We start from the raw sequence: 55,590 nt of genomic DNA, 5'->3' as shown, positions 1-55,590 counted from the left end.
AGGCGACGGTGCGCCGGCGAAGCGGCTTGGTGAGCACGCTCTTCAACGCCTGGGACGCGGGCCCGTCGCCCTGCGCGCTCTCGGAAACGGCAGCGGTCTGGCTGTCGACGTAGGTGTGGACTTCGCCGCCTCGCAGGCGCAGCTTGCCGGTCGCCAGCCGGGTGAGCGCCTCGTTCGCTTCCCGGATCTTGCCGCGGCTCAAGAGGTATGCGGGTGTCTCGGGCAGGTACCGCCTGAAGAAGAAGATCAAGATCGCGGGAAGGCCCAGCAGGCCGAAGGCCCACCGCCAGTCGTCGGCGCCGGCGCCGACCCACGAGGCGAACGGGCCGATCACCAGCAACGTGTAGGCGTAGGCGAGAAACAGGCCGACGCCCGCGGAGATGGTGTTGAACAGGGAGACGAACACGCCCCGGACCTTGGTCGGCGTGAGCTCGGACAGGTAGGTGAGCCCGACGGCGATCTCACCGCCGACCCCGAGGCCGGTCACGACCCGGGTGACCCCGAGAATCGTCGCGTTCGGCGCCAGGGCCGAAAGCACCGAGCCCAGGCAGTAGATCCCCAGGCTGACGGCCAGCAGGCTCCTGCGGCCCAGCAGGTCCGCGACCACTCCGCCGACGATGCCGCCGATCACGATCGCGATGAGGCTCACCGTCGAAAGCAAGGCCAAAGCGGAGGCGTCGATGCCGAGATCTTTTTGGAGAGAGGGGCCGAGCGCGGAGAGAATGAGCTGCTCGAAGACCTCGAAGAGGCCGCCCAGCACCACGAGGGTGAGCGCCAGGTAATGGGTTCGGGTGAGCCCCATGTCATCGATGATTTCACCAAGTGACCTGGGTTTTCTGCCCATGGCGGCTTTCGCATCGAATGCCATGATTGCACTTCCTACGTTCGAGTGTGGGTGATCCGAGCCCTCAAGACACCCTTTTGGCGCGTGTTGACGGCCGCGAAGGAGAAGGGAAGGAGAACACGGAAACGAGGTCCTCGCCGCCGGTGTTCTCCAGTGCGTGCCACGAAGCCGCCGGGATGAAGATCGCCTGGCCTCGCTCGAAATCGATGACACCTTTGTCCGTGTGCAGTTGCCCGGTCCCCTGGGCCACGTACATGACCTCGGAAGTCGCGTGCGCAATGGTGTCCGTCCTCGGCGATCCTGCGGGGATCGTCACCACACCGAGGCAGTTCTGGATCTCGGGGACGTTGGCCGCACTCAGCAGCAGGCCGTCCGCCGGCGGGTTCGCGGGATCGTAGGTGACCTGGACGTACTTTCCCGTGACGGTGACACTGTCAGTCATTCGTTCCTCTTCCGGATTCGGTCGCCAGACCTGGCCACTCGACCCCAACCTGCCCGGGGAAGAGCTGTTCCTTGTTGAGCCGCAAGTGATCCCGCATGGCATCCTCGGCACCGCGAGGACCGTCGCTGCGAATCGCGTCGAGGATGCGCTGGTGATCGTTGATCAGCTTGAGGCGGTTTCCGCGGTCCTGCAGCACGATCTGGTTGATCAGGACCCACAGGGGCTGCCGGTCGATCTCGACCAGCTCCAGCGCGAAGTGGCTGAGGATGTGGTTGGGGCACATCGCGGCCAGGTCGGCGTGGAAGGCCATGGAGTGGTTGACGAAGTCGGGTAGCTGCGCCGGCTCGTCGATCAAGCGGGCGGCCAGGTCGAGCTCGTGCTGCACCTTGTCCAGGTCGAGATCACCCGGACTCGCCGCGAGAAGGCGGGAAAGTGGCGGCTCGACCACCAGCCGGGCGGCGATGACGTGCTCGGGCGTCGAGCCGATCTCGTTTCCGGAGCGCTTGAACAGCCCCCGGCTCAGGTCGGCCACGTAGGTGCCGTCGCCGTGCCGCGCCACGATGGCGCCGCTGAGCTCCAGCGCGAACAAAGCCTCGCGCACGCTCGCCCGCGACACCTCGAACTTGGTGGCGAGCTCACGGTCCGACGGAAGCCGGGCCCCGGCGGTCCAGCCCCCCTGCTGGATCTCGCTCAGAAGGGCCTGAGCCACGCGCAGGTACCGCCGCTGCGGCAGGGCGGTCCGCTCGGACTGGTCTGAAGACTGCATCCGCAGAGGTTAGACCAGTGCCCCGGGTCGCACAAGAGTCGACTCAACGGTCCGACAAGGGCGCAGGCGCCGGCTCTGAACTGCGGGTATTACGGATGGTGAGCCAGTGAATCCGGATTGGAACAGGCGTCTGATCCGAAAAGAAGGCCCCCGCCGGCCGACGACCTCCCGGCAAGGGAGGACCTTCGAGCGACGGGGGCCGTCTCGGGTTCACCGCGGAACGTGAAGTCCGTCCGCGCTGTCCACGGGTCAGGAAATCGTGGTCGACCGGCTGAGCGACTCCCACGTGGTGACGTCGGCCAGCAGGGCCTCGTGGTGCTGGCGCAGGCCGTCGACGGCGTCTTCGCCGAGGAGGAAGTGCAGCGGCGGGTTCTCGGACTCGAGCACCTTGACGATCGCCGCGGCGCCCTTGGCCGGATCGTTCGGTTCCTGGCCCACGACGTTCTTGACCATCTGCCGCAGTTCGCCCGAGGTCGCGTGGTAGGCGGAGTTCTCGGGTGTCCACTGCAGACTGGTGCTGAAGTTGGTGCGGAACATCCCCGGCTCCACCACCACGACCCGGATCCCCAGCGGCGTCAGCTCGAGTGACAGCGCCTCGCCCAGCGCCTCGAGCGCGTGCTTGGTCGCGTTGTACCCGCCGAGACCCGGGAACGTCATCACGCCGCCGAGGGAGCTCATCACCACGATCGTGCCGCTGCCCTGCTCGCGCAGCACCGGCAGGACGGCCTGCGTCAGCTCCACCGCACCGAAGAAGTTGACGTCGAACATGGCACGCAGGTACTCGGCCGAGGTTTCCTCGATGGCGCCCAGCACGCTGAAGCCGGCGTTGTTGACCAGCACGTCGATCCGGCCGAACACGGCGAGCGTCGCGTCGACCGCGGCGCGGATCGAGGCCGGGTCCGTGACGTCCATCGCCGCGGTGCTGACCCGGTCGCCTCCGGCCTCCGCGAGGTCGGCGAGGGTCTCCGGGCGGCGCGCGGTGGCCATCACCCGGTCACCGGCGGCCAGCGCGGCCCGCACGAGCTCGCGGCCGAAGCCGCTCGAGCAGCCCGAGATCAGCCAGACGCGGCCCGGTGTTTCGTTCGTCATTCCCATGCCTTTCCCTTGGTGTCCAACAAGGTCGATGGTCGTCCCGGGAGCGTGGCGTCGTCCAACACCGGTTGCCTGTCGTGGTTGTAGGCTTTTCCTGTGACCCCTGATCTTCGGCAGCTGAGGTACTTCGTCGCCGTCGCCGAGGAATCCAGCTACACGCGGGCAGCCGAGCAGCTGCTGATCAGCCAGCAGTCGCTGTCGCAGCAGATCACCTCGCTGGAACGCATGCTGGGCGCGAAGCTCTTCGACCGCGACACCCGCGGCACGAGCCTGACCGCGATCGGCACGCTGTTCCTGCCCGAGGCGCGCGCGGTGCTCGCCCGGGCGGACGAAGCGTTCGATCTCGTCGCCCGGGCCACACGCGGCGAGGTCGGCCGCCTGTGCCTCGCTTTCCTCGCGACCACCACGAACTACCTGCTGCCGCCGGTGGTGCGCGCGGTCCGGCAACGGCTCCCCGAGCTCCGGCTGACCACCGAGGAGACGACGATCGCCCCGCTGGTCGAAGGGGTGCGAAAAGGACGCTACGACGTCGCGTTCACGCGACCGCCGCTCGTGTCCGATCTGGAATCCCGGACGCTGGTGATCGAACCGGTGTGCGCGGTCCTGCCCGAAGGCCATCCGCTCGCCGACCGGGCCGAGGTGACGCTCGCCGAGCTGGCCGGCGAGCGGTGGGTGCTGACCCCGCGCAGCTCCTGGGAACCGTGGCACCAGGCGTTCGACAGTTCCTTCCGGACCGCCGGGTTCACCCCCGACGTGGTCCACCGCGACGCGAGCGTGCAAGCACTGCTCGGCCTGGTCGCCGCCGGAGTCGGCATCACGCGCCTCGCCCGGTCGGCGCGCAGCCTGCGCCGCTCCGGGGTGGTCTTCGTGCCGATCGCCGGCGAGGTCGTCTCCACCGAGATGGTCTGGCTCGAGGGCAACGACTCCGCCGCGCTGCACGCCCTGCTCGACGTCGTCACCGACGTCGCCGCCTCCACCGACTTCGCCGCGGCCGGCTGACGCGCACCAGGGCGGCGGCGCTGCCGTCCAAACGGGTCAGACGGCGAAGCGTTCGCGGATCTCCACCGCCTTTTCGAGCATCTGCCCGGTGCTCTTGAACCAGTCCTGCAGGTTCAGGTCCACGATGAGCTCGTCGGCGCCGGCCTCCTCGGCCGTGTGGATGTCCTCCACGATCTGGTCGAGCGTGCCGACGAACGCCGAACGGCCGGGTCCGGCCGGACGGTCGGTGAAAGTGACGTTGCCCACCACGACCAGCTCCATCCGGCTCGCGTCCCGGCCGTACCCGGTGGCCATTTCCCGGATGCGGTTCCAGTCCGCGCGCAGTGCCGCGGCTCCGGCCGGCCCGGGCGTGGTGAGCAGCGGCAGCCAGCCGTCCGCGCGCCGCGCGATGCGCTCCAGGGCCGTGGAACTGGAGGCGCGGCCCAGGTTGCTGGCGCCGCCGGCGAGCATCACGGGGATCTTCGAAGCGGGCTTCGGCAGGACCGACGCGTTCTCGATGATGACGCGAGGGCTGCGGAAGGTCACCGGATCCGGCCCCCACACGGCGTCGAAGACGTCCAGCATCTCGTCAAGGAAGCGCCCGCGATCCGCTCGGGTGGCGCCGGTGGCCCGCAAAACGTCGCTGGACCAGCCGGCGCCCAGGCCCGCGATGACGCGGCCGCCGCTGATCCGGTCGACCGTCGCCAGCGCCTTCGCCAGCGGAACGGGGGTGTGCAGGGCCGCGATCAACACGGCCGTCCCGAGGCGCACCTTCTCGGTCACCACCGCCGCTGCCGTGAGCACCGCCAGGGGGTCGGCGGTCTGGCGCCCGCTCTCCGGCCACGGCACGTTCGGCGGCGCGTACGGTTCCAGGGGTGTCTCGGGGAACAGCAACTGTTCGTAGGTCCACAGGCTCGCGTATCCCGCCGCTTCCGCCCTTCTGGCGGCTTCGACCACGTCGCGCTGCAGATCCACTTCCAGCCGCTGGGGCAACCGCAGTCCCAGTTTCATTCGAATCTCCGTTGTAATCGTCACCAGTCCCTACTGCGAGTCTGAACACTCACATCGATGTGAAGGTCAAGGTAGACTGGGTCACATGAGAATCGGAGAGCTCGCTGAGCGCACCGGCGTCTCCCGTCGGCTGCTGCGCTACTACGAGGAGCAGGGCCTGATCACGCCCACCCGCTCCTCCAACGGTTACCGCGAGTACGGCGAGCCGCACGTGGACGTCGTGCAGCAGATCAAGGGACTGCTCGACGCCGGCCTCCCGACCCGCATCATCCAGCAGCTCCTGCCGTGCCTGGACAAGCCGCACACCATCTACGCGCCTTTCGTGACCCCCGAAATGATCGTCACTTTGCAGCACGAACAGGCCCGGCTTTCCGAACGCATCGAATTCCTGATCCGCAACCGCGACGCCATCACCGACTACCTCGGAACCGTTCTCACCGTCAGCGAACGCCGGGAGCCGGCCGCGTCGTGAATTGACGCGCGGCCCCGTCCTAGACTTCCTCGCCCTTTTCCCGCGACGCCTGCACACGGGCGATGCGCTGGGAGGTGCGGCGGAGGTGCCTGGCCATGATCTCGCGTGCCTTTTCCGTGTCGCGGGCGGCGATGGCCTCGACGAGGTCGCGGTGTTCGGTGGTGCCGCGGTGGCCCATGAGCGGGGCGGCCACCTGGGCCTCGCGCAGGGACATCAGCAGTGGGCCGTGGAACGAGTGGACCAGCATCTCGATGGCGGCGTTGTGGGTGCACTGCGCCACGCGGACGTGGAACGCCGCCGACATCTCCATGTTGTACTCGCCGCGTTTCAGGGCGGCCTGGTGTTCGCGGGTCATCTCGCGTAGTTCGTCGACGTCCGTCTCGGTCGCGCGCTCGATGACGATGTCGAGGATGCCGAGCTCCACCACCTGACGGGCCTCGATGACCTCCGGCCCCGTCATCGGCGAGAGGTTCACGAGGTCGGCGAGGTTCGCGCTGAGCGTGGTCGACGAGGGGGTCGTGACGAAGGCGCCGCCGCGGGCGCCGACGCGGATCGCGACGAGGCCGGCGGCCTCGAGGACGCGCAGGGCCTCGCGGACGGTGACGCGGCTGACGCCCATCTGCTCGCACAGGGCGCGCTCGCTCGGCAGCCGGTCACCGGGACGCAGTTTGTCGGCGCGGATGAGCGAGCGGATCTGCTCGACGATGACCTCCGACATCCGGCTCGACGACACGACGTCGAACAGCCCGCTGTCGGCCCGCGGAGCCGCCGCGGATCCACCCCGCCCTGCTGGTTCCATGCCGCGATCCTCTCACAGGAACGCCGGAACGCCCGCCGTCGCGGCGCCCGCCGAAGGGTTGACCGGCAGCTGGAGGGCGCCTTATGGTCATATCGTCGTTCGGACTAACCAATAGACCAGAGGTTCAGAACAGCCAGGAGGCGCCGTGAGGGAATCCGTCGCGCTGGCCTGCCGGGTGCTCGCCGCGACCGGCCTCGTCGAGCACGTGCTCGGCCACATCAGCGTCCGCACGTCGCCGGACGAGCTGCTGGTGCGCTGCCGCGGCCCGCGGGAGTCCGGCCTCCGCTACACGACGGCCGACGACATCCGGCCGGTGCCGCTGCACGGCACACCCGACACCGGTGAGTGGAGCGTGCCCAACGAGCTGCCGATCCACACCGAGGTGCTGCGGCGCCACCCCGAGGTGACGGCCGTGGTCCACGCGCACCCACCCGCCGTGGTTACCATGGCGCTCGCCGGGCTGCCGTGGCTGCCCCTGTTCGGGGCCTACGACATCCCGGCCGCGCGGCTCGCCGCCGACGGCATTCCGGTGTGGCCGCGCTCGGTGCTCGTGAACGACCACGACCTCGCCGGGCAGATGGCCGACGCGCTGGGCGACCGGCCCGTCCTGGTCCTCAGTGGACACGGCCTGGTCAGCGTGGCCGGCGGCGACCCGGAAACCGCGGTGGCCCAGGCCGTGCTGCAGGCCATCGCCGTCGACACGCTCGCCCGGCACACCCTCGCCGTCGCCCAGGCCGGCGGGAAGCCGGTGGCGATCCCCGACGAGGACCTCGCGCGCCTGCCCGACCTGGGCGGGGCGTTCAACGTCACGACCCTGTGGCGGCACGTGGTGCGGCGCACCGAAAACCCCTGAAGTCCCCCGCGAGTACGACAAGGAGAGCAGTAGTGCGTGACGAGTACCTGAAAGGTGTCCTGGCCAGCGAGAAGAAGAACCTCGATTCCTCGGAGATCGCGGCCCGCGACGAGTTCAACCGGCAGCACCCGCCGAACAAGGGCCTGGTCGTGGAGGACGACCTGCGCAAGATGGAGCTGCCGGCCCGGCCGTGGCGCAACAACCGCGGCCACTACTTCGACCTCGCCGACTACGAGGTGCTGAGCGCGCACATCTCGGAGCTCAAGCCGGGCAACAACTCCGTCCGCCACCGTCACACCACCGAGGCCTACCTCTACGTGGTCAAGGGGCACGGTTTCTCGCTCATCAACTACGACGACGAGCCGATCGAGGTCGTCGAGTGGCAGGAGGGCACGCTGTTCGCGCCGCCTCGGTGGGCGTGGCACCAGCACTTCAACCTCGACGGCAACGACACGGCCCGCTACCTCGCGATCCAGGACACGGGGCTGCTGCGCACCATGCGCCTGCACAACATCGAGCGCCACGGCGTGCAGCTCTCCCCCGAGGAGGGCAAGCAGCTGCTCGACGCGGCCGTCGAGGCCGGCACCACGCACGGCGCGCGCAAGTAGCCGGCCCCTCGGCCGTGCTCCCGCACCCCAGGCGGGAGCACGGCCGAGCCACGAACCCATCCGACCTGTGAGGAGTGCCCGTGCCCGAAGGAACACCCGTGTCCGAATGGCTCGACCCGAACGTCGCGACGTCGTGGCTGGAACAGGACAGCCTCGTCGGATTCCTCGTGCTGCCCCGGCGGATCGCCGCCACGCTCGTGGCGGGCGACCGGCCGCGGACGAAGCTGGTGGCCGACATCGGCAGCGGCCCCGGTGACTTCCTGGAGGTCCTGCTCGATCTCTTCCCCGGCGCGCACGGCATCTGGACCGACGTCTCCACCGTGATGGAGGAGGCCGCCCGCGCGCGGCTCGCCCGGTTCGGAGACCGCGTTTCCTACCGGCTCACCGACATGACGGACCTCGCGCAGCTGCCCGGTGACCTCGACGTGGTGATGACGTCGCGGGCCAGCCACCACCTGAACCCGGCGCAGCTGGCGCGCTTCTACACCGAGGCGGCCGAGCACCTGGCGCCCGGCGGCTGGCTGCTCAACCTCGACCACATCGGGCCCGGTCCGGTGTGGGACGCGCGCCTGCGCGCGGCCCGCAAGCAGCTCATCCCGCCGTCCGACAAAGCCGGTGCCCACAAGCACAACGACGCCCTCCCGTCGGTGGCCGACCACTTCGAAGGCCTCGCGAAGGCCGGGTTCACCGACGTCGAGATGCCCTGGCGCGGCCTGTACACCTGCCTGCTGGCGGCTCGTCGTGACGGTTGACGGATCCCGCCGGCTCGCCCGCGTCCGCGTCGCGCTCAGCGGCCGCGAGTGGGCGTCGCTGGGTGGCATGGCCACGGTCGTCCTGCTGCTGAACCTCGTCGGCTGGGGAGTGCTCGGCCTCGTCGTGGCCCCGGAGCACCACGCGCTGGCCGGCGGCGGGTTCTTCGGGGTCGGGCTGGGCGTCACGGCGTTCACGCTGGGGCTGCGCCACGCGTTCGACGCCGACCACATCGCCGCGATCGACAACACCACCCGCAAGCTGATGGCCGACGGCGGACGGCCGCTGTCGGTCGGGTTCTGGTTCTCGCTCGGGCATTCGACCGTCGTGTTCGGACTGTGCCTGCTGCTCTCGGTCGGCGTGCGCGCGCTCGCCGGATCGGTCACGGACGACTCGTCGGCGCTGCACCGGGTGACCGGCCTGATCGGCACGTCGGTGTCCGGGGTGTTCCTCTACATCATCGGGATCGTCAACCTGGTGGTGCTGTTCGGCATCCTGCGGGTGTTCCGCGAGATGCGCCACGGGCGGTTCAGCGAAGCCGAACTCGAGGAGCACCTCGCGAAGCGCGGCGTGCTGAACCGGCTGCTGTCCGGCCTGACGAAGGCGGTCCGCAAACCCTGGCACATCTATCCGGTGGGTGTCCTCTTCGGACTCGGGTTCGACACGGCCACCGAGGTCGGCCTGCTCGTGCTGGCCGCCGGCGCCGCCACGTTCGCCCTGCCCTGGTACGCCGTCCTGGTGCTGCCCGTGCTGTTCGCGGCGGGGATGACGTTGTTCGACACCGCCGACGGCTGCTTCATGAACTTCGCCTACGGGTGGGCGTTCGCGAAGCCGGTGCGGAAAGTCTTCTACAACCTCACCGTGACCGCGCTGTCCGTGGCGGTCGCGCTGGTCATCGGGACGATCGAGCTGCTGTCGATCCTCGCCGACCGGCTCGGGATCGTCTCGGGGCCGCTGGCCGCGATCGCCGGCCTCGACCTGAACAACGTCGGCTTCGCGATCGCCGGGCTGTTCGTCGCGACCTGGCTCGTCGCCGTCCTGGTCTGGCGGATCGGCCGGATCGAGGAGAAGTGGTCGGCCCACCTCTCCCTCGACCCCGACCGTTAAGCGCCCGGCCCGCCGAACAGCTCCGCCACGCCCGCGACGGTGATGCCCTCCATCACCTCGCGGGCGGTGTGTGCCACCGGCAGGTCCTGGCCCACGCCGTCGGCCATGCGGAACGCGTTGGCCAGATCCTTGCGGTACCAGGTGAAGCGCATCAGTTCGAGCTGGGCGAGCGTGGCGCTCGCGGCCACCCCGTCGAGCAGCGCCCGGCGCAGCTTCGCCGGCTCGACGCCGAGGTCACGGCCGAGCCGCATCGCCTCGACGATCGCCGTGATCTGACCCCAGTGGCACAGGTTGTTCACCGTCTTGCCAACCTGGCCGGAGCCAAGCGGACCGAGGTGGTGCACCGCTTTCGTCCACGACGCGAGCGCCGGGCGCACGCGGTCCAGCACGGCTTCCTCCCCGCCGACCAGCAGGACGATCTCACCGTTCTCGGCGCCGCGGACCCCGCCGGTGAGCGCCGCGTCCAGCACGGCCACGCCCGCTCCCCCGGCCTCGGCCTCGACGCGGTGGCAGGTCTCGGGGGTCACCGAGCTGCAGATCAGCAACGTGGACCCGCGCTCGGACCCGGCCAGCACGGCCGACGACACCTCGAGCACGTCCTCATCGGACGGAACGATCACGAGCACCACGTCGCACCCGCCGAGCTCCGCCGGGGACCCGGCCGCCCGCGCACCCGCGGCGACGAGCGTGTCCACTGTGGATTGATCACGGTCGTACACCACCGTGTCACGCCCGGCGCCGACGAGGTGCCGGGCGATCGGCGCGCCCATCGCCCCCAGCCCGGCCACACCGACGCTTCCGTGGTTCGACATCAGGACCTTCCTCCCCGCCGGCAGGGCCGCGCCCCGCGGCAGTCGAAGCGAAAGGGCCTGCCTCGTGGTGAGTGCACGAGACAGGCCCCTTCGGACGGACACCTCAGACGGCGCTGGCGGCCTCGGCCAGTTCGCCGGTGTACTCCGGAGCGTTTTCGAAGTAGTGCACCTTGTCGTAACCGAGGTGCTTGAACATGCGGTTCTGCGCGGACAGCAACCGCAGCGGGGTGCCGTCGGCGGCGTAGTGCACGGCGATCGTGTTCTGCGGGACGTAGAGCGTGTCGCCCTTGGTGATCTCGTGCCGGGTCGGCGTCTTCGCGACCCGCGCGTAGTACTTCTCCGCGATCTCCTCCTGGACCTCCCAGTGCAGCGAATAGCCGGAGCCGTCGAGCACGTAGAGGACCTCGTCGGCCATCTTCCAGTGCTTGCCCGAGCGGCTGCCGGCCGGGATGTCGAGCTCGAAGACGTCGACGGAGAACTGGCGCAGGTCCGTCCGATCGGGACTGTTGAGCACGCGGACGCGGCCCATCGGGGTCGTCTCCCAGACCGTGTCCTCCTGGCGCACCACCTTCTTGCGCTCCAGCACGCCGTCGGTCCAGATCCGCGACCAGTCCTCGCGCTCGCCGAACTCGTCCGGCCGCTCGATCGGACCGCCGCGGCCCTGCTGCAGCAGGCCCAGGAACATCCAGGTGCACTTGGCCTTCATGACCAGCGCGACGGCTTTTTCGTCGTACGGGTTGTAGTGCCGGTGCACCGAGTCGGTGTGGACGAAGACCAGTTCGCCGGCCTTCCAGTCGTACCGCTGGTCGTCGTGGATCTCGTAGCCGGCACCTTCGAGGATGTAGAAGGACGCCTCATTCTGGTGTCCGTGTCCCCGGTTGGAGCTGTGCGGCGGCAGCTCGACGAAATGGACCTGCAACGTCTGGGTCAGGAATTCCTCGTCCCCGGGCCCGATCCGCCACCACGTGCGGGACTTCTCCGAGTCGCCGGAGTGGCCGACCTTCGCGTCGTCGACCACCACCGAGTCGTCGCGGACCCGTTCGGCGGCCAGCTGGGCCTGACGGAACTGACCGAGCCCGTAGGTCTCAGAAGTCAAGCCACGTACGAACACGCGTCCCTTCTTGCCCATGCGTTCCTCGCTTTCCCGCGCCTTGGCGCTTTTCGACGGAGGCAGAACATGTTCCTCCCGGACGCCCGGCCCGGGTACGCTCCGAAGTATAGGCCTAACTGTCCTACCAATCCAGAGCCCGACCGTCCGGGAGGCTTCCTTGAGCGACGTCCACCTCAGCATCGCCACGACCGACTACGACCATTTCCGCGACTTCCGCACCGGCGCCGTGCGCGCCCAGGGCATCGACCACACCTGGTCGACGCTGAGCCACCACGAGATCTTCGCGCGGTTCACCGCGAACCGGGAGTGGGACGTCGCCGAGCTGTCCTTCGCCAAGTTCAGCGCCCAGATCACCCGCGACGAGCCGGACATCGTGGGACTGCCCGTCGTCTGCTCGCGACTGTTCCGGTTCGGTTCGTTCTACGTCAACCGCAACAGCGGTATTCGTTCCGTGGAAGACCTGCGCGGCAAGAAGGTCGGCTCGCCCGAGTGGGCCCACTCGGCGGCGGTGTACATGCGGGGCTGGCTGCACAACGACATGGGCGTCAAGCTCGACGAGATCGAGTGGTACCAGGCCGGCGCGAACGCCCCGGGCCGCGTCGAGAAGGTGGAGCTGACGCTGCCACCCGGCGTGCGGCTCACCCGCGTGACCGACCGGTCGCTGTCGGACCTGCTCGCCGCGGGCGAGATCGACTGCGCGATCATCGCGCGGCCCCCGACGTGTTTCCTCGAAGGCCATCCCGACGTCGTACGTCTTTTCCCGGACTACCGCGAAAAGGAACAGGAGTACTTCCGCGACACCGGGATCTGGCCGATCATGCACTTGATCGCGATGCGCCGGCAGATCTTCGACGAGCACCCGTGGGCGGCCCGCAACCTCTACAACGCGTTCCTGGAGTCGAAACAACGCAGCGTCGAACGACTGCTCGACCCCGCCGTCTCGCGTTACCCGCTGCCCTGGCTCGCCACCTACGGCCGCGAGATGCGCGACCTGTTCTCGGGCGACCCGTTCCCGTTCGGCATCGAACCCAACCGCGCCACCTGGGAACAGCTGCTCACCTACGCAGCCCAGCAGGGCATCGCACACCGGCTCGCCACGGCCGACGAGATTTTCCCGGCCGGGATCATGACCGAGGTGGTGGTGTGAACCCGTCGCGGTAATCGGCCATTCGGCCCTACGGTTTCCGCCGGTTTTTGGCAGAATGACTGAACTTCGCCGCTGGGACGCGCCCGTCTGCACGCACCGCACACGGGCCGTCCCGCCCTGCGCTCACCGTCCGAAGTGGATCCGCGCCCCCAGGATTTCGATCGGGACCAGCATCGGGCCCAACGGTTGACAAATGGTCATACCATAGGTCCATACTGCTCGGACCGAACGGCCCGTGGCCTCAGGCACCGGGCCCCTCGGCACCCGAAGCTCCGCGACAGTTCCGCACTCACATCGTGGTGAGCCCGCCTTGTTCCCGGCGGCGGTCCGCTCACCGAAGGGAACCGCAATGCTCAAGAGGCGAAGCACCCGACGGACCGTCTCGGCCGTCCTCGCCGGCGGCCTGGCGTTGACGATGGCCGCCGCGTGCGGCTCCGGCGCGGCCGGCTCCACCGACGCGGCCCAGACGACGGCCGACCAGCGCAACCCCCAGCAGCTCGCCGAGGTCGCGGCGAGAGAAGGCGAGGTGGTCTGGTACACCACGTTCGCCGACGCCGACGTCGCGCCGATCATCGCGTCGTTCAACAAGGTCTACCCGAAGGTCAAGGTCAACGCGCTGCGGCTGAGCGCCGACAAGATCCCGCCCCGCGTGATCACCGAACAGCGCGGCGGCAAGTTCAACGCCGACGTGGTCTCCGGTGACTCCCCGCAGATCGCCCAGCTCCTGCAGGCGGGCGCGCTGCAGCCCTACAAGCCGGTCGACGCCGCGCCGCTGCCCGCCGGGCTCAGCCTCCCCGACGGCTACCAGGGTGTCGTGTACGCCGTCACCACCGTGCTCTCCTGGAACCCGCAGGTGCTCAGCCAGAAGGGCCTGACCGCGCCGAAATCCTGGGAGGACCTCACGAAGCCCCAGTGGCGCGGCCAGTTCTCGATCGACCCCGGCGCGGTCAACTGGTACGACAGCCTCATCGCCGCGATGGGCCACGACAAGGCCCTGGCGCTGCTGAAGGGGCTCGGCGACAACTCGCCGGTGTTCGTCGAGAGCCACACCCAGTCGCTGACCAACGTGCAGGCCGGCGAGCCGCTCGCCGCCGCGACCGCGTACGGCTACAAAGCCTCCAGCCTCAAGAAGAAGACGCCGAACACCCTGGACTTCGTCAACGGCACGCCGTTGCCGGCGTCGCTGAACCTCATCGACGTCGTGAAGAACTCGCCGCACCCCAACGCCGCCCGCCTCTTCGACGACTGGATGGTCTCCAAGGCCGGGCAGCAGGAGATCGTCGACGTCACCAACCACACGTCGGTCCGCCCGGACGTCACCAACGACGCACAGGTGTGGGACGAGACGAAGTGGCCGGCCGCCTGGGGCCACCCGAACCTCTCGCAGGCGGACTACAACAACGAGCTCGCGGAAATGAAGTCGGCTCTGAAAGCGCCGTGACCCCCGACGGCGGACACCGCCGGCGAAAGGACCCCCGATGACCCTGCTGGACACCCGACCCCCCGATCCGGCACCCCACGAGACCGTCCGGCCCGCGAAGACCTCGCGGTCCTGGCGCTCCCTGCTGCAGCCGCGCTACCTCACCCTCGCCGTGGCGGCGATCGCGGTGGCCTACCTCGCGCTGGTGCCGGTCGGCACGATGATCTACGCCAGCCTGCAGACGTCGTTCCTCGGCACCGGCGTTTCGACGTGGACCCTGCGCAACTACGCCACGACCTTCACCGCCGACGGGTTCGGCACGCTGGTGCTCAACTCGTTCCTCTACGCGGGGCTCACCGCGATCGTCTGCACGGTGATCGGGTTCGGGCTCGCGTGGCTGGTCAGCCGGACCAACACCCCGTGCAAGACGTTCGCGCAGCTGGCGGCGCTCGTTCCGCTGATCGTGCCGGGGATCCTCAACACGGTGGCGTGGGCGCTGCTGCTCTCCCCCGAACGCGGGCCGCTCAACGGGGTCCTGCGGTCGGTGGGGCTGCCGGCGTTCAACATCTACTCGATCGCCGGCATGGTGTTCGTGCAGTCCATCCACGTCGCGCCGGTCGCGTTCCTCATGGGCACGGCGGCGTTCAGCTCGATGGACTCCTCGCTGGAGGAGGCCTCGCTCGCGTCGGGCGCCTCTCCCGTGCGCACGTTCCGGGTGATCACGCTGCGGATGGCCCGGCCGGCGATCCTGTCGGCCGCGCTGCTGATGTTCATCCAGACCATCTCGACGTTCGAGGTGCCGCAGCTGATCGGCGTGCCGGGCCACACGTACGTGTTCGTCAGCCGGATCTACAGCGCGCTGCAGGCGTTCCCGGCCGACTACGGCACGGTCGGGGTGATCGGGGTGTTCGTGCTGGTGATCGCGTCGATCGGGCTGGCCCTGTCGCAACGGCTGAGCCGGCGCTCGGCCACGCAGACGATCACCGGCAAGGGGTTCCGCTCGACGGTGCAGGACCTGGGCAAGTGGCGCTGGGCGGGGCTGGCCGTGTTCATCCTGTTCTTCGTCATCGCCGTCGTGCTGCCCCTGGCCATGCTGATCTGGTCCTCGCTGCTGCCGGGTTACGAGCCGCCTTCGCTGAAAGCCTTGGGAGACCTGGGATTCGGCAACTACGCCCAGATCTTCCGGCAGCCGGCCCTGATCGAGTCGGTGCGCAACAGCGTCGTCACGGCGGTGAGCTCGGCGGTGATCGTCACCGCGCTGAGCGCCGTGGTCGCCTACCTCACGGTGAAGACGAAGATGTTCGGCCGCGGGCTGCTCGACGGGCTCGCGACGGTGCCGATCGCCGTGCCCAGCATCGTGATGGGCGTCGGCATCCTTTACTGGTACCTCGCCGCGCCGCTGCCCGTGCACCTCTACGGCACGCTGACCATCCTGGTCGTGGCGTTCGTGACGATCAGCCTGCCGTACGCGATGCGCTACCTCGTGCCCGGCATGGCGCAGATCAAGGACGAGCTCGAAGAGGCGGCCACCGCGAGCGGGGCCTCCTGGCTCCAGACGTTCCGGCGGGTGTTCATCCCGCTTCTCATGCCCTCACTGTTGGCGGCGTTCCTGTACACGATGATCGTCGCGTTCCGCGAGATCTCCGCGGCGATCTTCCTCTACTCCTCGGGGTCGGAGGTCGTGTCCGTGAGCATCTACGACCTCTACTCCAACGGGTCGTACCCGGTGGTCGCCGCGCTCGGCGTGGTGATGGTGCTGTTCCTGACGATCCTCGTCGCCGGTGTCCGCCTGCTCGGGCGCCGCTTCGGGATCCAGGGCGCGAATCAGAGCTGAGCAGACCCGACAACCACCGTAGGAGAAGGGATCCGAAGATGATCAGGCTGACCGGACTGACGAAACGGTTCCCGGGCCGGACCGTGGCCGCGAACGCGGTCGACGGGATCGACCTGGAGATCGCCGAGGGCAAGCTGGTGACCCTGCTGGGGCCCAGCGGCTGCGGGAAAACCACGACCCTGCGGCTCATCGCCGGGCTGGAACGCGCCGACGCCGGGTCGATCGAGCTCGACGGCAAGGTGGTCTCCGATCCGCGCAACGGGGTGTTCGCCGGCGCGCACCGCCGTCCGATCGGGATCGTGTTCCAGTCGTACGCGATCTGGCCGCACATGTCGGTGGTGCAGAACGTGATGTTTCCCTTGCGGGTCAACAAGCCGCGGATCCGCGCCGCGGCGGCGCGCAAGAAGGCGCTGGACGCGCTCGACCTCGTGGGCCTGGCCGACTTCGCCGAACGCCCGGCCCCGGCGCTGTCCGGTGGCCAGCAGCAGCGGGTCGCGCTCGCCCGCGCCCTCGTGCGCGAGCCGAAGGTGCTGCTGCTCGACGAGCCGCTGAGCAACCTCGACGCCGGCCTGCGCGACCGGATGCGCGACGAGATCCGCGCCGTGCAGCAACGGCTCGGCATCACCACGGTGTTCGTCACGCACGACCAGGACGAGGCCCTCGCGGTCTCCGACGACGTGGTGGTGATGAACAGCGGCTCGATCGTCGAACGCGGCCGGCCGCAGGAGATCTACACCCGCCCGCAGCAGGAGTTCACCGCGCGCTTCCTCGGGGTCTCCAACACGCTCACCGGCGTGGTCACCGAGGTGTCGGACGCGGGCGTGTGCGTGCAGGTCGGGCCCGGCCGGCTGGTCTGCCGCGCGGGCTCGGGGCTGAGCGCCGGCGACACCGTGAGCGTGTTCATGCGGCCCGAGAGCTTCGGGTTCTCCCGCAAGCAGCACGACGCCGAAGCCTGGAAGGGCACCGTGGAGTTCAGCATCTACCACGGCGACTGCTGGGACTACTACGTCCGGCTCGGCGACGACGTGCTGAAGGTCCGCGTCTACAAGGAGAAGGTCGGTCTCGCCCACGGCGACCCGATCTTCCTGCAGCCCGAGCCCGAGGACGCGATCGTCCTGCCCGCGCACTGACCCGAGAGGAGCACGGCCGCCGATGAGCGCCCCGTACCCCCTGTCCGCCCAAGCCCCCGGTGTCCCCGCCCCGCTGCCCGGGTTCGATTACCCCGCACCGCGGTTCCCGGATTACCTGCTGCAGGAGCGCACCGACGACCTCGAGGAGCTGATGCCGCTCGCGCGGGCCCACGTGCGGCGCCGGTACGGCCGGTCCGCGCTCGGCGACGTCCGGCCCGGCGACGAGCTGCTCATCGTCACGTTCCCGCACCAGCACGAGCTCGTGTTCCAGGCCATCCGTGAGGCCCTGCTGGAGATCGGCGTCGCGAAGGTCGACCGCATCGACGTGACCGACCTCGGCATGGAGGTGAAGTCCTACAGCGCGGCCGAGGGGTGGCGGGAGATCACCGACCGGCTGCCGCCGATGATCGAGGAGGGCATCGAGTTCAACGTCGCCGCGGCGGCGCTGAAGCGGTTCCTCGACGACCGCCCCGGCTACACCGGCGTCTACGCGGGCGAAGCCGGGCGCTCACACTGGAAACGCGCCGCCGGCAAGCGGATCCGGAACAACTGGGTGTACTCGACCTACGAGGACTTCATCTCCCGCGCCAACGGCATCCCCGACGAGATCTGGCGGACCGTGGACCTCATGGTGGTCGACGCGTTCCGCGACGCCGCCGAGGTCCGCATCACGAGTCCCGAAGGGACGGACCTCGGCTGGCAGGTGAGCGAGCAGCAGGCGGAGCTGTGGCCCAAGGGCGCCTACATCTCCGGGCACATCCTCGGCTCGACGATCCAGGGCATCCGGTTCGGCCACCCGGCGGAGACCTTCCTGCGTGAGGCGAAGACGCTGATGCCCACGCTCAACGGCGTGATCGGCGGGACGAGCAACCACACGGGCTACTTCCCGCACGCGTCGGTGACCATCGAGTCGGGGATGATCACGAAGATCGAGGGCGGCGGCCGCTACGGCGAGCTCTGGCGCGAGGTCGTGGAACGCTACCGGGACACGCACTACCCCGGCTTCCCCTACCCGGGCTGGGCGTACTTCAACGACGCGTCGATCGGCACCAACCCCAAGAGCTACCGCCAGATCGAAACCCTGTGGAACTACAACGACTCCTGGACGAACCTGCCCGAGCGCGCCCAGGCCGGTGTGATCCACTTCGGCTTCGGCGCCGAGCACTGGGACCAGACCTTCCTCTCCTACGCCAAGGAGAACAAGCTGCCGACGATGCACTTCCCGCACGTGCACAACCTGTTCGCCACCTACGAGATCCGGCGGCGCAGCACCGGCGAGTGGGTCAAGCTGATCGACAAGGGCCGGATCACCGCACTCGACTCCGAGCGCGTGGTGCGGCTCGCCAGCAGCCTCGGCGGCACGCACCACCTGGAGTACGACTGGATTCCCGCGGTGCCGGGCATCAACTACCCCGGGGACTACCACCGGGACTACGCACCCGACCCGGTGTCGTGGATCCGCCGCGAGCAGAACGGGGAGTTCGCCCGGTGACCGCGCCCTTCTACCTGCCGGCCGGCGATGAGGTCGACCTCTTCCGCGCGGCCTACGACCAGCGCATCCCGGTGCTGCTCAAGGGACCCACCGGCTGCGGCAAGACCCGGTTCGTCGAGTACATGGCTTGGGAGATCGCGAAACAGCGCACCGGGCCGCCGCCGGACGAGCCGCTGGTGACCATCACCTGTCACGACGACCTCACCGCCGCCGACCTCGTCGGCCGGTACCTGCTCTCGGCCGAGGGCACGACGTGGCTCGACGGGCCGTTGACGCGGGCCTCGCGCACGGGCGCGATCTGCTACCTCGACGAGGTGGTCGAGGCTCGCAAGGACACCACCGTGGTGCTGCACTCGCTGACCGACCACCGGCGGACGCTGCCGCTGGAGCGGCTCGGCACCACCGTGGCGGCGCACCCGGACTTCCTGCTCGTCGTGTCGTACAACCCGGGCTACCAGGTCACGAGCAAGGATCTCAAGCCGAGCACGCGGCAGCGGTTCCTCGCCATCGAGTTCGGCTACCCGGACCCCGATCTGGAGGCCGAGATCATCGCGCACGAAGCCGGGGTGCCCGCCGACGTGGCCGAGGCGCTGGCCGCGCTCGGCGCCCGGATCCGCAACCTCGACGCCGCCGATCTCGTCGACGGCCCGAGCACCCGGCTGCTCGTCCACGCCGGCGCGCTGATCGGCCGCGGCGTCGCACCGCGGCGCGCGTGCGATCTCGCGCTCGTGCTGGCCACCAGCGACGACCGGGACGTGCAGGACGCCGTCCGGCAGGTGACGCACGCCGTGTTCGCGGCATGACGGCGACGCTCGCGCACCTGACCGAACTGACCGGCTCGCTCTCGCTGTACTACCGGGCGTTGTGCGGGCGCGGCTGCGAACTGGTGCCCTACGACGACGAAACCGAGCTCCGCCAGCGGCCCGACACCGCGACGACCGTGCGGCTCCCGTCGCACGTGCACTCGGGACCGTCGTGGTACCAGGTGGCGCTGACGCACCGGGCGCTGCACCACGAGCTCGGCACGTTCGAGCTCGACCTCGCCCGGCCGGAGCCGTTCTTCCGGCGGCTGCGCCCGGCCGGCCTGCGCGGCGGGCTCGACCGCTTCGCCGGCCTGTTCGGCCGGACGGCGCTCGCGGTCGAGGTGTTCACCGTGCTCGAAGACCTGCGAGTGGACGCCGCGGCCCTGCGGCTGTTCCCCGGTCTGGCCCCGGTCTACGAACGGGTCCGCGCCGATGAGCTGGTGACGCGGCCGGATCCGGCCGAGCTGCCGGCCCGCTCCGCGGCGGCCGAAGCGCTCGTGCGGCTGAGCCTCGGCGCCACCTCGATCCGGCTGCCGCTCTCACTGCACCCGGCGGTCACCCGGATGGCCGCCGTGGCGCGAGTGCTGACCGACCGGGCGTCCACTGTGGAATCGACGGCCGAGGCGGCGATCCGGTGCTACGGCGTGCTGGCGCGGCTGCCCAACCTCGCACCGGCGACGGGCACGGGCATGGCGGTCGCGTTCACCGAGTCCGAAGTGGACGACGGGTTCACGCTGCCGGGTCAGGAGTTCCGGCTCGAAGGCGACGAGGTGTTCGACGTCCGGTTCGCGCCCGTGCGCTACCGCGACGTGCCCGGTCCCCGGTACCTCGGGTTGTCGGCTTCCGGCATGCCGCTCACGGAGGCGATCCTACGGATGACCGGCGAGGAAGCGCAGGCGGCCGACGAGTTCACCGAACGCTCGCTGGCGGCCGAGAGCGGACAGGTCGACGTCACGACGGTCGAGCGGCCGCCGGAGCCACTGCCGCACGACCACGGCCCCGACCTGGACGACCACCACCACGGGGGAACCGGCCCCGTCCACGCGAACGGACGGCACGAGTTCACCTACCCGGAGTGGGACCACCGCGCCGGGAAGTACCTGACCGACTGGTGCCTGGTCCGCGAGAAGCGGCCCCGTTCGGGGCGCAGCGGCCGGGCGCACCGCGACGCCCTCAAGCGCAACCGCGCGCTGCTGCCCGCGCTGACCGCTCAGCTGGAACGCATGGCGCCGCTCGGACGCCGCCGGCGCACCCGGCTGCGCCACGGCGACGACCTCGACCTCGACGCCTGCGTCGAGGCGATGGCCGACCTGCGGATCGGCCGGACGCCGGGCGAAGCCGTGTACAGCGCGCTCGAACCGGTGGCCCGCGAAGTGGCCGTCGCGTTCGCGCTGGACCTCAGCTCGTCGACGGCCGAACGCCTGCCCGAGCGCGACGACGGGATCCGCCGGATCCTCGACCTGGAGCGGGAATCGGTCGCGTTGCTCCTCGAAGCGGTGGAGCGGGTCGGCGACACCTACGGCATCTACGGCTTCTCCGGCACCGGCCGCGAGGACGTCGTCGTCTCGGTCGTGAAGTCCCTCGACGAGCGCCGCACCCCGGCGACCCTGCGCCGGCTCGACGGGCTCGTGCCGCAGCACACCACCCGGATGGGCCCGGCCATCCGCCACCTCACCCGCCGGCTCGCCGCGCACGGCGCGCTCTCGAAACTGCTCGTGCTCGTTTCCGACGGCCGCCCGTTCGACCTCGACTACGGGCAGCAGTACGGCGAGGACGCCGTGCTCGGCTACGCGCTCGCCGACACCACGCGCGCGCTCGCCGAAGCCCGGCGCGCCGGCGTCCGCCCGTACCTCATCACCGTCGACCCGGCGGGCGGCGACTACCTGCGGACGATGTGCGACCCCGACGAGTACCACGTGATCGCCGATCCGCGTGACCTGCCGGTGGCCCTCGCCCGGCTGTACGTCACCGCCCGGCGCGCGTAGCGGGAATCAGTGCCGCCGGGAATCAGTGCGGCCGGGAGAGGTCGCCCGGCCGGAACCCTTCCACCGTCGAGCTGACGAGCCCGTCGAACTGGTCCTTGTCCTCCCGCGGGTAGACCCAGCGCAACGCGGCCATCGACGCGGATCCCGTGAACCCGCGTTCGTAGAAGATCTTGCCGTCGCCCTGGTAGCCGGAAACCGAGTACCGGTCACCCTCGACCTTCTGGTAGGTCACCTGCCCGCCGTCCGCTTCCACCGCGGCGACCGCGCCGGCCATCGCCTGGGCCGCGGACTGGGTCGAGTTGGCGCCCCAGACCGTCAGCGTCGCGTCGGCGTCGGAGCTGCTGAACGTCATCCCTTCCCCGTTCGGCGGGGCGTACGGGGTGGCGAGGTAGCTCTCGGAAATCAGCGCGGTGAACCCGAACCGCGGGTTCGTGTACGTCGGCCCCTGCGCGGACTGGCCAAGAGAGGGCGTCGTCGGCGCCGGGGAGACCGAGGTCGAAGGCGGCGGCGACGCGGGAGGCGACGAGGCGGGCGCCGGTTTGCCGAGCATCGTCAGGAACTTCGGCAGCAGCAGGTCGCCGATCCCGTTGTAGGGCAGGGTCACGGTCTCTTTCCCGGACGCCGTGTCGCAGCCGAGGTCGTACCACTGGATCTCGAACTCGGCGCCGGTCGCGGTGAACCCGATGGCCGCGCCCGGTACATGGTCGGTGCCCGAGCCCCGGTCGGCCGCGTCGATGGTGACCTTCTCCCCCGCTCCGTCGATCGTGGGGACCCGGCAGAACCCGTTTTTCGTGACCGGCTCGAGCCGCTGGGTCAGCGTCCGCATCCCGGCCGCGGTCAGCACCTCGGGCCGGAACATGTCCTTCGGGCCGAGCAGCTGTCCCGTGCCGAGGTCGACGTTCACCGTCTCGGGGAACCGCCAGGTCGTGTGCGACAGCACGTCCGAATCCAGATCGTGGTCGTACCGCACGGAAAGCAGGCTCGGCGTCCGCAGCAGGATCCGCGCCGTCGTGTGCGCCGCGGCCGTGTCCCCGCGCTCCTGGAACATCTCGCGATTGCCGGCCACCCCGTCGCGGATCGCCTTCAGCCGCTTGTCGACCGGGGCCCGCAACGCGTCGTTGATCCGTTGCCGGACGGCGGGATCCGGGCCGCCGGACACCTGGGGGAACTGGAGGTCGTAGGTGACGGGCAGCGCCGGATCCCGCCCCGACGTGGTCTGGAGGCCGACGGTGAGCGCCGCCGCCTGCGCGGGCGGATCGTCGTGGTTGGCGAAGATCGCCACTCCCCCGGCGACGAGCGCGCCGACGACCAGCACCGCCGCGGCGATCTTGCCGGCGATCACCGCGGTCGCGCCCACTCCGGAACCAGTGGCCGGCACTCCGCCGCCGACCCCACCCGCGATCCCGGCCGCCGTGCCGGCGCCGACCGGTGCGGCGGCCGTCCCGGCGGTGGCCAGGAGCGCCAACGGCGTCAGCGCCGTGAGCGCGGCGGCCGAGGCGGCCAGCCGCTTCCAGCCGCGCTTCTCCCAGTTCTTCCCGTAGGCCTTGCGCGCCACGGTTTCCAGCTCGCTCACGAACGCGTGCGCCGTGGCCGGCCGCCACGCCGGGTCCTTGGCCATCCCCCGCGCGATCAGGGGACGCAACGCCTCGGGCACCGCGTCCACGGGCACGGGCGCCGCCTGGTGCAGCGAGCGCAGCCCTTCGGTCGTGTCCGCCCGGAACGGCACCTGGCCGGTCACGCACTGATAGAACACGCAGGTCGCCGCGTACACGTCGGTGGCCGGCATTCCGGGCTGCCCGGACCACTGCTCCGGCGCCATGTACGACGGTGAGCCGGCCGTCAGCCCGTTGTGACCGTCCAAAGTGGCGAGTCCGAAGTCGACCAGCTTCGACTCGCCTTCCCGGGACACCAGCACGTTTCCCGGTTTGTAGTCCCGGTGGACCACCCCGGCCGCGTGGGCGTCGGCGAGGCCCAGCAGCGAGCCCTTCAGGATGGCCAGCGCCGACTCGGGGGCGAGCACGTTCTCCGCCGCCAGCAGCGCGCGCAGCGACACCCCGGGCACGGCCTCCATGACCAGCGCGGCGCCGTCCGGCGTCTCCACGAAGTCGAAGAGCCGGACCACGTGCGCGCTCCGGACGCCGGACAGCAGCCACGCCTCGCGCCGGAAGCCGTCCGCGATCCGCGCGTCGGCGAGGTATTCCGCGCGCAGGTACTTGATCGCCGCCATCCGCCCCGACGCGTCGTGCTTGGCCAGCACGACCCGCCCGAAGCCGCCGGTGCCGAGCACGTCGACCTCGGTAAACCCGGGCACGTGCCAGGTGTCGACCATTCCCCGCCCCCTCCGCGAATCGCGGAGGACATCAGACCACGACCGGCGGTCCGGCACTACCGGAATGTGGCATTCAGTGCGAAACCGTCACACTCGCGGGTCATGCCGGCTCGGGTTCCTCCGCGCGGGCGGCGGCGTACCTGCGCACCGGGTTCGCCCGGCCGAAGTGCCCGACGGCGAAGGCCGCGGTCGCGAGCCCTCCGATCATGAGCGCGAGCACGGGACCGATCGCCGCCGCGACGCCCCCGATCACGGTGTCGCCCAGGGCCGGGCCGCCGCGTGAGGCCATCTGGTAGATCGCGGAAACCCGCCCGCGCAGCGCATCCGGCGTCTCGAGCTGCACCGCCGCCTGCCGGATCGTCGTGGCCATCGCGTCGAACGCGCCGAGCAACAGGCAGGCGACCAGCGCGACCACGAGCCCGGCGGCCCAGGCGAGCAGGACGGCGCTCAGGCCGTAGGCGATCGTCGACGCGAGGAGGACCTTGCCGAGCCGCTTGCTGCGGTCGACGACTCGGAAAACCGTGTACGTCGCGATGAGCGCCCCTGCCGACGGTGCCGCCGAGAGCAGCCCGTACGCCGTGGCTCCCAGGTGGAACCGGTCGATCGCCAGGGAGGGCAGAAGAACCCGGTAACCCGCGAAGACGGTCGCCACCAGGTCGAGCAGCACCATCTGCCACACGATCCGTCTCCCCAGGACGAACCGGACCCCCTCCGCGAGCTGCTCCCGCAGCGTGATGTGCTCGCCCGCCCCGGGCAGGTGCGGAATCCGCAGCAGCGCCAAGGTGATCATCAGCAGCAGGTAGGTCACCGCGTCGACGGCGTACATCAGGCCCGGCCCGCTGACGGCGATGAGCACCCCGGAGAGTGCAGGGCCGAGGAGCACGGCGAGCTCCCGGGACGGGTTGAGCAACGCGAAGGCCTGCGGCAGCTGGGCCCGCGGGACCAGGGCCGGGATCAGGGCTTGGCGCGCGGGCTGGTCGAAACTGGCGGCCGCGGTGGTGAGCACGACGGAGCCGACCACCTGCACGACGTCGGCGTGGCCGGTGAAGCTCGTCGCCGCGAGCGCGAGCGCCACGACCATGGCCACGGCTTGCGACCACTGGAGGAGCTTGCGCCGGTCCACCCGGTCCGCGTAGACGCCGGCCAAAGGGCTGAGCACCACGAGCGCCACGACCTGGGCGGCACCGACCAGCCCGGTCTGCGCCACCGAGCCGGAGAGTTCGTAGACCTGGTAGAGGTTGGCCGCGATAGTTCCCCGGCTGCCGATCTGCGAGAGGACGACACCGCCCCAGTAGAAGTCGAAGTCGCGGTTGCGCAAGACCTCGGCGACCTTCATGACCGCCATATTGCCTGATGGTATGACCAAAAGTCCATGCTTGCCGCCGCGCGCCCGGCGGACCACAATGCGAAAGGTAAAATGGTCCGCCCAATCAGGAGGCTCGGTGTCGACGAAGACCACGACGAAGACCACCCACTACCACCAGCAGAAAGCCCGGCGGGCGAAGTTCCTCGAGGACTGGCGTGACAACCACCGCACGGTCATCCGGAGCGAGGCCGTCACCCTCCAGCCGACCGCGCGGGGCATGCGCACCGGCGTCTACATGGGCGAGGACGGCGACAACCCGACGCGCTCCATCGACGCCCTCGTGCACGAGGTCGACCACGGCGTGGTCACCACGATCCACCGGCACTCCTGGGACGCCATGGTGCTGGGCGTCGGCGGCCGCGGCTGGATCGAGATCGACGGCGAACGGGTGGCCGTCGCCCCCGGCGACTCGGCCCACATCCCGGCGTGGGCGTGGCACCGCTCGGGCAACGACGGGGACGAGACGTTCCGCTACCTCACGTTCTCCAGCGAGCCGCTGCTCGCCACGATGGGCATGTCGATCCTCGACGACCGCGGTCACGAACCGGTCGAGAACCTCCCGGGCCGGCCCGACTTCAGCGCACCCGACGTGCCGGGAGACGACGCGTACGCCCGGCGCCTGCGCCGGCTCGGCAAAGAGCAGCAGAAGCGGCGCAGCGGCCGGCTCCACACCGACTGGGACGAGCTCGAACTGCTCAACACCCCGCGCGGCACCCGCACGACCTTCCTCCTCGACCGTGCCATCGGGTACCAGGCTTCCGGCATCACGATGGCGATGTTCGAGATCGGCCAGGGCCGGCAGCAGTCGATGCACCGCCACGCCGGCGAGGCCTGGCTGTACGTGCTGGAAGGCGAAGGCCACTCCTACCTCGGCACCGAGCCGGAGGGCGGAGAGAACCACCCGTGGAAGAAGGGCGACCTGATCGTGGTCGACCACTTCCTGTGGCACCAGCACTTCAACGACTCGAAGGAGAACACCGCGCGGGTCGTGCGCATCCACATGTTCGACAGCCTGCTGGAGACGATGCGGGCGCTGATGGATCCCGCGGTGCTCTTCGAAGAGCCGCCGGACCACATCCGCGACGCCCAGGCCGGCGACGTCAACACGGTCGTGTGGCCCGCCCTCGACCGGCCGTCCTGGCCGTGAGCGAGCGGACGCTCCCGCCCGGAGTCGTCGGACTGCACGCGCTGCCCTCGGACCACCACGACGGGCCGTGGGACTCGATGATCGTGCCGGCGGGCACCAAGGAGAGGCTGCTCGGCACCGCACTGCTCGTCCTGCGGCAGGGCCGGTTGCTCAGCGGACTCTCCGGCGCGCCGCACGGCCTGATCGTGCTGGCCGGTCCCCCGGGTACGGGAAAAACGACGCTCGCGCAGGGACTCGCGCAGGCCGCCGCACGGAAGATGGCCCCGCGCGGCGCCACCACGCTCGTCGAGGTCGACCCGCACGCGTTCCCGAGCGACATGCTCGGCGAAAGCCAGCGGGCCGTCTCGCGGCTGTTCCTCGACACCCTGCCGGAGATCGCCGCGCGGCGACCGCACACCGTGGTGCTGATCGACGAGGTCGAGGCACTCGCCGTGCGCCGAAGCTCGGCGTCGTTCGAAACCAACCCGGTCGACGTGCACCGCGCGACGGACGCCGTGCTGTCCGGTCTCGACCAGCTGCGCGCGCAGTGCCCGCACCTGGTTCTCGTGGCCACGACCAACTTCGTCGACGCGGTCGACGAGGCCGTGCTCTCGCGGGCCGACCTGGTCATGACCACCACGCTGCCCGATGACGAGGTCGTCGAGCGGATCGTGGCGTCCTCGCTGACCGAGCTGGCCGAGCAGTGGCCCGGACTGGCGCCGCTCGCCCGGGACGCCGACCTCCGCGCGGAGCTGGCCAAGGGCCTGCGGGGCCTCGACGGCCGGCGGGTGCGCAAGTCGATCCTCGCGGCGCTCACGGTGCGCACCGAGGTCGCCCTCGACCCGAACCTGCTCACCGCCGACGACCTGCGCCACGCGACGCAGCTCGAAGCCTGAGGTTCTCCGACGGACGCGCGGTGCCGGGTCGGGCGACCGACCCGGCACCGCGCGTTTCCCGTACTACTTGGCCCCGAAGGCCTTGTCCACAAAGGACGAGTCGATGAGCGACGCGAGATCGACGTTGTCGACCCCGTTCACCGAGCCTTCGAGGGATTGCTGCGAAGACTTGAGCTGGTCCACCGTCGCCACGGGCGGGTCGGTGAGGACCTCACCCGCGTAGTACTTCCAGGTCGCGTCGAGCGCGCGCTGGTCGGTGACCCCGAGGTGCGCGCCCAGGATCTTCGTCGAGTACGCCTCGTCGGAACGCTCGCGGTCGAAGCCCTTCTTGAGGCCCGCCATGAACTTCCCGACGACGTCCGGGTGGTCCTTGAGGTACTCGGACGTGCTGGAGATGCCCACGTTGATGTTGGGGATCTTCTCCTTCGCCATGTCGATCACCATGTGCAGGCCCGCGTCCTCGAACTTGAGGCTGGCCGGCGGGTGCGTGGCGGAGGCGTCGATGGTCTTGGCCAGCAGCGCGTTGTTGACGTTCGTCACCGAGCCCAGCGGCACCAGGTTCACGTCACCGGGGTTGATGCCCAGCTTCTTCAACGCCTGCAAGGTGCCGATGTACTGGGACCCGCTCTTCGTGGTGTAGCCGATCTTCTTGCCCTTCAGCTGAGCGGCGGTCGGCACGTTCGCGTAGATCTGGTACGGGAGCACCGGGGTGAGCGCGGCCAGCACCTTCACGTCGCCACCGGCCGCGGTGCCGGCCACGATCTGCGAGCCGCCCATCGAGGCGAGCTGCGTCTGGCCCGCGATGAGCGCCGGGTACCCCTGGTTGCTGTCGAGCTTGATGAGCTTGACGTCGAGCCCTTGCTCCTTGAAGTAGCCGGCTTCCGACGCGATCCACAGGGGCAGCTCGTCTGCGACCTCTTCGCTGTAGCTGACCGTGATGACGCCACCGGCTCCGGCGTCCGACGAACCACCGCAGGCGGCCAGCGTCGAGGCCGCCAGCGCCACGGAAAGGGCGACGCCGAAGGCGCCAGACTTGAACTTCATTGTTCTGTCCTTCTGGGAATGGGCGGGGACGGGAAACGTCAGTCGCTCAGGCGCCACGCGGCGTAGTGGTTCTCCACCCGGCGCAGCAAAGCCGTGAGGATCACGCCGGCCGCGGCGAAGATGAACAAGCCGGCGAAGACGGTGGCGGTCTGGAACTGCTGGCCGGCGGTGTTCATCGTCATGCCGACACCGTGCTGCGCGCCGCTGAGCTCGGCCACGAAGACACCGATCAGCGCCTGGCCCACGGCGAGCCGCATCCCGCTGGCGATGAACGGGACGGTGCCGGGCAGGGCGACGGTGCGGAACAGCTGGAGGTCGCTCGCCCCGAAGCAGCGCGCCACGCGCACGGTTCCCTGTTCGAGCGACTGGACGCCCTGCGCGGTGTTGATGAGCACCGGGAACAGCGCCATGAGGAAGACGATCGCGATCTTCGAGGAGCTGCCGATGCCGAGCCAGATGATCAGCAGGGGCGTCAAGGCGATGCGCGGCGTGGCGTAGAGGAAGTTGACGAAGGGGTTGAGCGCCCAGGCGATGCGCTTGTACCAGCCGATCAGCAGCCCCACCGGCAACCCGATCACCACCGCCAGCGCGAGGCCGGCGAGCAGTTCCTGGGCGCTGGTCCACAGGTCGATCCAGATCTGGCCGCCCTGGATCATCGCCCCGAAGGCGTCGATCACGTCGACCGGCCCGGGCAGGATCAGCTGCGGCTGGATCCGCAGCAGCGCGACGATCTCCCACGCGACCAGCACGACGACGACGGCGCCGATGCCGAACAAGCGCTGCTGGCTGAGCCACGACGGCAGCCGGCGACGGGCCGGCCGGCCCGCGCGAAGGCTCCGGGCCGGGCGGGATGCCACCCGCGAGGTCTGCCTCGGCGAAGACGTGACGCTCATCGGGCTCCCTCCCCGGCACCGGCTTTGGCGCCGTAGAGCACGTCGGCGATCTCGTCCCGCAGCTGCGCGAACTCCCGCGTCCGCCGGATCTCGTGTGAACGCGGACGCGGCCACGGCACCGTGATCTCCTTGACGATGCGGCCGGGCCGCGGGCTGAACACGCACACCCGGTCGGCGAGGAACGCGGCTTCGGTGATGTCGTGGGTGACGAACAGAGCCGTCACGTCGCGGGCGGCGCACACCCGCAGCAGCTCGACCTGGAGCACCTCGCGGGTCTGCGCGTCGATCGCGGCGAACGGCTCGTCGAGCAGGAGGATCTCCGGTTCGACCGCGAGCGCTCGGGCGAGGTTGACCCTGGCCTGCATGCCGCCGGAGAGCTGCGCCGGGTACTGCTGGCCCACGCCGGCCAGCCCGACCAGCTCCAGCAGCTCGTCGGCGCGCTGCTTGGCCGCCGGCTTCTTGACCTTCTTCGTGAGCTCGAGGCCGTAGCTGACGTTCGCCTGAACGGTCCGCCACGGCAGCAGGTTCGCGTGCTGGAACACCATCGCCCGGTCGGGTCCCGGACCGGGGATCGGCCGCCCGTCGAGCTCCAGATCGCCCTCGGCGAGCTCGACGAACCCGGCGACCGCGTTGAGCAACGTGGTCTTGCCGCAGCCGGAAGGCCCGACGAGGCAGACGAAATCGCCCCGCTCCAAGCTCAGATCACACTGCTCGACGGCCGTCGTCACCTCTTTCGACCCAGGCTTGGCGTAGTCGATGGCGACACCCCGGGCCTCGAGGTGTGCGATCCCGCCCGTGGCTCCCACATCGATGTGCGCAGCATCACGGCCTGCCGTTCTGGACAGTGCCGGCTTGTCTCGGCTCAGCATGGAGGGGAGCGTAGGACTAATTGTCAGTCCAAAGCAATGGTCCAACTGAGTTTTCTGACCAGGTCGTGACCGGCCGGAGCAGCGCCGACACCCCTGACCAGGCCTGGTGCCGTAAGGTCAGACCATTGACTGTTAAACTACGGTGCATTTCCGGCATCGACCATGACGAGGTGGAGACATGGCTGCAACAGGGCGCGGCGAGAAGGACGACCTCTTCAGCCGCGTGAGCACCTCGCGGGTGTCCCAGGTCATCGTGGACCAGATCAAGGTACTCATCCGCGACGGTTCCCTCACCCCCGGCGACCGGCTGCCGAGCGAGCGCGATCTGTGCCAGCGCTTCGGCGTGAGCCGGGTGACCGTGCGAGAAGCGCTTCGCGTGCTGGAGGCCACCGGGCTCGTCACCATCAAGGTGGGCGCCCACGGCGGCGCCTTCCTGACCGCGCCGAGCACGGACCGCGTCGGCGAGGGCCTGGCCGATCTCCTGTCGATGTCCGTGCTCACCGCGGGCGAGGTGACCGAGGCGCGCAAGATCGTCGAGATCGGGGCCCTCCCCCTGATCGTCGAGCGGGCGACCGAAGAGGACATCGACGCGCTGTTCAAGCTCGTCGAGGAGGGGCAGCACGCCGTCGACGAGGACCGGTACACAGTGGACATCTCCGCGCGATTCCACATCCGCCTCGCCGAATGCGCCCACAACACCGCGCTGACGATGCTGATCCAGAGCTTCCACGGCCCGCTCCTGATGTCCCTGCGGGAGGCCCGGGAGCAGGCGCCGATCATGGGCGCACGCGGGACCGGCGAGCACCGCGAGCTCGCCGAGGCCATCCGCGAGCGCGACCTCGCCGCCGCCCAGCGGATCATGAGCGAACACATCGCCCGGACCGCGCAACGCGTGTCGCACGAGGTCGAGTAGCACCCGAAAACCCCGCACCAGCGTCGGAAACACCTCTCGCACTGGACGCTGCCTTCCGCTAAGGTCTAATGGACTAGCCAACGGCGGTTTCTCGTCAACAGAGTCAGGGTGGTGACGGCATGGCGGTGAAGGGAAACGGCACCCTGGTGGTGGGCGCGAGCCAGGCGGGCGTGGAGCTGGCCGCCTCGCTGCGCAAGCTGGGCGACCCGGGACCGATCACCTTGCTGGGCGGGGAAACCCGGCTGCCCTACCAGCGGCCCCCGCTGTCCAAGGCGTTCCTCAAGGGGGAACTGCCCGAGGAGCGGCTGGTGCTGCGGGGCGCGGACTTCTACGAGGCGCAGCGGATCGAGCTCGTCCGAGGCGAGTGGATCGACGCGATCACCCTCACCGATCCCGAGCGCGGTGGCGGTTTCGCGGTCACGCGGTCCGGGCGGACCGTGGACTTCGATCGCCTCGCCCTGGCCACCGGAGGCACCCCGCGCCGCCTGGGCGTTCCGGGCGCCGACCTCGCCGGCGTCCACTACCTGCGCGACGTCGACGACGCGATGGCGCTCCGCCACGACCTCGCGTCGGCCCGCGACGTCGTGGTCGTCGGCGGGGGCTTCGTGGGGCTCGAGGCCGCCGCGGCCGCCACCGCCGCGGGCCAGAACGTCACCGTGGTCGAGGCGGCCGACCGGTTGCTCGCGCGTGCCGTCGCGCCGCAGATGTCGGGCTTCTACCTCGCCGCGCACCGCCGGCGCGGCACCGAAGTCGTGCTCTCGACCGGGGTGACCGAGCTCCTCGGCCGCGACCGGGTGACCGGCGTCGGGCTCTCCGACGGCCGCACCCTCCCCGCCGACGTCGTGGTCGTCGGGATCGGCCTGGTCCCCCACACCGAGCTCGCGGAACAGCTCGGGCTCGTGTGCGCCGGCGGGATCCTCGTCGACGAGTCCGCCCGCACCAGCACCCCCAGCGTGGTCGCCGCGGGCGACTGCACGATCGTCGCGCACCCCGACCACGGCACCCTCCGCCTCGAGTCCGTACCCAACGCCATCGCGCAGGCGAAAACGGCGGCCGCGACCCTGCTCGGCCTCGCCGCTCCCGCCACCGGGATCCCGTGGTTCTGGTCCGACCAGGCCGATCTGAAACTCCAGATCGCGGGGGTCAGCAGCGGCTACGACGAGACCGTGCTGCGCGGCGACCCCGGCAGTGAACGGTTCTCGCTCTTCTACTACCGCGGCGGACGTCTCATCGCGATCGACGCGGTGAACGCGCCCCGCGACTACATGGCGGTGCGCAAGCTCCTCGAGGCCGGCCGCACCGTCCCGCCGCACGTGGCGGCCGACACCGAGGTGGCGCTGAAGGAGCTCCTGCGCGCCGCGTGAGGTCAGATGACGAAGGACTCCGTCGACTCGGGCGCGAACAGCTCTTCCGCGGTGCGCAGGCGAGCCGAGAGCCCCTGCTCGTGGTGGTAGCGGAGGAACACGTCGAGCACGTGCCGGTTGGCGTCCAGCCCGTAGGACCAGTAGTCGGGGCCGAGCAGGCCCCGCGCGTCCTCCAGGTGCTGGTTGAGCCACGGCTCCATGAACCGCAGTGCCGAGGCGTCGTAGATCCGGGCGTACGCCTCGTTCTTGGCCGCTGTGAGCGCCTTGGTCAGGGACTGCGCGACCCACGGGTGCCGCTCGTGGACTTCGCGGCGCAGGACGACCACGTGCATGATCGGGAAGATCCCGGTGGCCGCGTAGTAGTCCTTCTCCGCCGCGACGGTGTCGGGGAAGAGCCGGGCGACGCGACCGTCGCCGGCGACGAACGAGCTCGGGATCCGCGGGCTCTGCAGCGCGTCGATCTCGCCGGTGGCCAGCATCTCGGAAAGCGTCCGGTCCGCCGGGATCGGCTGGACGTCGAAGCGGGTCGACACGGCACCCTTTTCGATCCGCCCCGGCGTTTCCTGGCCACCCGTGAGGTAGGTGACGGAGTCGAGCGGCACGTCGTACGCGTCGGCGAGGATGCCGCGGATCCAGACACTCGCGGTCAGCTGGAACTCCGGCGTCCCGATGCGCTTGCCGCGAAGGTCGGCCGGTTTCTCGATGCCCGCCGCGGTGTTGACGAAGACTCCGCCGTGGCGGAACATCCGCGACGTGAACACCGGCAGCGCGACGAACGGCGCCGGGTCGCGGTCGAGTGAGGCGACGTAGGTCGACAGCGACATCTCCGAGGCGTCGAACTCGCCGTGGCGCAGCATGCGGAAGAAGGTCTCCTCGACCGGGAGCCGCAGGTACGTCAGGTCGATGCCGTCGGGCCGGATCGACCCGTCCTCGAGGGCGCGCGTGCGGTCGTAGTCGCCGCACGCGAACGTGATGGGCAGCCGGCTCATCGGATCACCTTCCTGTGGCGGCGAGCCGCCGGTCGAGCCGGGGGTAGACCCGGCGGGCGTTGTTCTCGTACACCGCGGCCAGGTCCTCACCGGTGAGGCCGGCGCGGTCGACGTACTGCTTCGTGTCGTCCCAGGCGATGCCGGTTTCCGGGTCCGCCCCGCGGACCGCGCCGAGCATCTCGGACGCGAAGAGCACGTTGTTCGCGGGCAGGACGCCGAGCAGAAGGTCGATGCCGGGCTGGTGGTAGACGCACGTGTCGAAGAAGACGTTCGGCAGCAGTTCGGCCGGGTCCGGCCAGCCGTTGCGCATCGCCAGGCCCCGGTAGCGGCCCCAGTGGTAGGGCACCGCGCCTCCGCCGTGCGGGATCACCAGGCGCAGACCGGGAAACCGGTCGAAGAGCTTCGCCTCGAGCAGCTGGGTGAAGACGCTGGTGTCGGCGTTGAGGTAGTGCGCGCCGAGCGTGTGGTGGTTCGGGTTGCACGCCGTCGAGACGTGCACCATCGCGGGTACGTCGAGCTCGGCCAGGACCTCGTACACGCCGAACCACGACTCGTCGGTGATCGGCTTGCCCGCCCAGGTGCCGGACGGGTCCGGATTGAGGTTGACGCCCACGAAACCGAGTTCTTCGACGGTCCGGCGGATCTCGGCCGTGACGCCGCCGAGGTTGCCTGCGGGCGTCTGCGGAAGCTGCGCGACCGGGGCGAAGTGCTCGGGGTACAGCTCGGCGACCCGGTGCACGAGATCGTTGGACGCGCGCGCCCAGGCGTTCGCCACGCCGGTGTCCTCGACGTGGTGCTCCATGCCGGATGCCTTGGGAGAGAACAGCATCAGGTCACCGCCGCGCTCCCGCAGGACCCGCAGCTGGTTCCCCTCGACACTTTCGCGCAGTTCGTCGTCGGACACCGGCGCCAGTTTCGCCGACGCGCCGTCCAGCTGGGCGTCGCGGAACTGTTTCAACGCCGGCGGAGCGGTCGTGTAGTGCCCGTGGATGTCGATGATCACCGGTCGCGCACCTCTTTGAGGTACTCGTCGTGCTCCACGTACCGCAGGCCTTTGCGCGCCAGGCGCTCGCGCATCGAGTTGACGTCGAGGCCGAGCTCGCCCTCGGCGTAGCGGGCCCGCAGGCGTGCTTCCTTGCCCTCCCGCGCCGTCGCGGCGGCGAGGACCTCATCCGCGTCGGCCCGGCGCACGACCACCACGCCGTCGTCGTCGGCGACGACCACGTCACCCGGCTCGACCAGCCGGCCACCGCAGACGACGGGGGTGTTCACCGAGCCGAGCGTTTCCTTGACCGTGCCCTCGGCCGAAACGGCGCGGGACCAGACGGGGAACGGCAGCGCGCGCAGCTCGGCGATGTCGCGGCAACCGGCGTCGATGACCAGGCCCCGCACCCCGCGTGCCTTGAGCGAGGTCGCCAGCAGCTCGCCGAAGTAGCCCGCGTCCGAGGGCGACGTCGGCGCGACCACCACCACGTCACCGGGCCGGCACTGTTCCACGGCCACGTGGATCATCCAGTTGTCGCCCGGCGCCACGCTCACCGTCACGGCCGTGCCCGCCACGTGCGCACCCGGGTAGATCGGGTTGAGCGCCGCGGCCATCAGCCCGGTGCGGCCCTGGGCTTCGTGCAGGGTGGCGACCCCGAACCGGCCCAGGCCGTCACGCGTCTCCGGGCCGGTTCGGGGCGGATTGGTGACGACGATCCCGCTCATCGCACGACCGCCCCGCCGGCCTGGCCGACCAGGGAGGGCATCAGGGAGATGTGGATCGCGTCCTCGTCGGTCTCGCCGGCGAGCACGCGGATCGCGTGGTCGACCTGGTCGATGCCGTAGCGGTGCGTCGCCAGCTTCTCCAGCGGGAAGCGGCGCGAGGCGAGCTGGTCCACGGCGAGCTCGCAGGCGCGGAACGAGTGCCCGCGCGCGGACTTGATCGTGATCGCCTTCTCGGTGACCTTCTTGACCGGGAAGTCCGGGAACGCCGCCAGCTCGCCCTGGATGAGGAGCGTGCCTTCGCGGCGCTTCAGGACGTCGACACCGAGCAGGACCGGCGCGGTGCCGGCCCGCGAGGTGCAGTCGAGCACGATGTCGACGCCGCGGCCGCCGGTGAGGTCCATGACCTTCTCGCGGGGGTCCTCGGTGAGCACGTCGATGACCTCGTCGGCGCCGAGTTCCTTGGCCAGGTCGAAGCGGTGCTTGTCGCGGGTGGTGCCGGAGACCAGGATCTTGGCGGCACCCGCGGTCTTGGCGGCGACCAGCTGAGAAAGGCCCTGCTGGCCCGGGCCCTGGATCAGCACGGTGTCGGCGTACCCGACGCCGGCGGTGAGCAGCGCCCACTCGATGCCGTTGGACAGCGGCATGACCATGCCGGCGAGCTCGGGCGTGACCGTGTCGGGGACCTTGTGCAGCACGGAGTTCCACGGCAGGTACATGTATTCGCTGAACCCGCCCCACAGCGTGCCCGGGTTTTCCGCGGAGGTGTAGCCGAAGCGCCGGCCGTCGGGGTTGGTCCGCCAGTCCGTCGCCTCGCAGTGCCGGTACTCCCCGAGCCGGCACCACTCGCAGTTGAAGCAGCCGACGTAGTGCTCGACGAACACCCGGTCGCCCTCTTCGAGCCCGTGGCGGCGCTTGAACCGCGGCCCGGCCTGCGCGATGACGCCGACGTTCTCGTGACCCATGATCACCCGGCCCCGGATCACGGCGGGCGGGTCGGCGTACATCTTCACGTCCGTCCCGCAGATCCCCGCGACCTCCACCTGCAGCAGAGCGGAGTCGTCGTCGATCGCCGGAAGTTCGAACTCCTGCATCTCGGTCGTGCCCGGCGCGACGCGGACGGCCGCCTGCACAGTCTGGACCATCGGATCTCCCTCTTTGGCAGAATGGACAGCCCAATATACCATCGGCAGCAGCACTCTCACCGGGTAACTCCGCGACCAGTGACTGCACGACGCGTAACTCCACGACGACGAGGCGAGGACCGATGGCCGAGCACCTGCTGACCGTGACCCGCACCCAGGGTAACAACCGCGCGCTGACGTCCGGCGAAGTCGTCCCGGCCGGATTTCCGTTGGCGTTCAAGGAAGAACCGGTTCTCGTCGCCGGGTTCCGGCGGATGGTCCGCGAGCTCGCCTACGACGTCTGCGAGATGGCGCTGACGACCTACCTCACCGCCCGCGAGCACGGCGTGCGCTTCACCGCGCTGCCGGTCTTCCTGGTCCGCGGCTTCCACCACGGCGCGATCCTCGTGCGGAAGGACTCCGGCATCACCGAGCCGGGCCGGCTCGCGGGGAAGCGGGTCGGCGTGAACCGTGGCTACACGGTGACCACCGGCGTCTGGGCGCGCGCGATCATGGCGCTCGAACACGGCCTCGACCTCGACTCGGTCACGTGGGTCCTCAGCGGCGACGAGCACGTGGAGTCCTACCAACCGCCCGAGAACGTCGAACCGGCCGCCGCCGGGAAAAGCCTGGCCGATCTGTTGCTGGCGGGCGAACTGGACGCGGTCGTCAACACCAAAGTGGACTCACCCGAGGTCGTGCCCCTCATCGCCGAACCGGCCGAGGCGGGGTTCGCCGCGCTGCGCGAACGCGGTTTCTACCCGATCAACCACCTCGTCGTCGTCAAGGACGAGGTCCTCGACGCCCACCCGGGCGTGGCGAAGGCCGTGTTCGACGCGTTCGCGGAATCCAAGCGCCGCTACGTCGAGCGGCTGCGGGCCGGGGTCGCCGAAACCGCCGACGACCGGATGTACGCCCGGGTCATGGCCGAGACCGGCACCGCCGACCCCCTCCCCTACGGCATCGAACCCAACCGCGCGATCCTCGAGCTCCTCGCCGAACAGGCGGCGGCGCAACACATCCTGGCGAAACCGGTGGACGTCGACTCGATGTTCGCCCCCGCGACCCGCGAACTGGCGGGCTGAGCCGTGCGCATCGCGATCGCCGCCGACCACCACGGCGTCAACCTCAAGCAGCGCCTCACCGCCTGGCTCACCGCCCACGGGCACGAGGTGACCGACCGCGGCTCGCACGGCGAAACGGACGTCGTCGACTACCCGCCGTTGTGCGCCGACGTGAGCCGCCGCGTCGCCGACGGGCGGGCGGACGCCGGCATCGTGCTCGGCGGCAGCGGGCAGGGCGAGGTCATCGCCTGCAACAAGATCCGCGGCGTGCGCGCGGGGCTCGGGCACAGCACGTTCATGGTGGAGATCTCGCGCGGCAACAACAACGCCAACGTGCTCGTGATCGGCACGAAGGTCATCACGGACGACGAAGCGGAACGGCTGCTCGCGCTGTGGCTGGCGACTCCGTTCAAGGGCGGCCGGCACCAGGACCGCATCGACCAGATCACCGCGCTGGAAGCCTGACCTCCGGCCGGAGCGGGACGGCGGTCGGCACCTCGGCGCCGATCGCCTCCCCCACGTCCAGGCCGCTCACGTGGGCCAGCAGCATGCGCAGCGAGTTGCCGTGCGCGACCACGAGCACCGGACGGCCCGATTCCAGCAGCGGCAGCAGCACCTCGTGCCAATACGGCCGCAGCCGCTCGTGCAGCATCTGAAGGCTCTCGCCGCCGGGCGGCACGCCGTCCGGCGACCGCCGCCAGCGCTCCACCGCCTCGGCGCCGAACCGCGCCCGCGCGTCGGCCCGCCGAAGTCCTTGCAGTGCACCGTAATGCCGCTCGACGAGCGCCGGGTGGTACACGGCCGCGACGGTCGGCGCGAGCACGTTCCTGATGATCGCCGCGGTGTCGGCGGCGCGGGCCAACGGCGAGCAGTGCACGACGGCCGGACACCAGCCGGCCAATGCTTCCGCCGCGGCGCCCGCTTCGCGGACACCGGCCGGGGTCAGCGGGACGTCGAGGTGCCCGGCGAACAGGTCCCCGGCGTTGGCGGTGCTCTCACCGTGGCGAAGCAGGACGAGCCGAGTCACCGGTCGTGCCCGCGCAGGAACTCGAGGACGCGGGCCGGCGCGGTCTCGGCCGTCTGCTCGGCGACCGGGACGTCCCAGTACTCGTGCACCGGCAGGCATTCCTGGAGGTAGCGCGCGGCGGAAGGGGCGTGCGAGCTGTCCTGTCCCGGCACGATCAGCGCGGGCACGTCGCAGGTCATCAGGTCCTCGGGCTCGACGCCGGGGACGGTGTCGCGGTCGAAGAGGCCCCGCACCGAGGCGGTCACGAGCAGGTCGTAGCGAGCCGGGTCGAAAGCCGCGTACGCCTCGGCGAAGGTCTCGTCGCTGCGCAGCGGCGCGGCCCACGGACCCACGCGCGGGTCCTTGCTGAAGCCGGCGTTCGTCGACCGGGCCAGGTCGACGACGGCGGGAAGCCCGTGCTCGGCGACGAAGGCGAGGTGGCGCACGAACCGGCGGTGCTGCGCCATCCGGTACCTGGGCCCGCCGGCCGGCGAGAACAGCACCATGCTGCGCACCCGCTCCGGTGCCGCGACGGCGAGCGCCGCCGCGGTCGAGCAGCCGACGCAGCCGCCCATCGTGTGCGCCGCGTCGATGCCGAGGTGGTCGAGGAGCCCGAGCGCTTGGCGCGTGTACACCGGCCAGTCCAGCCGCTCGAGCCGGCCACCCGACTGTCCCGACTCGCGCCGGTCGTAGACCACACAGGTGTAGCCGGCGGCGAACGCGTCGAGGAAACCGAGGTCGCGGTAGCGCCCGAAACCGGTCCAGTTGTCCAAAGTGGAATCGAAGCCGCCCGGGCTGAACATCAGCAGCGGCGGGCCCGCACCGACGGTCTCGTAACGCGTGGCGATCCCGTCCAGCACGACCACGGGCATGCGAACTTCTCCTCAGCTCTGCGGCACCTTGATGCCACCGCGGATCTGCCTGCCGCCGCGGATGTCCGCGGCGCAGTCGGACAGGGCGTCGAACACGATCCGCGCGACGTTCGCGTAGGTGTCGGGCTCTTTGTCCACATTGGCCGCGGTGTAGCCGATGGCCGCGGTCGCCATGCGGATGCGCCCGTCGAGCCACGGACCGCCCCCGAACCCGCCGAGCACGGGGATCGACACCGCGTCCACCACCGCCGGCCCCACCACCGGGCCGGAGTTGGTGAAGTTGAGCGCGACGGCTCCGGCCGATTCGAGGCGCTTGGCCTCCGCCACCAGCTCGTCGAGCATCTCGTCGGGCACCTGCGCGACGCTGGCCGCCGAGTACTCGATGCCGTGCTTCAGGGCGGTCTGCGGCGTGATCCCGAACTGCGCGAAGACCGGGATGCCCGCCCGGGTGACGGCCTCGACCGCGTCCGGGAAGTCGGCGGCGCCGTCGAGCTTCACCAGGTCGACGCCCGCCTCCTTGACCAGCCGGATCGCCGCGTCGACGGCACTGGCCGCGCCCTGCTGCAGCGGGCCGAACGGGAAGTCGCAGCTGAGCAGTGCCCGCCGGACTCCCCGCCGCACCGCCTTCGCGACGACGAGGACCTCGTCGAACGTGATCTCGAGCGGGTGCGGCTGCCCCCACAGGTTGACCCCGACGGTGTCGCCGACCGAGACGATGTCCACGCCGACCCGGTCGGCGATGCGCGCCATCTGGTAGTCCCAGGCGACGATGCAGACGCTCTTCTCGCCGCGCGCCTTCATCACCTGCAGAGCCGGGATGGTGACTTTCGCTTCGTTCCCGGAGTTCATGCGCGCGTCGCTTTCAGCAGTTCGAACAGGTCGTCCTCCTCGGCGGGCACCAAGAGGATCCGGGCGTGCGGACGCAGCGAGAACAGCGCGTCGTTCGCGAACCCGTCGGAGGTCACGACCAGACCGGCCGTCATGATCCCCCGCACCGTGCAGGCCGCGCCGATGGTGGCCGCCGCCTCCGCGTTCTCGCCGGTGGTCGACACCAGCACGACGGTGTTGCTGTCCTTGAGCTCGTCGGTCAGCGCCACCCGGTCGCCGGCCATGGTGACCAGCTCGTCGCCGGGGCCGGAAACGGAGTAGAACCGCGCCTGCGCCCACTGCTCGGCAGCGGTTCGCGCGACGATGCCCTTCGCCGCGTCGTCGAGCGCCACCACCCGCGTGTTGCGGGCGGCGGACAACGGGTAGTCGATCCGGAAAGCCGCCTCCTCGGCGGTCGCCGCGCGGGCACAACTGCTCACCAAACCTCGTTGCGACACTGCGTTCCCCGCCGTCTCAGACCGTGGTCTGCGGCACGCCCGGCTTGGCGACCATCGCCTCGCCGATGCCGTCCACAAAGGACTGGTCGGCGGGTAGCACGACCGCGACCGAGCGCACCTTCTGGTCCCGGGGCCGGTTGCCCGCGGGCTCGACGCCGTCCTCGGCCAGCGCGAGCGCGGCCTTGCGCAGCTTCTGGCGGGCCTTGATGATGCCCGCGTCGGTGGCGACGAGACGTTCCTTGGTGCGGTCGACGATCGGCCCCATCGACTCCTGCAGCGACGAGTCCTGCAGCGCGATGCCCTTGATGCCGGAGTAGGTCTCGCCGCGCCGCTGTGCGTCGCGGTCCATGAGGTAGTCGTTGTCCTTGTTCGCGAGCGGCCGGTAGTTCTCGTCGTTCGCGCTGTGCACGCCCAGGCCGGCCCGCATGGCCGCGACCTCTTCGCCGTCGAGCTGACGGGTCGGGTGGTAGTCGAAGCTCCAGGCCCAGCAGTTCTCGTCGTCGATCGGCACCCAGAAGTGGCCGTGCATCGGGTGGTCGGCGCGCGGCGGGACCATGGTGAAGTTCGGCAGCACCCACGGCGTCACCCGCCAGTAGTAGTGCCCCTCCTCCGCGCTGCGGCGGGCACCGATGAGCAGACCGCCCTCGTAGTCGACGACCTCGAAGAACGGCTTCAGGTCCGCGCGGTTGTAGGCGTTGCCCTTCGAGCCCTTGAACAGCGGGTCGCTGTCGAGGCTGCCCGAGTGCAGGAAGGTCACGTGACTGGAGTCGATGCCGCCTTCGAGCGCTTGCAGCCAGTTGCACTCCTGGAAGCGCTTCGACGTGAACGCCTGCCCCTCCGGGACCGTCACGAACTCCCACTCCGGCAGCGGCGGCTGCGCCTCGGGGTCGCCGAAGTAGGCCCACAGCACGTCGCCGCGCTTGATCATCGGATAGGACTTGAGCTTGACGTTGGCGCAGAAGTTGCTGGTCTCCGGCTCGCTCGGGACCTCGATCGCCTGGCCGGTGTAGTCGTACTTCCAGCCGTGGTACGGGCAGCGCAGGCCGCCGTCCTCGTTGCGGCCGAACCAGAGCGAGACGCCGCGGTGCGCGCAGAACTCGTCCATCAGGCCGTAGCGGCCCTCCGAGTCGCGGAAGGCGATCAGCCGCTCCGAAAGGATCTTGACCCGCACCGGCGGGCAGTCGTCGGCGGGCAGCTCCTCGGCCAGCAGAACGGGCTGCCAGAAGCGCCGGAACAGAGCGCCCATCTTGGTGCCCGGCCCGGTTTGCGTCAGCAGTTCGTTGATCTCTGTTCGGAGCACGCTGAAGTCCTTTCACGCCGGCGATCGCGAAGCCGTTATAGGATTGAATATCAGACCATTGAACCACTGGCAATGACGAGTTCCCCGTGCCGAGGTCAGACGACCTGCTCCCCCGGCACGTCCACGGTGAGCCCGTCGAGCTGCGGCGTCACCTCGATCTGACACGACAGGCGGCTCCCGGCCCGCCGGTCGCCGACCGCGAGATCCAGGAGGTCGTCCTCCATGTCACCGACTTCGCCGACGTGATCCAGGTACTCCTCCCGCACCCACACGTGACAGGTGCCGCACGACAGGCAGCCCCCGCACTCGCCGATGATCCCCGGCACCCCCGCGCGCACGGCCGCACTCATGACGCTCTCCCCCACGGAGGCGTCGACCGCCCGCTCCTCGCCGGCGTCGTCGACGTACACGACCTTCGGCATGTCCCACTCCTAGCCGCTGACTAATGGACTTACCAATATACCGGTTCGGTTCGGGTACGCAAGACACCAAGAGCCTGGTGGCCTTCTGTCAGGCCGTCGGCAAGACGAGGCAAAGCGTGGGTAACAAACGGCAGACGCCCGCCGATCCCCTGATCGACATCGCCCTCGCCTCGAAGGACTTGCCCGTGACCCAGGACCTGCCGGTGCTCGTGGAGACGCCGGCACCCCCACGCCGCTCGGTTTCCCCGGTGATCGCCGCCGCGATCGGCCTCGTCGTCGGCGCGGCCGGCGTCGGCGTCCCGTGGCTGCTGACCACCCACGACACCGGAGTCGCGAGTGGACTGCCGCTCCAGGCGCCCGCCACACTGGGCGGCGTCGACAAGGCCGACGTGCAGCCCGTCAAGGTCAAGGACGACCTCGCCCACCGCCAGTTCGCCGAGCGCAACGCCGCCTCGGACCGCGAGAACACCAACCGCGTCGCGGCCGCGTACGGTGCGCCGGCGCTGGTGCAGACCTATACCGCGGTGGACTTCGCGCACTCGTTCCAGATCACCGCCGTCCGCACACACGCTCCCGGGCTCGCGATCCCGTACGAGCAAAAGGACAACGGCCTCGCCGGGCCCACCAACGAACTCCGCCAGGTCGGCGACGTGTCCTGCGTCCTTCACAACGACCTGGCGCCGTTCGAGGAGCCGACGCCGGACAAGACGTCGGTCCTCCTGTGCCAGCGAACGGATCCCGGCCTGACCGTCCAGCTCAAACCGCTGGGCGACGACACCAGGGAACACAGCGATCCGGCTGTGTGCGCGGCGATGATCGACGAAGCGTGGGCCAAGTTGCACTGACCCCCGTCCCCGGCCGGCCGCGGGTCACCGGCGGTCCCAGGGAGCGGTGGCGCCCTCGCTGCCGACCGTGTCCAGTTTGGACAGTGCCTCGGCGGGCAGGGTGAGGTGTGCGGCGGCGGCGTTCTGGCGCAGGTGCTCGATCGACGACGTGCCGGGGATCAGCAGGGTCGTGGGTGAGCGGTGCAGGAGCCACGCGAGCGCGATCCGCAGGGACGGGCGGCCGAGGTCGTCGGCGACCTCCTGCAGTGCGGCCGACTGCAGGGGCCGGAAGCCGCCGAGGGGGAAGAAGGGGACGAACGCGATCCCGTCGGCCGCGCAGAGGTCGACCAGGGGGTCGTCGTTGCGGACGGCGAGGTTGTAGAAGTTCTACACCGCGCGGACGGGGGCGACGGTGCGCGCCGCTGCCACCTGTTCGAGGCTGACGTTGCTGACGCCGAGGTGCTTGATCAGGCCTTCCTGCCGCAGCTCGGCCAGCACGGTGAACGGCTCGCGGAGGTCGGCCGCCGGGTCGGTCATGCGCAGGTAGACGAGGTCCAGGGCGGGCAGGTCGAGGTGGTCGAGGTTGTCGTGGACGGCGGAGATGAGCTCGTCGCGGGAAAGCGCCGCGGGCCAGGACTTGTCGGGACCGCGGCGGGCGCCGACCTTGGTGACGAGGTGCAGGCCGGCCGGGTAGGGGTGCAGGGTGTCGCGGATGAGCCGGTTGACCGTGTGCGGGCCGTAGTAGTCGCTGGTGTCGATGTGGGTGAGGCCGAGGGCGACGACCTCGTGCAGGACGGCCATGGCGGCGTCACGGTCGCGGGCCGGGCCCCAGGCCACGGGGCCGGCCAGCCGGATCGCGCCGAAGCCCATGCGGGTCGGGTGGAGGTCCTCGGCCAGGGCGAGGGTGGTGCTCGGGTTCACGGAGGTGTCCGTTCCGGTCGGGTGTTCGGGGACAGGACCAGCTTCGCGAGCCCGACCACCATCACTCAGGCCACAGCCGGAATCGCGAGGTGAACCGCCAAAACCGGCGCACGAGCGGCAGTAAACTTCCACCATGGAGCAGATCGATCGCCGGATCGTGCACTGCCTGCAGCGCGACGGACGGGCGCCGTTCCGCCGGGTCGCCCAGGCGCTGGGGGTGTCCGAGCAGACGGTCGCCCGGCGCTACCGGGCGTTGCACGCCGGCGGCGCGCTGCGGATCCGGGCGACGCCGACCCCGCGCGCGACCGGGCAGCAGCGCTGGTTCGTCCGCGTGCAGTGCCGGCCCGACGCCGCCGACGCGCTGGCCGAGGCGATCGCGGCCCGCGACGACGTGTCGTGGGTCAGCGTCACCTCCGGCGGCTCCGAGATCGTGTGCGTCGCGTTCAGCGATCCGGGGGCCGCGCGGGGGTCGGTGCTGGCCCGGCTGCCGCGCACCAGCCAGGTGCTGAGCTTCGTCGCCTTCGCGGTGATGCACATGTACGTCGGCAGCGACGCCAAATGGCTCGCCTACGACGATCCGCTCACCCCTGATCAGCTCGCGCAGCTCGACCCGCCCGCGACCGACCGGCCGGGCACGCCGATCCGCGAGGAGGACGCGCCGCTGCTGGCCGAGCTCGCCCGCGACGGCCGCGCCGGGGTCGTCGCGCTGGCCCGGGCGACCGGCCGGCCACAGTCCCGGGTGTCGGCGAGGCTGGCGGAGCTGCTGGCGTCCGGCGCGCTGCACGTCGCGGTCGACCTCGCCCCGCCGCTGTTCGGTTTCCACGCCACGGCCTACCTGTGGCTCACCGTCACCCCCGGCGACCTCGACGCCACCGGACGCGCGTTGTCGCTGTACCCGGAAACGACGTTCTCCGCCGCTGTCACGGGCGCGGCCAACCTGCTGATCACCGTCACGTGCCGCGATGTCGAGGCGCTCTACACGTTCGTGACGACCAAGGTCGGCGTGCTGCCCGCCGTGCGGCAGGTCGAGGTGGTGCCGGTGCTGCGCCGGCTCAAGCAGTCGAGTACGCGGGTCCACGAGGGGCGCCTGGTGGTCGAGTGAGCCGAACCGCTTGACCCGCAAGGGAACCGGGAGCGGAATCCGGGCGTCTCAGACCGGACGAGTGTTACATTACCGGCACGGAATGTCACTCGGCCTCGCCGGTGGCCTCCGCCTGGCGAGCGGGACAGCGCGGAAGGAAGCTCTGTGGGGTTCGAGGTCGATGTCGAGAACATCAGCAACGCCGCGGCCAAGCTCGGCCAGGGCACGCCACCGTCGCTGTCCGCGCCGGGGTCGCCGAACGTGGGCGGCACCGATCGGGCCGGCGGCTTCGCGGGCGACTACGAGGTCTGGCTGCTGACCCGGCAGGAAGATCTGGACGCGGCGCGCCAGCAGGTCGAGAGCCTGGTCGAAACCATCGGCAACGCCGCGAAGAGTTACGACACCAGCGACACCGAAGCACGCGGCGTCTTCCTGAAGGCGCTCGACAGCGGGTTCGAACGGATCGACCGGTGACGGCGGTGTTCGACAAGATCCGTGAGCTCGCCGGCAAAGTGGAAACGGGCAGCACCACCGAGCTGGACGATCGGGCCCGCGCGTGCCGGGCCACCAAGGAATCGGTCAAGGACGCCCAGGCACTGCTGGAAAGCGTCCGCACCCAGCTGAGCGAGAGCTGGCACGGCGGGGCCGGCGAGTCGGCCCTTTCGTCGCTGGACGCCTTCAAGAAGAACCGCGAGGACCAGGCCGAGGACCTCGAGGAGTCGGCGAAGTCGTTCGAAGTCGTGCGCGACGCGCTGGCGAAGGCGCAGTCCGACGCGAGGAGCAAACGCGAGGACGCCGAGAAGTTGCAGGCGAAGCTCGACAACGTGTGGAACGACCTCTCCCACGGCAAGGGCAACATCGTGTTCGCGTGGGCGCAGGACAAGATCGTCAAGGCCGAGGCCCTCGTCCTGCTCGCCGATCTGCAGCGGGCGGTCACCACCTACGACGCGGTCCTGCTCGCCGAGGGTTTCAAGCTCCGCAACAGAACCGGCCAGGTGTGGGAGCTCGCCGGCTCCGAGAAGCGGAACCCGGCCGAGATCGCCGCGATCATCCTGCGCGAGATCCCCGGCCTCGCCGCGCTCGTGGCGAAGAACCCGAAGCTCGATCTCGCGCTGCTCAAGGGAGATTGGGACACGATCATGCGCGACCCCGAGGTCGCGCAGAAGATCTACGACTACTTCGGCTTCAAGTACGTCGAGGGCGGCGACTTCTACACCACCGGCGAGCACTCCGTGCAGAGCTACCTCGGCTGGCACGACATCTACGACAAGATGGAGAAGCTCATCGGCGCGGACCTCGACCGCACCAGCGCCCAGGGCGACAACATGGAGTTCACCGACCCCAAGACCGGGAAGCAGTACCGGCTGGAACTGTGGAAGGGCAGCTACGGGTTCGGCGGTGCGTTCGGCGGCGAAGTCGGGTTCTACACGCGCGAGGCGGGGTCGCAGGACCCGTCCGGCTACTTCTCCGCCGCCCAGGGCGACGACCAGATCAAGGTGACCCAGCAGATCTACGACAAGAAAAGCGGCAAGGTCTACTTCACCAACGACGGCGAGGGCGCCGACGGCACCGACAAGCGGCACTTCTGGAACCTGGCGATCCGCTCGGAACCCGGCGTGCACCCCGAACAGCTGTGCCAGCGAGCCACGATCGAGGTGCGCGACACCGACCTGCGCGACCGGATCTACAACGAGATGACGCGGTACGCGGCCGCGCACCCCGAGGAGAACCTCACCGTCACCAAGGTGTCCGACCACCCGCCCGTGCTCGGCTACGACTGGAAGAAGTGACCCGGGGCGTCACAACGAGGTCAGCGGCTTGAACTCCCACGGCTCGTCGTCGTCTTCGCGAGCCCCGCGGCGGCCGCGTGCCGGGACCTCGCGGTCGGCGAGGCCGGCGAACACCTCGGCGACGTCGATCAGCCCGGCGACCTCGTCGGCGACGCCCCGGCCGTGCCGCTCGTCGACCTCTTCCAGCCCTTCGCGCAACACGGCGACCGCGGCGTTCCTGGCTCGGGCACGCAGCGCGCGGGCCAGCTTTTCCGCGGTGTCGCCGGCCCGTCTCGACTCAGTCATGGGCACACCCTATCCGGCCAGGGCGGGTGAAAAGGCCCATTTCGCACGCCGTTCCGGGCGAACCCGCGGCAGCACGGTCAGAACACCAGAACCGGTTTGACCGTCTTCCCGGACGCGGCGTCTGCGGCGGCCTGGTTGATGTCCTCGAACCGGTAGCGGCGCTGGATGCGGTCCAGCGGCAGCACGCCGCGGCGGTAGGCGTCCACGAGGAACGGGACGAACGTCTCCGGCTCGCTGTCGCCGAGGGTCACGCCGCGGATCGTGCGTCCGGGCAGCAGCCTCGGGACGTCGAAGCTGCCGCGGCTGCCGGTGCGGGGCGCGCCGACGACGGCGCAGCAGCCGCCGACGGCCAGCGCCCCGACGAGCTCGTCCAGCACCGGCACCACACCCGTCGTCTCGACGACGTGGTCGGCTCCGCGGCCACCGGTGAGGGCGCGCACGTCCTCGCCGAGGTCACGCCCGCGGGTGTCGACGACGTCGGTGGCCCCCAGTTCGAGCGCGAGCTCCAGCCGCTCCGGCAGCCGGTCGACCACGATGATCCGGGACACCGCCGTCATCCGGGCCGCCATGACCGCGGACAGGCCGACCGCGCCCGCACCCGCGACGACGAGCGTTGCTCCGGGACGGGGGCGGAGCACGTTGAGCACGGCGCCGGCGCCCGTCTGCACGCCGCAGCCGAGCGGGGCGAGCACGGGCAGGTCCGCCTCGGCGAGGTCGGCGGGGAGCACCACCACGCCCCGCTCGTCCGCCAGCACCTCGCGCGAGAACGAGGACTGGCCGAAGAAATGGGCGTTGAGCTCGGCCTCGCCCCGGCGGACCGTCGCCGACCCGTCGGCCCGCCTCCCGCCGAGCAGGTTCAGCGACAGGTGGTCGTCGCAGTAGGCAGGATGCCCGTCCCGGCAAGCCGGACAACGACCGCAGGACGTGAACGTCAGCAGGACCCGGTCGCCGGGCCGGGTGCGCGTGACCCGCTCCCCCGTCTCGACCACCACGCCCACGCCCTCGTGCCCGAGCACCCCGGGCAGCGGGAACGGCGTGACCCCGGCTACCACGCTCAAATCGGTGTGGCACACACCGGTTGCCACCAACCGGACCCGCACCTCTTCGGGACGCGGCGGTGCGAGCTGCACCTCGGCGAGCTCGAAGGCGCCGCCCTGCTCGCTGACCACCGCGGCCGTCGTGGCGCTCATCGGTCGTCCTCACTCATCCTGGCTCCTCTGGCCGCGTCGACAGTGTGCGGCCACAGTAACTCCGATGGTGTCCTAAAAAACAGGTCTTGACCCTCAAAAAATAGGATGCGATGGTCTGAAGGCTTCCCCCAGCACCCACTACCCGCCGCCTCGACGCCGAGCACGCGCGCCAGGGGCCTGTGAATCCCCGGAGACCACGATGGCCGTACCCGCCCGATCTCCGCTCGCCGGAGCCCCCGCGCCCGCCCCGCCCCGCGAGCGGCGCACGCGCCCGGAAGCCGGCACGGCCGTGGCCGTCCTCATCTGCACCGTCGTCACGATCATGGAGGGCTACAGCCTGATCGTGTACGGCTCCGTCGTGCCGCTGCTGCTGGCCGACGGCTCGCTCGGGCTCACGCCCGCGTCGGCCGGTGTCGTCGGTAGTCTCGTGTACGTCGGCATGTTCTTCGGCGCGTTCGGCGCAGGCGTGCTCGGCGACCGCATCGGCCGCCAGCCCGTGCTGCTGGTCTGCATCACGGTGTTCGGCGCGGGTCTGCTCGCGGCGGGCTCGGCCGGCTCGGGCAGCGGGCTCGGCATCGCCCGGCTGGTCTCCGGGCTCGGGGTCGGCGGCGCGGTCGTCACAGCGCTGGCCATCGCCCGCGGCCACGCCCCCGCGCACCGGGTCGGTCTCGTCGTGAACGTGACGATGGCCGGGATCCCGATCGGCGGCACCCTCGCCGCGCTGCTCGGCATCGGGATCATGCCGGCGTTCGGATGGCGCCCGATGTTCCAGTTCGGCGCGGTGCTGACGCTGGTGATCCTCGTGGTCGCCGCCGCGTTCCGGCTGGAGCCCCGGCGCACCGCGGCCGGCCGCGAGTCCGGAGACCACCGGCGCGGCTCCACCTTGCGGGCCGTGTTCTCCGGCCGGGGCGTCCTGTTCGCGGTGCTCGCCGCCGCGGTCGCCATTCCCAACATGTTCACCTGGTTCGGCCTCAACGTGTGGCTGGTCGGCACGATGAGCGCCCTGCAGTACCCGCTGACCTCGGCGCTGGCCTTCTCCCTCACGCTGACGGCGGGCGCCATCATCGGCTCGCTCGGCACGGCCGGCTGGGCCGACCGGTGGGGCCCGCTCAAGGTCGGCGCCGTGACCGCTGCCGCGACCGTCGTGGGGCTCGCCGGGGTCCTGGTCGGGGGCCGGTCCCTCCCGGTGTTGTACGCCTGCATCTTCCTGATGGGCGTCGGCGGGCACTCCACCGCGAACCTGGTCAACGCCGCGGTGAGCAACCTCTTCCCCGCCTCCGCCCGCGGCACCGCCATGGGCTGGACGAACGGCATGTCGTACTTCGGCGCGCTCGGTCCCGTGCTCGGCGGGACGGTGCTCGCCGGATCCGGTCCCTACGGCGTTTTCGCCCTCTACGGCGCCTCCGCGCTGCTCGCGCTCGTGGTGATCACCGTCTTCGCCCGCGCGGCGGGGTCCGCCGCCCGCCCGCCCCTGCCCGTCACCCACTGACCCGTCCGTCCGAGGAGACCGAGACATGAGCACCCACCCGCCCACCGACCGCCCCGCGCCCTACGCCCGGTTCCGCTTCGGCGGCTTCGAATGCACCGTCGTCAGCGACGGCATGCTCGAGATGGGCCCCGCGCGCGGCAACTTCCCCGCCGCCGACCCCGCCGAGGTCGACGCGCTGCTGACCGACCACCACCTCTCGCCCGAAGACGTGCGGCTCAACGAGAACATCCTGATCGTCGACACCGGCTCGGAACTGGTTCAGTTCGACACCGGCGTCGGCACCGATCCGGCGCTGGGGCGCGGGTTCTTCGGCCCGCGCACCGGACACGCCGTGCCGGCGATGCGCGAGGCGGGCATCGACCCCGCCGACATCGACGTCATCGCCCTCACCCACGCCCACCCCGACCACGCGTGGGGGCTCGTCGATCCGGACGGCCGCCCCGTCTATCCCAACGCGGTCCTCGCCGTCAGCAAAGCCGAGTTCGACCACTGGACCGATCTCGGCAAGGTCGGCTCGGCGCCCGACGAGCACCGCAAGGACCACTTCCGCGGCGCGCACAAGAACCTGATGCCCTACGCCGAGGCCGGCCGGATCCGCTGGGTCGAGGACGGCGACGAGGTGGCCACGGGCATCCGCGCCGTCGCCACGCCCGGCCACAGCCCCGGGCACGTCGTGTACACGATCACCAGCGGCGACGAGACGATGGTGTGCTGGGGCGATCTGTGCCACCACCAGGTCCTGCTGCTGCAACGGCCGGACTGGGCGTTCCAGTTCGACTTCGACGGCCCCGGCGCCACCGCGCAGCGGCGGCGGATCTACGAGCTGGTCGACGAGGGCCGGCACGCCGTGCTGGGTTACCACTTCCCGTTCCCGGGGCTGGGTCACCTGCGCCGGGATCGCGACGGCTACACCTGGCTGCCCAGCGAGCTCGAACGGGCGCTGCCGGTGGCCGCCGACGTCGTGACGCCGGGGCGGTGACCGCGATGAGCAGGATCGACGTCCACGCGCACTTCGTGCCCGGCTTCTACCGCGAGGCCCTCGTCGCGGCCGGGCACGCCCGGCCCGACGGGATCAAGGCGATCCCGGAGTGGAGCGCCGAGGAGGCGCTGGAGACGATGGACCGGCTCCGGGTCTCGCGGTCCTACCTGTCCATCTCCTCGCCGGGGGTGCACTTCGGCGACGACGCGGCGGCCGCCGGGCTCGCCCGGCGCTGCAACGAGGAAGCCGCCGAGCTCGCCGCCCGGTACCCCGGCCGGTTCGGCTGGTTCGCGTCGGTGCCCCTGCCGGACGTCGACGCGGCGGTCGCCGAGGCGCACCACTCGCTGGGCCGCCTCGGCGCCGACGGGATCGTCCTCGAGACCAACGCCCACGGCCAGTACCTCGGCAACCCGGCGCTGGAGCCGCTGTACGCGCTCGCCGCCGAAAGGCGCGTGCCCGTGTTCGTGCACCCCACGACGCCGTACGAGGCCGGGCACCTCGCGCTGGGCTACCCGCGGCCCATGCTGGAGTTCCTGTTCGAGACCACGCGCTCGATCACGGACCTGGTGCTGTCCGATGTGCTGCGGCGCCACGAAGACCTCCGGGTCATCGTGCCGCACGCGGGCGCCGCGCTGCCGATCCTCGCCAACCGGATCGAGCTGCTGCTGCCCCTGCTGGCCGAAGGCGGCGGGACCCCGCCGAGCATGCGGGACGCGTTGCGCGCACTGCACTTCGACCTCGCCGGAGCTCCCGTCCGGGAAATGCTCGACGCCTTGCTGTCGGTCGCGGACCCGGACCGGATCCACTACGGCAGCGACTACCCGTTCACCCCACCCGACGCCTGCGCGCGGCTCGCCGAGCGGCTCGACACCACCGACCAGCTCGACGGGCCCCTGCGGGCGAAGATCGACTCGGCCAACGCGGAAGCGCTGTTCTCCCGGCGCGCCCGGGAAGCAGGAGTGCTGTCATGATCCCGACGTTCAGCGTGACCACCCGCGTCGTCAGCGGCCTGGGCAGCCTTGCGCTGCTCCCCGACGAGCTCGCGGCCCTCGGCGCCCGCCGGGTGGCGGTGGTCGCCGACCGGGGCGTGATCGACGCGGGCCTGCTGGCGACGGTGCTGCGCCCGGTCGACGCCGGGCTGATCGGTGTGACCGTGGCGATCGACCCCGATCCGGACGTCGCCGAGGCCGAGCGGGCCGCGGAAACCGCGCGGCGGCACCGTTGCGACAGCGTGGTCGCGGTAGGCGGCGGCAGCGCACTCGGCGCGGCGAAGGCGGTCGCCATCCGGCTCACCAACGACGAGCCGATCGACCGGTACGCCGGCGTCGGCCGGGTTCCGCTCACCCCCGCGCCCACGCTCGCGGTGCCGACGACCGCGGGCAGCGGCAGCGAGGTGTCGCAGGTTCTGGTGCTGCACGAGGCCGGCCGCCCCGAGGAGCTCGTGGTGCGCTCGCCCGGGTGCGAGCCGCGCACCGCTCTGCTCGACGGCACCGTGCTTCGTGGGCTGCCGCAGGCCCCGATGTTGTACGCGGGCCTGGACGCGCTCTCCCACGGACTGGAGGCCCAATGGGCGCGGCGAGGTTCGTCGTTCACCCGCGCGCTCGGGATCGCGGCGGCGCGCGACGTGCTCGACCTGCTCGCGTCCGCAGTGGACGGAGCCGCGTCCGGCCGCAACGCGGAAGGCGGCAACGACCACGAGCTGCAGTGGCTGCTGGAGGCGGCCTGCGCGGCCAACATGGCTTGCGGCAACAGCGGTCTGACCCTCGTGCACGCCCTGTCCACCGCTCCTTCGGTGCACCTGCCCCACGGCCTCCAGAACGGGGTGCTGCTCCCGCACGTGGCCCGCTTCAACTCCGGGTTCTCCCCGCGGGCGGTCACGGAACTGGTCACCGAGCTGCCGCGGCTCTACGAGACGGTCGGGTTCGCGGAGCGGTTCTCCCCCGGCTCCGTGGGGCGGGCCGAGGCGGAGGCGATGGTCACCGCGAGCACCGGGCATCCGTTCCGGGCGAACAACGTCCGCGAATCCTCCGACGAGCAGCTGCGCGGACTGCTGGCCGCCGCCGGTGCCGAACTCTGAACCGGGCCGCACAAGGGAAAGGACGCCATGACGGACTTGCTCGAGACTTCCCGCTGGACCGGCCGGATCTTCTCCGGCGGCTGGATTCCCGGCGAGAACGGGGAAATCCCTTCGGTCGAGCCCGCCACCGGCGCGGTGCTGGGCCACGTCGGCGCGGCGTCCGCCGCCGACGTGCACCGCGCCACCGCGCGGGCGGCGCAGGCTCAGCGGGCCTGGGCGGCGCTGCCCTATCAGGACCGGGCGGCGGTGCTGCGGCGCGCGGGCCGGCTTTTCGAGGACCACCGCGAGGAAATCGAAACCTGGCTGGTGCGCGAGTCGGGCGCCGTGCGGGCGTTCGCCGGAGTCCAGACCATCGAGGGCGGAGCGGAGGAGTGCCACGCCGCCGCGGCGCTCGCCGCCGCACCCTACGGGGAAGTCCTGCGCTCGCACCAGGACCGGTTCTCGTTCTCGCGCCGGCTGCCGGTCGGGGTCGTCGGGGTGATCTCCCCGTTCAACGCCCCGGTGGTGCTGGCCTTGCGCGCCGTGGCACCGGCGCTCGCGCTCGGGAACGCCGTGGTGCTCAAGCCCGATCCGCGCACCGCCGTGTGCGGTGGGGTCGTGCTCGCGCGGATCTTCGAAGAGGCGGGCCTGCCCGAAGGGCTGCTGCACGTCCTGCCCGGGGGCGCCGACGCGGGCGCCGCCGTGGTCGAGGCACCGCAGACCCGGGTGATCGCGTTCACCGGCTCGACCCGCGCGGGCAAGGCCATCGCGCTCGCGGCCGCCCGCCGGCTCAAGCGCGTGCACCTGGAACTCGGCGGCAACTCCGCACTGATCGTGCTGGACGACGCCGACCTCGACCTCGCCGCGTCGGCCGGCGCGTTCGGCACCTTCCACCACGCGGGCCAGATCTGCATGGCCAGTGGCCGGCACCTGGTGCACGCCTCGGTGGCCGAGCGCTACGCGGAGCTGCTGGCCGAGCACGCCGACAAGCTGGCGGTCGGCGACCCGCGCGGCCCCGTCGCGGTGGGACCGATCATCGATGCCGGGCAGCGCGACGGGATCCACCGGATCGTGACCGACAGCATCGGCGCCGGGGCCCGGCTCCTGGCCGGGGGCACCTACGAGGACCTGTTCTACCGGCCGACCGTGCTGGCCGACGTTCCGCTGTCGGCACCCGCGTACGCCGGGGAAGTCTTCGGTCCCGTGGCCCCGGTCGTGGCGTTCGCCGACCTCGACGAGGCCGCCCGGCTGGCCGCCGGCACCGAATACGGCCTCTCCCTGGGTATCCTCACCCGCGACGTGGCCAAGGGCATGGCGCTGGCGGAGCGGATTCCCAGCGGCTTGGCCCACATCAACGACCAGACGGTCAACGACGAGGCCACCGCGCCGTTCGGAGGGGTCGCCGAGTCCGGCACCGGCGCCCGCCACGGCGGCACGGCGGCGAATCTGGAAGCCTTCACCGAGCAGCAATGGGTCACCGTGCGCGGGCGGCCTCCGCGATACCCGTTCTGAGAAAACCGCCGGACCCGCCGGGCCGGTGGTGACGGGCCGGCCACGTAACCGCTAGGATTCCCGTATGTCAGGACAGCAGTCGCGATCGAACGGCTACCGGGAGCGGAACTCCACGGCGGACCGCGCCCTCGAGATCCTCGGCATGTTCGGGGACGACACGCCCGTGATCACCGGCACGCAAGTCGCGGCGCAGCTGGGGGTCGCCCGGTCGACCGGGTACCGCTACATCCAGACGCTCGTCGCGAACCGCTACCTCGAGGAAGCTCCGGGCGGCGGCTTCCGGCTCGGGCTGCGGCTGCTCGAACTGGCCCGGCTGGCGCGGCGGACCTACGGCCTGTCCGAGATCGCGATGCCGGTGCTCACCGGGCTCGCCGAGTCGGTCAACGAAACCGTGCTGCTCACCCGCCGCGTCGGTGATCTGGTCGTGTGCCTCGACCGCGCCGAGTCCCAGACCCACCGGGTGCGGATCTCCTACGAGCGCGGCAGCACGCTGCCGGTGAACGCCGGCGCCTCGGCGCTGGTGCTGCTCGCCTGGACCGACCCCGCCGAAGCCCGGGCCCTGCTGGAAGGCTCCCGGCTGCAGCGCTTCACCGCGGCCACCCTGACCGAGGTCGACGACCTGATGGCACGGCTGGAGCAGATCCGCGCCGACGGTTACTCCATCACCCGCTCCGAGCTCGACCACGACGTCCTCGGCGTCGCCGCCCCGATCCGGGACGGCGAGCAGCGCGTGGTCGCGGCGGTGAGCGTGGCGGCCGTGGCCTCGCGGGTCTCCCGTCAAGGCGAAGACGAGATCCGCACCGAGGTCTGCCGCGCCGCGCAGACGATCAGCAACCGCCTGTCCGCCGCCGACGGCTGAGCCGGGCCGGGCGTGACGCACCTGCCCGGCCCGGCTCAGCTGTCGGGTGTCAATTCCGCGCGGCCGCGGGGACCGGCACCTGCGCGACCTCCGCGCGCACGCGGTTGACCAGCTTCCCGACCCCGCCCACCTCGACGACGACCTCGTCGCCGTCGTGCAGGAACACCTGGGGGTCGCGGCGGTACCCGACCCCGCCGGGGGTGCCGGTGAGGATCAGGTCGCCGGGCAGCAGCTCGGTGAACTCCGAGACGGTGGCCACCAGCGTCGGGATGTCGAAGATGAGCTTCGAGGTGTCCGACGACTGCAGCGTCACCCCGTTCAGCACGGTCGACACCGGGGCGGCGGAGACGTCGGCCTCGTCCGGCGTGACCAGCTCGGGCCCGAGCGGCGTGGACCGGTCCCAGGCCTTGCCCTGCAGCCACTGGTGCGTCTTGTACTGGTAGTCGCGCATCGTCACGTCGTTCGCGACCGTGTAGCCGAGCACGTGCTCAAGCGCCGCTTCCCGGGAGATCCGGCGGCCTGCCTTGCCGATCACCACG

At 70.6% G+C, this 55,590-nt stretch carries 55 protein-coding genes and 1 pseudogene (2 of these 56 only partly in view); 29 read left to right on the top strand and 27 right to left on the bottom strand.

The window, feature by feature from the left end:
* The 4 genes from ACQPXB_RS20135 to ACQPXB_RS20120 form a co-directional block, all read right to left on the bottom strand.
* Positions 1-802: the 5' portion of an MFS transporter gene (locus ACQPXB_RS20135; protein ID WP_432854417.1), read on the bottom strand. Its footprint begins 563 nt before the window's first position; the window shows 802 of its 1,365 coding nt (coding positions 1-802); its start codon is at positions 800-802; its stop codon lies beyond the left edge, outside the window.
* A gap of 106 nt (positions 803-908) precedes the next feature.
* Positions 909-1,286: a cupin domain-containing protein gene (locus ACQPXB_RS20130; RefSeq protein WP_432854414.1), complete on the bottom strand. Its 378-nt coding sequence runs from the start codon at positions 1,284-1,286 to the stop codon at positions 909-911.
* Positions 1,279-2,052, bottom strand: coding sequence for a FadR/GntR family transcriptional regulator (locus ACQPXB_RS20125; RefSeq protein WP_366581755.1), 774 nt, complete (start codon positions 2,050-2,052; stop codon positions 1,279-1,281). The genes ACQPXB_RS20130 and ACQPXB_RS20125 overlap by 8 nt, the downstream gene beginning before the upstream one ends.
* 249 nt (positions 2,053-2,301) lie before the next feature.
* A complete protein-coding gene (locus tag ACQPXB_RS20120) occupies positions 2,302-3,141 on the bottom strand; it encodes an oxidoreductase (protein WP_432854411.1) in 840 nt (279 codons plus the stop codon).
* Between the two features lie 99 nt (positions 3,142-3,240).
* Here ACQPXB_RS20120 and ACQPXB_RS20115 point away from each other — a divergent pair, with 99 nt between their 5' ends.
* A complete protein-coding gene (locus tag ACQPXB_RS20115; RefSeq protein WP_432854408.1) occupies positions 3,241-4,143 on the top strand; it encodes a LysR family transcriptional regulator in 903 nt (300 codons plus the stop codon).
* 36 nt (positions 4,144-4,179) lie between these two features.
* Here ACQPXB_RS20115 and ACQPXB_RS20110 read toward each other — a convergent pair whose 3' ends face one another.
* Positions 4,180-5,133 (bottom strand): TIGR03619 family F420-dependent LLM class oxidoreductase, encoded by a 954-nt coding sequence (locus tag ACQPXB_RS20110; protein ID WP_432854406.1) that lies wholly within the window; start codon positions 5,131-5,133, stop codon positions 4,180-4,182.
* Between the two features lie 85 nt (positions 5,134-5,218).
* Here ACQPXB_RS20110 and ACQPXB_RS20105 point away from each other — a divergent pair, with 85 nt between their 5' ends.
* On the top strand, positions 5,219-5,605 hold the full coding sequence (locus ACQPXB_RS20105) for a MerR family transcriptional regulator (RefSeq protein ID WP_432854403.1): 387 nt from the start codon (positions 5,219-5,221) through the stop codon (positions 5,603-5,605).
* 19 nt (positions 5,606-5,624) lie between these two features.
* On the opposite strand, the gene ACQPXB_RS20100 is transcribed toward ACQPXB_RS20105, so the two are convergent.
* A complete protein-coding gene (locus tag ACQPXB_RS20100) occupies positions 5,625-6,404 on the bottom strand; it encodes a FadR/GntR family transcriptional regulator (RefSeq protein WP_386955532.1) in 780 nt (259 codons plus the stop codon).
* Positions 6,405-6,549: 145 nt separating this feature from the next.
* Between ACQPXB_RS20100 and ACQPXB_RS20095 the strand changes: the two genes are divergently transcribed.
* The 4 genes from ACQPXB_RS20095 to ACQPXB_RS20080 all read left to right on the top strand — a co-directional run bounded on the left by ACQPXB_RS20095 (position 6,550) and on the right by ACQPXB_RS20080 (position 9,722).
* Complete coding sequence (locus ACQPXB_RS20095) at positions 6,550-7,257, top strand: class II aldolase/adducin family protein (protein ID WP_386955530.1); 708 nt, start codon at positions 6,550-6,552, stop codon at positions 7,255-7,257.
* A 32-nt stretch (positions 7,258-7,289) separates the two neighbouring features.
* Positions 7,290-7,865, top strand: a complete 576-nt coding sequence (locus ACQPXB_RS20090; RefSeq protein WP_360605098.1) for a cupin domain-containing protein — start codon at positions 7,290-7,292, stop codon at positions 7,863-7,865.
* Positions 7,866-7,945: 80 nt separating this feature from the next.
* Positions 7,946-8,617, top strand: coding sequence for a class I SAM-dependent methyltransferase (locus ACQPXB_RS20085; protein WP_366581748.1), 672 nt, complete (start codon positions 7,946-7,948; stop codon positions 8,615-8,617).
* A 67-nt stretch (positions 8,618-8,684) separates the two neighbouring features.
* Positions 8,685-9,722, top strand: coding sequence for a HoxN/HupN/NixA family nickel/cobalt transporter (locus ACQPXB_RS20080; RefSeq protein WP_432856707.1), 1,038 nt, complete (start codon positions 8,685-8,687; stop codon positions 9,720-9,722).
* On the opposite strand, the gene ACQPXB_RS20075 is transcribed toward ACQPXB_RS20080, so the two are convergent.
* Together ACQPXB_RS20075 and ACQPXB_RS20070 are read right to left on the bottom strand one after the other, a co-directional pair.
* Entirely contained in the window at positions 9,719-10,534 is an 816-nt protein-coding gene (locus ACQPXB_RS20075) for an NAD(P)-dependent oxidoreductase (RefSeq protein ID WP_432854398.1), read from the bottom strand. The genes ACQPXB_RS20080 and ACQPXB_RS20075 overlap by 4 nt on opposite strands.
* 103 nt (positions 10,535-10,637) lie before the next feature.
* Positions 10,638-11,630, bottom strand: coding sequence for a cupin domain-containing protein (locus tag ACQPXB_RS20070; protein ID WP_386955527.1), 993 nt, complete (start codon positions 11,628-11,630; stop codon positions 10,638-10,640).
* Positions 11,631-11,802: 172 nt separating this feature from the next.
* On the opposite strand from ACQPXB_RS20070, the gene ACQPXB_RS20065 reads away from it, so the two are divergent.
* The 7 genes from ACQPXB_RS20065 to ACQPXB_RS20035 all read left to right on the top strand — a co-directional run bounded on the left by ACQPXB_RS20065 (position 11,803) and on the right by ACQPXB_RS20035 (position 21,456).
* On the top strand, positions 11,803-12,792 hold the full coding sequence (locus tag ACQPXB_RS20065; protein WP_432854394.1) for a hypothetical protein: 990 nt from the start codon (positions 11,803-11,805) through the stop codon (positions 12,790-12,792).
* A gap of 349 nt (positions 12,793-13,141) precedes the next feature.
* Positions 13,142-14,233, top strand: a complete 1,092-nt coding sequence (locus tag ACQPXB_RS20060) for an ABC transporter substrate-binding protein (RefSeq protein ID WP_432854391.1) — start codon at positions 13,142-13,144, stop codon at positions 14,231-14,233.
* A gap of 37 nt (positions 14,234-14,270) precedes the next feature.
* Positions 14,271-16,046 carry an ABC transporter permease gene (locus ACQPXB_RS20055; RefSeq protein WP_366581743.1) on the top strand — a complete coding sequence of 592 codons (1,776 nt, stop codon included), beginning with the start codon at positions 14,271-14,273 and terminating at the stop codon, positions 16,044-16,046.
* A gap of 38 nt (positions 16,047-16,084) precedes the next feature.
* On the top strand, positions 16,085-17,176 hold the full coding sequence (locus tag ACQPXB_RS20050; RefSeq protein WP_366581742.1) for an ABC transporter ATP-binding protein: 1,092 nt from the start codon (positions 16,085-16,087) through the stop codon (positions 17,174-17,176).
* 22 nt (positions 17,177-17,198) lie between these two features.
* On the top strand, positions 17,199-18,668 hold the full coding sequence (locus tag ACQPXB_RS20045; protein WP_432854387.1) for a hypothetical protein: 1,470 nt from the start codon (positions 17,199-17,201) through the stop codon (positions 18,666-18,668).
* Positions 18,665-19,471 (top strand): CbbQ/NirQ/NorQ/GpvN family protein, encoded by an 807-nt coding sequence (locus ACQPXB_RS20040; protein WP_432854384.1) that lies wholly within the window; start codon positions 18,665-18,667, stop codon positions 19,469-19,471. Before ACQPXB_RS20045 ends, ACQPXB_RS20040 begins: the two co-directional genes overlap by 4 nt.
* Positions 19,468-21,456, top strand: a complete 1,989-nt coding sequence (locus tag ACQPXB_RS20035) for a nitric oxide reductase activation protein NorD (RefSeq protein WP_432854382.1) — start codon at positions 19,468-19,470, stop codon at positions 21,454-21,456. The genes ACQPXB_RS20040 and ACQPXB_RS20035 overlap by 4 nt, the downstream gene beginning before the upstream one ends.
* 22 nt (positions 21,457-21,478) lie before the next feature.
* Here ACQPXB_RS20035 and ACQPXB_RS20030 read toward each other — a convergent pair whose 3' ends face one another.
* Together ACQPXB_RS20030 and ACQPXB_RS20025 are read right to left on the bottom strand one after the other, a co-directional pair.
* A complete protein-coding gene (locus ACQPXB_RS20030) occupies positions 21,479-23,785 on the bottom strand; it encodes a protein kinase domain-containing protein (protein ID WP_432854379.1) in 2,307 nt (768 codons plus the stop codon).
* Positions 23,786-23,885: 100 nt separating this feature from the next.
* Positions 23,886-25,130: an MFS transporter gene (locus ACQPXB_RS20025; protein WP_366581737.1), complete on the bottom strand. Its 1,245-nt coding sequence runs from the start codon at positions 25,128-25,130 to the stop codon at positions 23,886-23,888.
* A gap of 97 nt (positions 25,131-25,227) precedes the next feature.
* Here ACQPXB_RS20025 and ACQPXB_RS20020 point away from each other — a divergent pair, with 97 nt between their 5' ends.
* Together ACQPXB_RS20020 and ACQPXB_RS20015 are read left to right on the top strand one after the other, a co-directional pair.
* The gene (locus ACQPXB_RS20020; protein WP_432854375.1) at positions 25,228-26,298 is read left to right on the top strand and encodes a cupin domain-containing protein; all 1,071 of its coding nucleotides are present in this window, start codon (positions 25,228-25,230) and stop codon (positions 26,296-26,298) included.
* The gene (locus ACQPXB_RS20015) at positions 26,295-27,173 is read left to right on the top strand and encodes an AAA family ATPase (protein ID WP_432854372.1); all 879 of its coding nucleotides are present in this window, start codon (positions 26,295-26,297) and stop codon (positions 27,171-27,173) included. The genes ACQPXB_RS20020 and ACQPXB_RS20015 overlap by 4 nt, the downstream gene beginning before the upstream one ends.
* A 63-nt stretch (positions 27,174-27,236) precedes the next feature.
* Here ACQPXB_RS20015 and ACQPXB_RS20010 read toward each other — a convergent pair whose 3' ends face one another.
* Genes ACQPXB_RS20010 through ACQPXB_RS20000 form a run of 3 tightly spaced genes read right to left on the bottom strand, consistent with a single transcriptional unit; the run spans position 27,237 to position 29,979 of the window.
* Positions 27,237-28,217, bottom strand: coding sequence for an ABC transporter substrate-binding protein (locus ACQPXB_RS20010; protein ID WP_366581734.1), 981 nt, complete (start codon positions 28,215-28,217; stop codon positions 27,237-27,239).
* A 38-nt stretch (positions 28,218-28,255) separates the two neighbouring features.
* Complete coding sequence (locus ACQPXB_RS20005; RefSeq protein WP_432854369.1) at positions 28,256-29,110, bottom strand: ABC transporter permease; 855 nt, start codon at positions 29,108-29,110, stop codon at positions 28,256-28,258.
* Positions 29,107-29,979, bottom strand: a complete 873-nt coding sequence (locus ACQPXB_RS20000) for an ABC transporter ATP-binding protein (protein WP_366581732.1) — start codon at positions 29,977-29,979, stop codon at positions 29,107-29,109. Before ACQPXB_RS20000 ends, ACQPXB_RS20005 begins: the two co-directional genes overlap by 4 nt.
* Before the next feature lie 178 nt (positions 29,980-30,157).
* Between ACQPXB_RS20000 and ACQPXB_RS19995 the strand changes: the two genes are divergently transcribed.
* Positions 30,158-30,892, top strand: coding sequence for a FadR/GntR family transcriptional regulator (locus ACQPXB_RS19995; protein WP_366581731.1), 735 nt, complete (start codon positions 30,158-30,160; stop codon positions 30,890-30,892).
* 119 nt (positions 30,893-31,011) lie between these two features.
* Positions 31,012-32,256 carry an NAD(P)/FAD-dependent oxidoreductase gene (locus ACQPXB_RS19990; protein ID WP_432854365.1) on the top strand — a complete coding sequence of 415 codons (1,245 nt, stop codon included), beginning with the start codon at positions 31,012-31,014 and terminating at the stop codon, positions 32,254-32,256.
* Between the two features lie 2 nt (positions 32,257-32,258).
* Here ACQPXB_RS19990 and ACQPXB_RS19985 read toward each other — a convergent pair whose 3' ends face one another.
* The 4 genes from ACQPXB_RS19985 to ACQPXB_RS19970 are packed head-to-tail and all read right to left on the bottom strand — an operon-like array spanning position 32,259 to position 36,097.
* Positions 32,259-33,245 (bottom strand): ABC transporter substrate-binding protein, encoded by a 987-nt coding sequence (locus ACQPXB_RS19985; RefSeq protein WP_432854362.1) that lies wholly within the window; start codon positions 33,243-33,245, stop codon positions 32,259-32,261.
* A gap of 4 nt (positions 33,246-33,249) precedes the next feature.
* Positions 33,250-34,248, bottom strand: coding sequence for an amidohydrolase family protein (locus ACQPXB_RS19980; protein WP_432854359.1), 999 nt, complete (start codon positions 34,246-34,248; stop codon positions 33,250-33,252).
* The gene (locus ACQPXB_RS19975; RefSeq protein WP_432854356.1) at positions 34,245-34,955 is read right to left on the bottom strand and encodes a 4-carboxy-4-hydroxy-2-oxoadipate aldolase/oxaloacetate decarboxylase; all 711 of its coding nucleotides are present in this window, start codon (positions 34,953-34,955) and stop codon (positions 34,245-34,247) included. The genes ACQPXB_RS19980 and ACQPXB_RS19975 overlap by 4 nt, the downstream gene beginning before the upstream one ends.
* Positions 34,952-36,097, bottom strand: coding sequence for a zinc-dependent alcohol dehydrogenase (locus tag ACQPXB_RS19970; RefSeq protein WP_432854353.1), 1,146 nt, complete (start codon positions 36,095-36,097; stop codon positions 34,952-34,954). Before ACQPXB_RS19970 ends, ACQPXB_RS19975 begins: the two co-directional genes overlap by 4 nt.
* A 122-nt stretch (positions 36,098-36,219) precedes the next feature.
* Between ACQPXB_RS19970 and ACQPXB_RS19965 the strand changes: the two genes are divergently transcribed.
* Together ACQPXB_RS19965 and ACQPXB_RS19960 are read left to right on the top strand one after the other, a co-directional pair.
* Positions 36,220-37,161: an ABC transporter substrate-binding protein gene (locus ACQPXB_RS19965; protein ID WP_432854351.1), complete on the top strand. Its 942-nt coding sequence runs from the start codon at positions 36,220-36,222 to the stop codon at positions 37,159-37,161.
* A 3-nt stretch (positions 37,162-37,164) separates the two neighbouring features.
* A complete protein-coding gene (locus ACQPXB_RS19960) occupies positions 37,165-37,605 on the top strand; it encodes an RpiB/LacA/LacB family sugar-phosphate isomerase (protein WP_386955212.1) in 441 nt (146 codons plus the stop codon).
* On the opposite strand, the gene ACQPXB_RS19955 is transcribed toward ACQPXB_RS19960, so the two are convergent.
* The 6 genes from ACQPXB_RS19955 to ACQPXB_RS19930 form a co-directional block, all read right to left on the bottom strand.
* Positions 37,586-38,167, bottom strand: coding sequence for a 2,3-bisphosphoglycerate-dependent phosphoglycerate mutase (locus tag ACQPXB_RS19955; protein WP_366581723.1), 582 nt, complete (start codon positions 38,165-38,167; stop codon positions 37,586-37,588). The genes ACQPXB_RS19960 and ACQPXB_RS19955 overlap by 20 nt on opposite strands.
* Complete coding sequence (locus ACQPXB_RS19950; RefSeq protein ID WP_432854347.1) at positions 38,164-39,018, bottom strand: alpha/beta fold hydrolase; 855 nt, start codon at positions 39,016-39,018, stop codon at positions 38,164-38,166. Before ACQPXB_RS19950 ends, ACQPXB_RS19955 begins: the two co-directional genes overlap by 4 nt.
* Positions 39,019-39,030: 12 nt before the next feature.
* Positions 39,031-39,867 (bottom strand): 3-methyl-2-oxobutanoate hydroxymethyltransferase, encoded by an 837-nt coding sequence (locus ACQPXB_RS19945; RefSeq protein WP_432854344.1) that lies wholly within the window; start codon positions 39,865-39,867, stop codon positions 39,031-39,033.
* A complete protein-coding gene (locus ACQPXB_RS19940; protein ID WP_432854341.1) occupies positions 39,864-40,325 on the bottom strand; it encodes a hypothetical protein in 462 nt (153 codons plus the stop codon). Before ACQPXB_RS19940 ends, ACQPXB_RS19945 begins: the two co-directional genes overlap by 4 nt.
* Before the next feature lie 34 nt (positions 40,326-40,359).
* Entirely contained in the window at positions 40,360-41,643 is a 1,284-nt protein-coding gene (locus ACQPXB_RS19935) for an aromatic ring-hydroxylating dioxygenase subunit alpha (protein WP_366581719.1), read from the bottom strand.
* A gap of 95 nt (positions 41,644-41,738) precedes the next feature.
* Entirely contained in the window at positions 41,739-42,065 is a 327-nt protein-coding gene (locus ACQPXB_RS19930) for a 2Fe-2S iron-sulfur cluster-binding protein (RefSeq protein ID WP_360606663.1), read from the bottom strand.
* A 116-nt stretch (positions 42,066-42,181) separates the two neighbouring features.
* On the opposite strand from ACQPXB_RS19930, the gene ACQPXB_RS19925 reads away from it, so the two are divergent.
* Positions 42,182-42,910 carry a hypothetical protein gene (locus ACQPXB_RS19925; RefSeq protein ID WP_432854336.1) on the top strand — a complete coding sequence of 243 codons (729 nt, stop codon included), beginning with the start codon at positions 42,182-42,184 and terminating at the stop codon, positions 42,908-42,910.
* Positions 42,911-42,934: 24 nt separating this feature from the next.
* Here ACQPXB_RS19925 and ACQPXB_RS19920 read toward each other — a convergent pair.
* Positions 42,935-43,759, bottom strand: a pseudogene (locus ACQPXB_RS19920) (oxidoreductase).
* 184 nt (positions 43,760-43,943) lie between these two features.
* Here ACQPXB_RS19920 and ACQPXB_RS19915 point away from each other — a divergent pair.
* The 3 genes from ACQPXB_RS19915 to ACQPXB_RS19905 all read left to right on the top strand — a co-directional run bounded on the left by ACQPXB_RS19915 (position 43,944) and on the right by ACQPXB_RS19905 (position 46,681).
* On the top strand, positions 43,944-44,912 hold the full coding sequence (locus ACQPXB_RS19915) for an Lrp/AsnC family transcriptional regulator (RefSeq protein ID WP_432854333.1): 969 nt from the start codon (positions 43,944-43,946) through the stop codon (positions 44,910-44,912).
* Positions 44,913-45,056: 144 nt separating this feature from the next.
* Positions 45,057-45,365 carry a hypothetical protein gene (locus tag ACQPXB_RS19910; RefSeq protein WP_432854330.1) on the top strand — a complete coding sequence of 103 codons (309 nt, stop codon included), beginning with the start codon at positions 45,057-45,059 and terminating at the stop codon, positions 45,363-45,365.
* Positions 45,362-46,681, top strand: a complete 1,320-nt coding sequence (locus ACQPXB_RS19905; protein WP_432854327.1) for a DUF4474 domain-containing protein — start codon at positions 45,362-45,364, stop codon at positions 46,679-46,681. Before ACQPXB_RS19910 ends, ACQPXB_RS19905 begins: the two co-directional genes overlap by 4 nt.
* 9 nt (positions 46,682-46,690) lie before the next feature.
* Here ACQPXB_RS19905 and ACQPXB_RS19900 read toward each other — a convergent pair whose 3' ends face one another.
* The gene (locus ACQPXB_RS19900; RefSeq protein ID WP_432854325.1) at positions 46,691-46,966 is read right to left on the bottom strand and encodes a hypothetical protein; all 276 of its coding nucleotides are present in this window, start codon (positions 46,964-46,966) and stop codon (positions 46,691-46,693) included.
* Between the two features lie 77 nt (positions 46,967-47,043).
* Positions 47,044-48,156 carry an NAD(P)-dependent alcohol dehydrogenase gene (locus ACQPXB_RS19895; protein ID WP_432854322.1) on the bottom strand — a complete coding sequence of 371 codons (1,113 nt, stop codon included), beginning with the start codon at positions 48,154-48,156 and terminating at the stop codon, positions 47,044-47,046.
* 199 nt (positions 48,157-48,355) lie between these two features.
* Here ACQPXB_RS19895 and ACQPXB_RS19890 point away from each other — a divergent pair, with 199 nt between their 5' ends.
* The 6 genes from ACQPXB_RS19890 to ACQPXB_RS19865 all read left to right on the top strand — a co-directional run bounded on the left by ACQPXB_RS19890 (position 48,356) and on the right by ACQPXB_RS19865 (position 55,051).
* Positions 48,356-49,645, top strand: a complete 1,290-nt coding sequence (locus tag ACQPXB_RS19890) for an MFS transporter (RefSeq protein ID WP_432854319.1) — start codon at positions 48,356-48,358, stop codon at positions 49,643-49,645.
* A gap of 25 nt (positions 49,646-49,670) precedes the next feature.
* Entirely contained in the window at positions 49,671-50,624 is a 954-nt protein-coding gene (locus ACQPXB_RS19885) for an MBL fold metallo-hydrolase (protein WP_432854316.1), read from the top strand.
* A gap of 5 nt (positions 50,625-50,629) precedes the next feature.
* Positions 50,630-51,595, top strand: coding sequence for an amidohydrolase family protein (locus ACQPXB_RS19880; protein ID WP_432854313.1), 966 nt, complete (start codon positions 50,630-50,632; stop codon positions 51,593-51,595).
* Entirely contained in the window at positions 51,592-52,701 is a 1,110-nt protein-coding gene (locus tag ACQPXB_RS19875; RefSeq protein ID WP_432854310.1) for an iron-containing alcohol dehydrogenase family protein, read from the top strand. The genes ACQPXB_RS19880 and ACQPXB_RS19875 overlap by 4 nt, the downstream gene beginning before the upstream one ends.
* Before the next feature lie 27 nt (positions 52,702-52,728).
* A complete protein-coding gene (locus tag ACQPXB_RS19870; protein WP_432854307.1) occupies positions 52,729-54,192 on the top strand; it encodes an aldehyde dehydrogenase family protein in 1,464 nt (487 codons plus the stop codon).
* Between the two features lie 64 nt (positions 54,193-54,256).
* Positions 54,257-55,051, top strand: coding sequence for an IclR family transcriptional regulator (locus ACQPXB_RS19865; RefSeq protein ID WP_366581707.1), 795 nt, complete (start codon positions 54,257-54,259; stop codon positions 55,049-55,051).
* 49 nt (positions 55,052-55,100) lie between these two features.
* Here the strand turns inward: ACQPXB_RS19865 and ACQPXB_RS19860 are convergent, their stop codons facing one another.
* A protein-coding gene (locus tag ACQPXB_RS19860) for a fumarylacetoacetate hydrolase family protein (protein ID WP_432854304.1) crosses the window boundary here: on the bottom strand, positions 55,101-55,590 show its 3' portion. The gene runs 365 nt beyond the window's last position; only the last 490 of its 855 coding nucleotides appear in the window; its start codon lies beyond the right edge, outside the window; the stop codon is at positions 55,101-55,103.

The sequence above is a fragment of the Amycolatopsis sp. CA-161197 genome (assembly GCF_050942255.1).
Lineage (GTDB): Bacteria > Actinomycetota > Actinomycetes > Mycobacteriales > Pseudonocardiaceae > Amycolatopsis.
Note: the sequence above shows the minus strand (reverse complement) of the source record. Positions and strands in the feature narration are given on the sequence as shown.

Bases quoted from the DNA above. Each gene is read 5' to 3' on its own strand.
- ACQPXB_RS20010 (WP_366581734.1), bottom strand. From the start codon at position 28,217: ATGAAGTTCAAGTCTGGCGCCTTCGGCGTCGCCCTTTCCGTGGCGCTG.
- ACQPXB_RS20000 (WP_366581732.1), bottom strand. From the start codon at position 29,979: ATGCTGAGCCGAGACAAGCCGGCACTGTCCAGAACGGCAGGCCGTGAT.
- ACQPXB_RS19995 (WP_366581731.1), top strand. From the start codon at position 30,158: ATGGCTGCAACAGGGCGCGGCGAGAAGGACGACCTCTTCAGCCGCGTG.
- ACQPXB_RS20125 (WP_366581755.1), bottom strand. From the start codon at position 2,052: ATGCAGTCTTCAGACCAGTCCGAGCGGACCGCCCTGCCGCAGCGGCGG.
- ACQPXB_RS20045 (WP_432854387.1), top strand. From the start codon at position 17,199: ATGAGCGCCCCGTACCCCCTGTCCGCCCAAGCCCCCGGTGTCCCCGCC.
- ACQPXB_RS20050 (WP_366581742.1), top strand. From the start codon at position 16,085: ATGATCAGGCTGACCGGACTGACGAAACGGTTCCCGGGCCGGACCGTG.
- ACQPXB_RS19965 (WP_432854351.1), top strand. From the start codon at position 36,220: ATGGCCGAGCACCTGCTGACCGTGACCCGCACCCAGGGTAACAACCGC.
- ACQPXB_RS19865 (WP_366581707.1), top strand. From the start codon at position 54,257: ATGTCAGGACAGCAGTCGCGATCGAACGGCTACCGGGAGCGGAACTCC.
- ACQPXB_RS19985 (WP_432854362.1), bottom strand. From the start codon at position 33,245: ATGAGCCGGCTGCCCATCACGTTCGCGTGCGGCGACTACGACCGCACG.
- ACQPXB_RS19975 (WP_432854356.1), bottom strand. From the start codon at position 34,955: ATGAGCGGGATCGTCGTCACCAATCCGCCCCGAACCGGCCCGGAGACG.
- ACQPXB_RS19870 (WP_432854307.1), top strand. From the start codon at position 52,729: ATGACGGACTTGCTCGAGACTTCCCGCTGGACCGGCCGGATCTTCTCC.
- ACQPXB_RS19895 (WP_432854322.1), bottom strand. From the start codon at position 48,156: ATGAGCGCCACGACGGCCGCGGTGGTCAGCGAGCAGGGCGGCGCCTTC.
- ACQPXB_RS19880 (WP_432854313.1), top strand. From the start codon at position 50,630: ATGAGCAGGATCGACGTCCACGCGCACTTCGTGCCCGGCTTCTACCGC.
- ACQPXB_RS20030 (WP_432854379.1), bottom strand. From the start codon at position 23,785: ATGGTCGACACCTGGCACGTGCCCGGGTTTACCGAGGTCGACGTGCTC.
- ACQPXB_RS20110 (WP_432854406.1), bottom strand. From the start codon at position 5,133: ATGAAACTGGGACTGCGGTTGCCCCAGCGGCTGGAAGTGGATCTGCAG.
- ACQPXB_RS19950 (WP_432854347.1), bottom strand. From the start codon at position 39,018: ATGCCCGTGGTCGTGCTGGACGGGATCGCCACGCGTTACGAGACCGTC.
- ACQPXB_RS20130 (WP_432854414.1), bottom strand. From the start codon at position 1,286: ATGACTGACAGTGTCACCGTCACGGGAAAGTACGTCCAGGTCACCTAC.
- ACQPXB_RS19900 (WP_432854325.1), bottom strand. From the start codon at position 46,966: ATGACTGAGTCGAGACGGGCCGGCGACACCGCGGAAAAGCTGGCCCGC.
- ACQPXB_RS19990 (WP_432854365.1), top strand. From the start codon at position 31,012: ATGGCGGTGAAGGGAAACGGCACCCTGGTGGTGGGCGCGAGCCAGGCG.
- ACQPXB_RS19945 (WP_432854344.1), bottom strand. From the start codon at position 39,867: ATGAACTCCGGGAACGAAGCGAAAGTCACCATCCCGGCTCTGCAGGTG.
- ACQPXB_RS20035 (WP_432854382.1), top strand. From the start codon at position 19,468: ATGACGGCGACGCTCGCGCACCTGACCGAACTGACCGGCTCGCTCTCG.
- ACQPXB_RS20100 (WP_386955532.1), bottom strand. From the start codon at position 6,404: ATGGAACCAGCAGGGCGGGGTGGATCCGCGGCGGCTCCGCGGGCCGAC.
- ACQPXB_RS19885 (WP_432854316.1), top strand. From the start codon at position 49,671: ATGAGCACCCACCCGCCCACCGACCGCCCCGCGCCCTACGCCCGGTTC.
- ACQPXB_RS20025 (WP_366581737.1), bottom strand. From the start codon at position 25,130: ATGGCGGTCATGAAGGTCGCCGAGGTCTTGCGCAACCGCGACTTCGAC.
- ACQPXB_RS20055 (WP_366581743.1), top strand. From the start codon at position 14,271: ATGACCCTGCTGGACACCCGACCCCCCGATCCGGCACCCCACGAGACC.
- ACQPXB_RS20075 (WP_432854398.1), bottom strand. From the start codon at position 10,534: ATGTCGAACCACGGAAGCGTCGGTGTGGCCGGGCTGGGGGCGATGGGC.
- ACQPXB_RS19930 (WP_360606663.1), bottom strand. From the start codon at position 42,065: ATGCCGAAGGTCGTGTACGTCGACGACGCCGGCGAGGAGCGGGCGGTC.
- ACQPXB_RS19890 (WP_432854319.1), top strand. From the start codon at position 48,356: ATGGCCGTACCCGCCCGATCTCCGCTCGCCGGAGCCCCCGCGCCCGCC.
- ACQPXB_RS20005 (WP_432854369.1), bottom strand. From the start codon at position 29,110: ATGAGCGTCACGTCTTCGCCGAGGCAGACCTCGCGGGTGGCATCCCGC.
- ACQPXB_RS20080 (WP_432856707.1), top strand. From the start codon at position 8,685: ATGGCCACGGTCGTCCTGCTGCTGAACCTCGTCGGCTGGGGAGTGCTC.
- ACQPXB_RS19970 (WP_432854353.1), bottom strand. From the start codon at position 36,097: ATGGTCCAGACTGTGCAGGCGGCCGTCCGCGTCGCGCCGGGCACGACC.
- ACQPXB_RS20120 (WP_432854411.1), bottom strand. From the start codon at position 3,141: ATGACGAACGAAACACCGGGCCGCGTCTGGCTGATCTCGGGCTGCTCG.
- ACQPXB_RS19875 (WP_432854310.1), top strand. From the start codon at position 51,592: ATGATCCCGACGTTCAGCGTGACCACCCGCGTCGTCAGCGGCCTGGGC.
- ACQPXB_RS20060 (WP_432854391.1), top strand. From the start codon at position 13,142: ATGCTCAAGAGGCGAAGCACCCGACGGACCGTCTCGGCCGTCCTCGCC.
- ACQPXB_RS19915 (WP_432854333.1), top strand. From the start codon at position 43,944: ATGGAGCAGATCGATCGCCGGATCGTGCACTGCCTGCAGCGCGACGGA.
- ACQPXB_RS20105 (WP_432854403.1), top strand. From the start codon at position 5,219: ATGAGAATCGGAGAGCTCGCTGAGCGCACCGGCGTCTCCCGTCGGCTG.